Origin of the sequence: Kitasatospora sp. NPDC050543, from assembly GCF_044457565.1 — a bacterium.
Taxonomy (GTDB): domain Bacteria; phylum Actinomycetota; class Actinomycetes; order Streptomycetales; family Streptomycetaceae; genus Kitasatospora.
Genome location: NZ_JBITGZ010000017.1, coordinates 126,178 through 166,924, shown reverse-complemented (window position 1 = coordinate 166,924; position 40,747 = coordinate 126,178). Strand labels below are relative to the sequence as shown.

The window sequence follows — 40,747 nt, the reverse complement described above, 5'->3', positions numbered from 1 at the left end:
GCGCATGGACATCGGCACGGGCCACCTCCAGTGGGTCAACGCCGGCCACCCGGCACCCCTGCTGATCCGCGACCACCAAGTCATCCAGACCCTGGACAGCCCCGGAACCCTCCCGGTCGGCTTCGGTGGCGACACACCGCAGATCAGCATGCGGCAGCTCCATCGCGGCGACCGGGTGTTGTTCTACACCGACGGAGTGGTCGAGGAGCACCAGAGCGGTGGGGAGCAGTTCGGCGAGGAACGCCTGATCGCCACCATCGAGCGTGTCGGACCCGCCGGTGGAGGCGTGCAGGAGATGGTGCGGGGCCTCTCCCACAGCCTGATGCGAGAGCGGGGCGGAACCACAACCGATGACGCGAGCCTCTTCCTGGTCGAGTGGCGCGGTGGCACCGCCGACCACCTCGCCAGCCCCGAGCTGTAGCGGCGCGCAGCTGCTACCGATCCACCGACGTACGCCCCGCCGACAGGACAGGACCCGGACAGCCCGAGGGAACCGCCGGAGGGCGCAGCGGTCGCCTCGCCCTCCTGGGCGGGCGAGGTCGGCTGGTCCAGACCGGACACGGCCAGGTACGGTCGGTAACCGTCGGCCCGGGATACCGTCCGCGGGGAGGCCGGCAGGGGCGAGCAGCGATCAGCAGGACGACGAATCGAGGAGGACGCGATGGTGCACGCACGGGCCGGGGAGCAGGCGGGACCAGAGGATCTGGTGGACGTGGCACGGCTGGTGACGGCGTACTACGCCCTGCACCCGGATGCCGACGATCCGGCACAGCGCGTGGCTTTCGGGACGTCCGGGCACCGCGGCTCCTCGCCGGCCACCGCCTTCAACGAGGACCACATCGCGGCGACCACGCAGGCGATCTGCGAGTACCGCGCCGCGCAGGGCATCACCGGCCCGCTCTTCCTGGGGGTGGACACCCACGCCCTCTCCGAGCCGGCCCGCGTCACCGCACTGGAGGTGCTGGCGGCCAACGGGGTCACCGTGCTCCTCGACGGTGCGGACGGCTACACGCCGACGCCGGCCGTCTCGCACGCGATTCTGACCCACAACCGGGTCGGCGCCGGCGGTTCGGCCGACGGCATCGTGGTCACCCCCTCGCACAACCCGCCGGCCGACGGCGGCTTCAAGTACAACCCGCCGCACGGCGGCCCGGCCGGGTCGGATGCCACCGGCTGGATCCAGGACCGCGCCAACGACCTGATCAGGGGCGGGCTGGCCGGCGTGCGGCGCATCCCGTACGCCCGGGCGCTGGCGGCCGACACCACCGGCCGATACGACTTCCTCGGCCGCTACACCGACGACCTGCCCTCGGTGCTGGATCTGGACGCCGTCCGGGCGGCCGGCGTGCGGATCGGGGCCGACCCGCTGGGCGGCGCCTCGGTCGCGTACTGGGGGCGGATCGCCGAGACCCACCGGCTCGACCTGACGGTGGTCAACCCCGTCACCGACCCGACGTGGCGGTTCATGACCCTGGACTGGGACGGCAAGATCCGGATGGACTGCTCGTCCCCGCACGCCATGGCCTCGCTGATCCGCCGCCGCGACGAGTACACCATCGCGACGGGCAATGACGCCGACGCCGACCGGCACGGCATCGTCACCCCCGACGGCGGGCTGATGAACCCCAACCACTACCTCGCCGTGGCCATCGACTACCTGTACCGCCACCGTCCTGACTGGCCCGCCACCGCCGCGGTCGGCAAGACGCTGGTCTCCTCGTCGATGATCGACCGGGTGGCCGACGACCTGAAGCGCGATCTGGTCGAGGTGCCGGTCGGCTTCAAGTGGTTCGTCGACGGGCTGCTCGACGGCTCGGTCGGCTTCGGCGGCGAGGAGTCCGCCGGGGCGTCGTTCCTGCGGCGCGACGGCCGGGTGTGGACCACCGACAAGGACGGCATCCTGCTCGCGCTGCTCGCGTCGGAGATCACCGCCGTCACCGGCAGCACCCCCTCGCAGCACTACACCGAGCTGACCTCGCGCTTCGGCTCCCCCGCGTACGCCCGGGTGGACGCGCCGGCCGACCGCGCGCAGAAGGCGGCCCTGGCCGGGCTCTCCGCGGACCGGGTCACCGCCGACCGGCTGGCCGGCGAGCCGATCACCGCCGTCCTCACCGAGGCGCCGGGCAACGGCGCCGGCATCGGGGGCCTCAAGGTCTGCACCGAGAACGCCTGGTTCGCGGCCCGGCCGTCCGGCACCGAGGACGTCTACAAGATCTACGCCGAGAGCTTCCACGGCCCCGAGCACCTCGCCCAGGTGCAGGAGCAGGCCCGCGCCCTGGTGGGGGAGGTCCTGGGGAGCTGACCCGCTCGGCGGCCACGGCGGCCACGGCGGCCGGGTGCGGTGGAGGCGGTGACGGCCTTGCGGGCCGTCACCGCCTCCTTTGCGTTGCCCACCGGGCGTCCTGTGGGCTGGGTGCGGCGTGCGGTGGCGGTGGGTGGTGGCTGTTCGGCCGCATCCCGACCCGGCGTCGACCCTGTTCCCCACCGCCCGGGGATTGCGCGAGAACGAGCGTTCTCCTACAGTGACACCAGAGCCGAGAACGATCGTTCTCCCGTGGCCACCGGCATCGAAGGCAGGCAGATCATGACGACTGGGACACGCCCCCCACTCCCCCCGTTCACGCGCGAGAGCGCCCTCCGGAAGGTCCGCCTGGCGGAGGACGGCTGGAACTCCCGCGACCCCGAGAAGGTCGCCCTGGCCTACACGGTGGACTCCCGGTGGCGCAACCGCGCGGAGTTCGTCGACGGACGCGAGGAGATCGTGGCGTTCCTGACCCGCAAGTGGCAGCGGGAACTGGACTACCGGCTGATCAAGGAGCTCTGGGCCTTCGACGGCCACCACATCGCGGTGCGCTTCGCCTACGAGAGCCATGACGACTCCGGCAACTGGGTCCGCTCCTACGGCAACGAGAACTGGGAGTTCGACGAGCACGGGCTGATGCGCCGGCGCTACGCCTGCATCAACGATCTGCCGATCCGCGAGTCGGAGCGCCTCTACCACTGGCCGCTCGGCCGCCGCCCGGACGATCACCCGGGGCTGGCCGACCTCGGCCTCTGACCCGGCTCCGACCGGCGCCGCCACCCCCGGGGAGCGCCCTTCGACCGGTGCACTAGCCTGGGAGAACGATGATTCTCACACCGGACGAGGCCCCCATGGACGAATCGGCAACGCTGCGGACCCGCGTACTCGACGCGGCCGAGGCGCTCTTCTACGCCAGGGGGCTGCAGACGGTGGGGATGGACGAGATCCGTACCACCGCGGGGGTGTCCCTGAAGCGGCTGTACCAGCTCTTCCCGTCCAAGGAATGCCTGGTCCGGGCGTACCTGCACCGACGCGACGCGCACTGGCGCGCGAAGCTGGCCGAGTACGTCGACGCCCGGCCGTCGGCCGGGGAGCGGATCCCGGCGGTCTTCGACTGGCTCCACCTCTGGTTCAGCGAGCCCGGCTTCCGCGGCTGCGCCTTCATCAACGCCTTCGGGGAGCTGGGGGCCACCTCGGATGTGGTGGCGGAGGCGACCCGTACCCACAAGGAGGCGTTCCGGCGCTACGTGGCGGGGCTGGTGGCGGCCGTGGGCGCGCCCGCCGCGCTGGCCGACCAGATCGCCCTCCTCGCCGAGGGCGCGATGACGACCGCGGCCGTCTCCGGCAGTCCCGAACCAGCCCGGCAGGGCCGCGCAGCCGCACGCACGCTGCTCGAAGCGGCCCTGACGCGCAGCCCGGCCGGGGCGGCAGCCCGGCCGTCGTAGGGGCACCCCGGCCACCACGGTCGGCCCTGCCTGCGGCCCCCTGTGCATCCGGCCCCGTCCCGCACACGCTGCGTCTGCGTGCGGGGCGGGGCCGACGTGCGGGGCGGGGCCGTCCGGCTGAAGTGGCGCCCGATCGGGTCATACGACGGCCCGATTGGGGTAACGGTGACCGGACGACCTTCCGGAGGCCCGCATGAGCAGCACGCCCCAGCCGCGGTCGATGCCGCGAGATCTTGTCCGGACCAAGCCGGTCGAGCAGTCGATCGCCGACACGCACGAACCCCAGCACGAGCTGAAGCGCACGCTCGGCGCGCTCGACCTGACCGTCTTCGGTGTCGGTGTGATCATCGGCACCGGCATCTTCGTCCTCACCGGCACCGCCGCCAAGAACAACGCCGGCCCCGCCGTCGCGCTCTCCTTCGCCGCGGCGGGCGTGGTCTGCGCGCTGGCGGCGCTCTGCTACGCCGAGTTCGCCTCGACCGTCCCGGTCGCCGGATCGGCGTACATCTTCGCGTACTCGACCCTCGGCGAGCTGCCGGCCTGGATCATCGGCTGGGACCTGGTGCTGGAGCTGGCCCTGGGCTCCGCGGTGGTCGCGGTCGGCTGGTCCGGCTACGTGCAGTCGCTGCTGGAGAGCGGCGGGGTGACGCTCCCCCACGCGATCTCCGGTGCGGCCACCGGCGGCTGGAGCTTCAACCTGCTGGCCGCACTGCTCGTGGCGCTGCTGACCGGCGTGATCCTGATCGGGATGCACCTCTCCGCCGAGATCACCAGGGTGATCGTGGCCATCAAGGTGACGGTCGTGCTGGTGGTGATCGTGGCCGGCCTGTTCTTCATCAAAGCCGACAACTACTCGCCGTTCATCCCGCCGGCCAAGGAGGTGGCGGGCAAATCCGGTGGCCAGTCCCCGCTGATCCAGGTGCTGTTCGGGTACACCCCGACCGACTTCGGCGTGATGGGAATCTTCACCGCGGCGGCCGTGGTCTTCTTCGCCTTCATCGGCTTCGACGTGGTGGCCACCGCCGCCGAGGAGACCCGCAATCCGCAGCACGACCTGCCGCGGGGCATCCTCGGCTCGCTGCTCATCTGCACGGTGCTCTACATGGCCGTCGCACTCGTGGTCACCGGCATGCAGAATTACACCGAGCTCTCCAGCGACGCCCCGCTCTCGGACGCCTTCAAGGCCGTCGGCCAGCACGCCTTCGCCGACATCATCGACGTCGGCGCCGTGGCCGGCCTCACCTCGGTGACCATGATCCTGCTGCTCGGGCAGAGCCGGGTCTTCTTCGCCATGAGCCGCGACGGCCTGCTGCCCCGCACCTTCTCCACCGTGCACCCGCGCTTCCGGACGCCCACCCGGGCGATCGTGCTGCTGGGCCTGGTGGTCGCCGTGCTGGCCGGGCTGATCCCGCTGGAGGAGCTGTCGGAGCTGGTGAACATCGGCACGCTGTTCGCCTTCGTGGTGGTGTCCGTCGGTGTGGTGATCCTCCGCCACACCCGGCCCGACCTGCCCCGGGCCTTCCGCTGCCCGTGGGTGCCGGTGGTGCCGATCCTCTCGGTCATGGCCTGCCTGTGGCTGATGCTCAACCTGCCGGTCGCGACCTGGTGGCGCTTCCTGGTGTGGATGGTGGTCGGGTTCGTCGTGTACTTCCTGTACGGGCGCGGCCACAGCCGGATCGGCCTGGCCGACCGGGCCCGGGACGCCGGCGGCGCGCCGTCCGCCGACAGCGGCCGGTAGCCCTTCTGCCGCGGGGGCCCGGCCTCGGGCATCCGCGCCGCGGGCATCGGCCACTCGGGGCGGGCCGGGCGGCGGTGCGGAGACCACCGCCCGGCCCGGCGTCGCGGGCGGGCATCGCAGCCACGCATCCCGGGCGGGCATCGCGGCAACGGCCGAGGAGGACAGGCATGGACTTCGACCAGGTCGCCGACGAGCTGTACACACTCCTACCGGCCGAGTTCACCCACGCGCGCGACGACTACGCCGCGCAGGCCGGGCAGGCGGGAGACCGGCCGCTCGCCAAACGCATCCGCGCGCTCCGGCGCCCGACCGCCGGAGCGTGGGCGGCCAACCTCCTCGTCCGGCGCCACCCCGACCGGCTCGGCCGGCTCCGCGACCTCGGCCAAGCCCTGCGCAGCGCCCAGGCGGGCCTGGCCGGCGACCGGCTGCGCGAGCTCTCCGCGCAGCGACGGCAGCTGCTGGCCGAACTGACCGAGCTGGCGCGCCGGGACGCGAAGGCGGCCGGGCAGCACCTCGGCGAGGAGGCGTTGGACGAGGTCACCGAGACGTTGCAGGCGGCCCTGGCCGATGAGCAGGCCATCGAGCTTCTCGCGCGGGGGCGGCTGGTCAAAGCCCTCCATCCGGCGGCCTGGCCCGCCGCAGCCCTGCCCGTCACTCCCCTGGCCGGCACCGACGAACCCGCGCGGGCGCCCTCCGCACCTGCGCCACCCACACCGCCCACCTCACGGCGGACGTCGAAGCCGACGCCCGCCCACGACCAGGCTCCGGCACCGACCCGGAAGCGGGCAGCGAAGGCCGCCTCCGCTCAGCAGCGGCAGCGCCTCGTCGGCGCCCGGCACGCCGCCGACGAGGCCGAGCGGGCGGCGCAGCAGGCCGCTGCCCTGGCCGACGAAGCCGCGCGCGAGGCGGGCAGGGTGGCTGCCGCTCACGAGCAGGCCGGACGCGAGGCCGAACAGGCACAGGCCGACCTCCGGGCGGCCCGCGATCGCGACAAGCAGGCCCGCGCGGCACTGCGCCGGGCCGCCGGCGATGAGCAACGCGCGCTGGCCGCGGCCGAGGCCGCCGCCGCGCGGTCCGCCCGCGCGCAGGAGCAGGCCCGCAGCGCCGCGCGCCGACTCGCCGACGCCGCCACCGAGGGCGCCGGATCCGACGCCTGACCGGCGCGCCAACGCTGGTGAGCGGCTGTCGGACAGCTCCCCGCCCGGCCGACCCCGCCGACCCGGCCGGGTGGGATGATTGCTCCGTGTCCGAGATATCCACCGCGCTGACCGCTCTGTGGCCGCTTACGTCGTCCGCCGAGACCGACTGGCTGCTGGAGCTCACCGGCGACGGCGTCACCGGCTTCATGCCGCCGCCCTTGCCTGACGCGGCCTGGGTGCTGAACGCCATGTACGAGCATGTGAACGGCCCGACCGAGGTCACGTACGACCAGCGCCATCGGGCGCGGCCGGCGGACGGGAGCGTCCAGCCGATGATCGTCGCGGGCATCGACCTGGACGCCGTGGGGACCGCGACCGGAGGCGGCCTGGGCCGCGCCGACCACCCGGGGGCCGACTGGCGGCGACTTCGCTGGTCGGAGCTCGCGCGGCGGACCGGCGATCCGCCGGTGCCCGACGGGCTGCTGCCGTCCCGCCGCTGCTTCCCCTCCGCCCGCAGGGACGGCAGTTGGCCCATCGGCATCATCCCGCCGACGGAGGGCAGCCTGGACCGGGAGACCTGGAACCGGCTGATCGACCTGCTCATCGCGCACAGTCCGGCAGGCACGCGGACCCGCTGTCTCGCGTACTACAACCCGTTGATGCTGCGGCACACCGACTTCGAGAACCTGCACGTGCGGGCCGGTCGGCTCGGTGACGCCGCAGCTCTGTACGACAATCCCGAGGCCGAGTTCAGCCCGTCCAACCTCTGGGCCGAGGACCGCTCCTGGGTGGTCGGCACCGACTACGACCTGTGGGCCACCAAGGTCGCGGGTCCGGCCTCTCTCGTCGCAGCCGTGCTGGGTGACGCGGAGCTGGAGGCGGTCCGGCTGCCCTGGGCTCCCTGACCGCCAGCGGGCGGCGGGGTCGGGGGCGAGGGGTGGGCTCACCGTCGCCCTTCACCAACGCAGGTATCCCATTCGTGCGAGCGCCCCGCCGATACGGGCGCGGCGGGTCGGCCGGATCCACCGGGCCCCGGCATCGTCCGGGTACTGATCAAACGTCAGGACTCCCGCACTGTCCGGACCACGATCGACTGGCATGTCCGCGGCGGGAAAACCCCTGGTCACAGGCCTGGTCATGGCGCTCCGACGGGTCTAGCATTCCCGTCACGGCAGCCCCTTCACCCCCCCGATCGGGCTGCCGGCCCCACCGGACGCGCTCGCGTCCGGTACCTCCCCCACGGCCGGAGCCCCGGGGAAACCCCCCTACCCCCGGGGGCTCCGGCCGGCGGCACGGACGAGACTCGCCGTCGTAGGCAGCCCAGCCGCTCGCGGAAGATCAGCGTCCCGATGAGGGCGGCGATCACGATGCTCGTCTCGCGCAGCGCCGCGATGGTCGCCAGGTCGCCGCGCGCCTGCGCCCAGACCACCAGGCCGTACGCCAGCAGGGACAGCACCCCGCCCGTCAGGCCGCGCCGCCAGTGCGGGCCTAGCCGGCCCAACAGCGCACGGCCCCGCCTGGTGGTCGGCGCGGGTCTGTCCGGCGCCGTCGCCACCGACGCCGCCTACGCCTGGGCGCACTGGGCTCCGCCGTCGACGCGCCCGCCGACCCCGTCACCGCCCAGCTGGCCGCGGGCCGGCTGCCCCCCTCGGCCGTCTGCCTGGCCATCAGCCACACCGGCACCACCCGGAGTACGGTCGACGCCGCGCCCGGGACGCGGGGGCGGGTGTCATCGCCGTCACCAGCACCGCGCACTCACCGCTCAGCGAAGCCAGCACCTGCACCCTGGTGGCCGGCGGCCAGGACCTGATCCTCGGGCTGGAGACCGTCGCCAGCCGCCTGGCGCACCTGGCCGTGATCGACGCCCTCGCGCTGAGCCTGCTCGGCCTGCGCGGCGCCGACGCCGACGCCGAGCACGCGCTCTACCTGTCGGCCCGGATCACCGCCGAGCACACCTACTGATCGGCACCGCCCGCGGCGGGCTGCCGGGCCCGCCACTGGTCGCCGCTGCCCCGCCACCGCTCCGGCGGCCCGGGCGGCGGCGAGGCCGGGTGGGCGGACTCAGCGCTCGCCGGCCCCGAGGGCGGCGACATCGCCACGCAGGGCGGGCAGGCTCGCGTACATGGTGCCGCCGGGGCAGTCCGTGGCCAGCCAGTCCCGGTGACCGCTGATCATCTCCACCGCCTTGGTGACGCCGTTCACCGGGTTCACGAAGGTGACGTGCGCCTGCGGGTCGAGCCCGTGCCAGCGCGTCAGGCCGGCGAGCAGCGCCGTGAGCGATTTGCGGGCCTTCTCGGTCGGCTGCTGGTCGACGAGCGTCCCGAGCAGGGCGATGCCCAGGTTGCCGGAGTTGAAGCCGGCCGTGTGGAAGGCCGTCACCACCTTGCCCGTCGCGTCGTGGGCCGGGATGCCGTCCGTGTCTGACCAGCGGCCCTCGTAGACGCGCCCGGCCTCGTCGATCAGGAAGTGGTAGCCGATGTCGCCCCAGTCCATCGTGATGGCGTGGTACTCGTAGATCGCCCGGACGGTCGCCGCCGGATCGGGGTCGGCGTTCGGGGTGTCGGTGTGATGCACGGTGAGCGTCTGGATCGGGTAGTACTTCGGCGGCGCGTTCTCGACGCCGTTCTTGATGCGCTTGGACTCGTCCGCCCCCCACGCGGCCCGGGGCAGGTAATCGATGCAGCCGAGCATGACCGACGCCGTCGCCGGCAGCGAGACCTCTCGACTCGGCCCGTGCACCGTGTCGATCGCCGCGGAGCGCACGTCGGTGGCACCGTGGGGCAGGCGCAGGTCGTAGCCCGGCGCACCGGCGGCGGCGACGAGGGCGGTGGCGTTCCGGGCCGCGTCGACCGGGGCGTGGTCGGGCCCGCCGGCGCAGCCCGCCGGCAGCGCCTGCCAGTCGCCCGGTTCGCCGCCCTCCTGGTGGAGCCTGATCTCGGCGCCCCGCTTGGGACCACTCCAGCTGACCCCGACGTAGCGGATCGGGAAGTCGGTCCGCACCACCGTGGCATCCGCACCGGCGAGGGACTCGGCACGGGTCGCCGGCACACTGACCGCCCGCCGGCCGGCCGCCTGCTGCGCACCCGCCTCCCGGCCGGCCGCGTCCAACCCCCTGGCCGCGGCGGAGGAGACGGGGGCGACGGCGACGGCAGCGGCAGCGGCGCCGATCGCTCCCATCACGGTACGGCGGTTGACCGCGGGCTTGATCTCGGACATCGGCATCCTGTCTGGGGAATGAACATGAGTGCGACCATGAACAGAACGAGGGCGAGGATGTTCGCAGTTCAACGCCCCCGGCTGACAGATGATCAGCAACGCGCAATGTACACGCTCGATCCGGCCCGCAGAGGCGCCCGGTCACCACCCGGCGGCGCAGCGCCGGGATGTGGCGGGGCGGCTCGTGCTCCGGGTGTGGAAAGCGGGGATGTCCGAGATGCTGGGAGGGCAGGCCACACCTGAGGAGGACCCCACCATGTCCGTACTCGACAAGATCAAAGGCATGATCAAGGGCCACGAGGGCACCGCCCACCAAGGAGTCGAGAAGGCCGGCGACGCCTTCGATGCGAAGACGCAGAACAAGTACCAGCGCCAGGTCGACACCGCTCAGCAGAAGATCAACGAGCAGATCGACAAGCAGCCGCCCGGCGCCGGCCAGTAGCCGCCGACGGCGCGGGCCGGCCGGCCTCGCCCTCATCCGCACCGGCGCATCGTGGGACGGCCGCCGGCGGCCGTCCTCAGCCCCAGGATTGACCCGGACTCGGCCGTGCGACCCATCGGCACACGTCGTCACCGCCGCGGCGCGCGCACGCCCACCCCCGCCTCCCAGCTCTGCAGGGCCTCCTCCACCACTCCCACTCACTCCCACCCACTCCACCGACCGCCGCGCGCCCTCACCCGTCAGACCGATCGGGTGAGCACGTGGGCGCGGTGGGGAGCCGGTCGGCAGTGGGCGCGCCTAGCGTGGATCCGCGGTGCCCCGCGCACCCCTTCCCCGCCCCCGCACCCCACAGGAGCAAGGCCCATGAGCACCAACCCCCTCTCGTCGCTGACCGGGCACTACGTACTCGACCCCGCCCACACCCAGATCGGCTTCGTGGCCAGGCACGCCATGGTCACCAAGGTGCGCGGCGCGTTCACGGAGTTCGAGGGCAGCGGGCACCTGGACGGTGAGGACCCCACCAAGTCGAGCGTGACCCTCGCCATCAAGGCCGCGAGTATCGACACCCGCAACGAGCAGCGCGACGGACACCTGCGGACCAACGACTTCCTGGACGCGCCCAACTACCCCGAGATCAAGTTCAGCTCCACCGGCGTGGAGCAACTCGGCGACAACCTGTTCCGGGTCGCCGGCGGTCTGACCATCAAGGACGTCACCCGTCCGATCAGCATCGACTTCGAGTACCAGGGCAGCGCCACCGACCCGGCCGGCAACGTGCGGCTGGGCTTCGAGGGGTCCGTCCCGATCAGCCGCAAGGACTACGGCATCACCTGGAACGCGGCTCTGGAGGGCGGGGGCGTGCTGGTGGGCGACAAGGTCGTGCTGGAGTTCGAGGTGTCCGCGATCAAGCAGGACTGACGGCGGGGCGGGTTGCGGGCGGGCCGGGGCAGCCGGACGCCCGCCCCGCCGCCGACCGCCTACGGCCGTGCGGTCGGGACCGGCCGCAGCTGCGGCCAGCGGGCGAGCATCGCCCCGCGCATCTCCGCGCTGAGCCTGCCCAGCCCGGCCAGGGCGCCACTGCCGGACTCGTCGGCGACACCGTCGGCGGCCCCGTCAGCGGTCATTCCCGCGACGACGCCCAGCCGGTGGACGAGTCGGCGGCGCGCGCTCACCGTGCCCCACGTCCAGTCCTCGTCCGGGATCCGGGCCAGGTGATCCACACCGGTGCGCTGCGCCCGCTGGACCAGGGCGTCACCGCGCAGCAGCCAGCCGGCACACGCGTCGTCGAGACCGCCCGGGAGGTCGGCGCCCGTCGCGCCGCGCCACTCCCGGCGGTACGCCTCCTCCGCCCGCGTCAGCAGCGACTCGGGAGCCGCGGTGACACACCAGCAGGTCGGGAAGCCGATCCGCAGGTAGGCGAGCTCCATCAGCCCGCTGCCCAGCGACGCCTGCTCGAAGTCCACGAACCGGACGCCGTCGCCGGTGTGCAGGTCGTTGCCGGGGCACGGATCCCCGTGCAGCAGCGCTTGCCCCGGCGCCGCGGCGAGCCGTGCCACCAGGTCATCGAGCTCGTCTGGCACCGTCGACGCGACGTCGACCTCGAGCGCCTCGGCCAGCGCCAGGAAGGAGCCGGCGTCCGCCTTGGTCGGCCCCTGCCAGCGTGGGAGGGCGTCGGCGTCCCCGGGGCCGGCGGTGGCGTGCAGCCGGGCCAGTGTCGCCGCGTACTCGACGATCCAGTCGCCGGCCGGGCGCCGGTGGTCGAGATGCTCCAGGACCAGTACCCGCTCACCGGGGTCCACGCCGAGCAACGCGGGCGCCAGCGGGCGCTCCGCGCGGGCGGCGATCCGCAGTGCGGTCACCTCCCGCGCGAAGCGCTGCGCCGCGTCGGGCCCGTCGACGATCTGCTTCACCACCACCTGCGACGCGGGCAGTTCGACCCGCCACACCCGTGAGCGCGGGCTGCTGTCCAGGCGGCAGGCCCGCCCCGGCTCGCCCAGCCCGGCCCGCAGCTCGTCCCCGAACGGTATCCGCGACATGGGTCGATCCTTGCACGGACCGCTCAACTGTGCGGCCGGGAGATCAAATTGACCGACAGTCCGGAGGACCGGGGTGGCGGGTGGGGTGACGGCAGGATCAACAGTGCGGGAGGTTGCAGTTGAAGCCCTGCGCGTGATCGGCATCGATCCGCCGATCCCACGAATTCCGCCAGGCGTTCGGAGTGCCACGCATTCGGCGCGCCACCGCGAGGATGGTGGCATCCGGGGTGTTCAACCGCCAATACGTCAATTCCGGTACTCCGCAGTGATCCACGGTGGAATCGTTCGCCCGCCGGGGAGCGCGCGGGTAGCGGTCGGCGCGCGCCTGTGCGCCCGGCGCGCCCTGCATGCCCGGCGCGCTACTTCTTCGTACCGTCCACGATCACCGGCGTGCCGGACGCGCCGCACGGGCTGGCGTAGACCGGGTTCTTCTCCGCGGCGGCCTTGAACGCATCGATGCACTGGCTCATCAGGATCTTGTCGGTCAGCGAGTTGGCTATCACCGAGTTGGCGGCCGCGGTGCTCTCGGACTCGATCTTCCGCTTCTCGGCCTCGGCCTTCGCGGTCTTCACCGCCGCCTCGGCCTGGGCGGTGCTCTGGTCCTGCTGGATCTTCTGGTCGATCGCCTTCTGCAGGCCGTCGCTCGGCCTGACGTTGCGCAGGTTGACGCCGTTCACGAGGATGCCGCGCGGAGCCAGACGCTCCGTGATCAACTTGTCGATCTCGGCGCTGATCGCCTCGCGCTGGGAGCTGTAACCCTCGACGCTGGTGTGGCGGGCGAACACGTTACGCACGATCTCGCGGCTGTCGGGGTAGACCAGGCGCTGCTGGACGGCCTCGCCGCTGCCGGCCAGCCGGTACAGCGCGAGGGCGTGCTCGGGATCGATCGACCACTTGACGGTGAGGTCGGCGTTCAGCACGCCACCCTCGGAGGATCGGACCTCCACCGTGTCGTCCCCGGTGAGGTTGAGGTCGGTGGGGCGGATCGAGAAGGTGGTCACATCGGTCACGGGGGACTTCAGGTGCACACCGGACTTCCACGTCCCGTCGACCTTGCCGAGCGTGGTGGGCACCCCCACCTCGTACGGCTGGACGACGTACACGAAGGTGCTGAGACCGAGGAGGAGCCCGAGGGCCCCGACCGTGAGGCCGGTGAGCGTCGCGAGGCGGAAGCCGACGGCCCGGCGTCTGCGGAGTACGACCAGCGTGGTGCCCGCGAGGAGGAGCAGGACGGAGAAGTAGAGCATCGTCACTCTTTCGGATTCCGGCGGTGAGACGCCCGAAGCCTAGACAGGCCCGGGGCTGGCGAGAGACCTGTTGGGATGATGTTCATCAAAGATCACGTCGGATGACCAGGTCGGCCCGAGGCCGCGGGTGTCAGATCCGCCCGATCAGGGCGTACCGCTCGTCCTGGACCGGCCCGCCCCAGAGGTCCTCCTGCTCACCGAGTGGTTCGATCCGGACCTCGGCCACCAGCGGTCGCACCGCGTCCGCCAGCACCTCGGCGGTGACCCCGCCACTCCACGGCAACGCCTGCGCCCCGACCACATAGGGCACGCCGTGCTGTCCGGACTCGCGCCAGCGGCCCTCCACCAGCACCAGACGGCCCCCCGGCCGCAGGCGCCCGACCCACGCGCGCAGCGCGGCCTGCGGATCGGGCAGGGTCCACACCAGGTGCCGCGACAGCACGACGTCGAAGACCTCGTCACCGATCGGCGGCACGGCCGCGTCACCGGCCAGGAACCGGCCCGCCAGACCCGCGGCGGTCAGCTTCGCCCGAGCCTGCTCCACCATGCGCGGTGCCAGGTCGATCCCCGTCACCCGGTGTCCGGCCGCAGCCAGCAGCTGGGACAGCGAGCCGGTGCCGCACCCGACGTCCAGGACGTCGGCCGGCCCGGACGGCAGCCAGCCCGCCAGCAGCCGTGCCCAGGCGGCGGCGTGTGCGCGGCCCGCAGCCCGTGGTCGGGCTCGTCGTCGAAGGAGGACGCGGCGGCGTCCCAGTAGCGGGCGATCGCGGCGGGGGTGTCGGTCATACGCCGCATCCTGGCATCCGCCACCGACAACGGCGGCCTGTGCCGGAGGACCTCGGGCGATCGAGGTGCCGGGGCCCACGGTGCCGTATCAGTCGGGACGCCCGGCGGGCGTGGACGGGGCGTACCGACGGCACCGCGGGACCCTGACCGGCCGTCATGGTCGTGCCTGCTCGGGCCGATCGCCGCGCCCGGTCTCGCGCACCCGGCCGGCGGCCGTGGCCACGGCCACGCGGGGGACCCGGCCCGGCGGAGGGAGGTTGCAGCGCCCCTGTCAAGCCCGGAGGCCTTCGAGCAAGGTGCCCGTACCCGCCGGGAAGCTCTCGGCGCGCCGCTGACCAGCTCCGATGATCCGCCCCGGTCGACCGACGAGCGGGTGGCCGGGTGCGCCGATCGGCCCGGTTGGCGCTACCGTGCCGCCATGAGCTTCGATCCGCAGGCGGGCTTCAGCGCACCGCCGGCCTCCGCCAACGGCGACGACCGCCGCGTGGGGCCGGGTGCGCCCGGTGCGGTGCGCCGGCACGAGGACACCCGCCCGCACGCGGCTCTCGGCCACTCCCCCATCGCCTATGTCTCCGTGCAGCTCTGGGACGAGCTGGCCCGCCTCGCCATCGCCCCTGCCGCCACCGACGCCACGGTCCTCGCCCTGCTGCGGGTCATCGCCGCCGGCGCCGTGGACGCCGCGCTGGCCCCCGGCAACGAGGGCGCGCCACGGGACGACCTCTACGTCTGCCACCCCGCGTACATCGGGTCGGAGCGCCATACGGTGTGGTTCCAGCGCAACGGCCCGCGCGGGCCCATCACCGCCCTGCTCCCGCCGGAGCGGTGAGCCCGGAGCGGTCAGGCCGGAGCGGTCAGGCCGGAGCGGTCAGCGCCCGGGTGGTGAACCCGGCGCGTCGCCGCCGGCCGGTGAGCCGGTACGCGGCGCGGTCGGCCGGGGTCAGGAGCCGCCCATGGGCTGCCAGCCGCCGAACCGGCCGCCGGCGCTCTGGCGGTTGTCGTACAGACGGCCGTCGACGCCGATGGTCACCAGGTCCACCAGCCCGTCCCGGTCCACCCCGGCGGCGGGCACCCCGACGACGAACGCCCCCAGGTCGGTCCACCCGCCGAAGGCCCCGCCGCGCCCCTGGCTGCTCACACTGACGCCGCCGCTGCGGTTGCGCACGGCCAGCACCATCCGCTGCCCGGCCACCGGCCCCGCGGTGGCCACCGCAGCCTCCCCGGTACCGCCCTGGTCGGCGCCCGCGCCGATCGGGCTGCTCCCCGCCACCCAGCCACCGCCCGGCGACCCCTGCCGGAGGTTCATCGTGTACGAGTCGGTGGTCTGCCGCAGCGGGTCCGGCGTGTCCAGCTGCCGGTAGAACAGCTCCAGCCGGCCGTCCGCCGCCGTACCCACCGTGATGCCGCTGCTCGGGGAGATCAGCGGGAAGCCGGGGTCGAAGGCGAGTGGAGCGTTGGGGGCGGGCTGCGCCCAGTGCCGGACGGCGGTCGTCCGGTCGGGCGCCACGGCCACCGCGAACAGCTCGATCCGGCCGTCCCGGCCGGTGACGGCGGTGGGCGCGCCCTGGATGCCGCTCTCGCCCAGGTCGGCCCAGCCGCCCCAGCCGCCGTCCGCCGACTGCTGCGCGGTGCTGACGCCGCCTCCGCGGTTGCGGACGAACAGCTGGAGGCGACCGTCGGCGTTGGCGGCCACGACCGGGGTGCTGACCTGGAGTGCGTCGTTGGTCAGCGAGGACCCGGCGGAGATGGTGTTGGGGCTGCCGAGGGAGGACCAGTCCCAGCCTCCGTCGGGGCGCTGGGAGCAGAGGAAGATCTCCCCGGTGTCCGCCCGCTGGGTGAAGACGCGGAGCAGGCCGTCCCGGTCCTGCCCCACCGACAGGCCCGCGGTCAGCGGGCCGTCGGGGCTGCCGAGCGTGTTCGGGCCGCGCCAGACCTTCCGCCCGTCCTCGGCCCATTCGTAGAGCAGGCCGCCCTCCACCACGAAGGCGTGTAGGGCCCCGGCCCGGTCACGGGCGACCGCCTGGGTCGACCGCGGGACCCGCGGGTACTGCCGGGACTGCCAGCACTTGTACTGCCCGCTGACGGCGCACTCGGCGGTGCCGGGAACCGCGGCGAGCTGGGAGTCCTTGGGCACGTAGGCGCCCTCGAAGGTGATGTGCTTGCCGACCGCCTGGTCCGAGGAGAGGTTGGCGGGCGAGTTGGCGATGTTGTAGTCGCGGTGGTGCTCGGAGACGACGCGCCGGTGGTTCCGGGCGCCGTACTGCGCCACCGCCGCGTCGGCGAACCAGGCCGCCGAGATGTGGTCGGGGTGGTCGTGCTGGGGCAGCTGGGGGTAGAGCAGCGGATCGGGCGCCGGGTCCTGCATGCGGACCAGGGTGGCGAGGTCGTCACCCAGCAGCCCGCTCAGGAACGAGATCAGGGCGTCCCTGTCGTAGCGCTGGGGCCACACCTCGCCGGGGCCGTCCATGTCGAGGGTCTCGGTGGACAGGGCGGGGTCGTTCCACAGCTTGCGCAGCGCGTCGCCGCCGAGGTGGCCACTGTCGGCCTCCTCCGGCAGGTTGAGGAACACCACCTGCACCGCGTCGCCTCCGTTGAGCCGGAAGCGTTCGGCGACCGGACCGCCGGCGACCGGGCGGTACTCGTCCTTCGTCCAGCAGCCGTTGCCGTCCTCGCCGCAACCCTGAGCGCCCGCCATGTGTGCGTAGGCCAGCCGGATTCCGGCCTGTCGGTCGCGCGCGTAGGCCTCACCGCGGTTGGCGTCACCGGCGGTCAGGTAGACGGTCTCGACCGGGATGCCGGCCCGGATGCCGTTCAGCAGGTCCGGATTCATGAAGAGCAGATCGTCGTCCTCGTGCGCGACGATCTGCACGATCCGGCCCGTGCCCTGCCCGGCGTGGGCCTGCGGGACCGACCAGGTCGGCAGTAGCCCCATCGCCAGCGCCGGTACGGACGCCAGTGCCGCTGCCACCGCGACGGCCCATATTCGCTTCACGAGGATCCCCTGGACGATTCTTGGTCCAGGGAGACTACCAACGGCTCAGAACACCCCAGAACGGACAGAACGGCTCAGCACGGCTCAGCACCCCGGGCATCCCTTAGCACTGACTGAGGCACAGGCCAACCGGCCCGCGCCCGTTAGCGACGCACGTCACACCCCGACCGGGGGGCGCTGACCCCCCGTCGGAGGTGCGCCGGGACCGCCGGGCACCGGGCGGTGGACGGCGGTGAGCCGACGGTGCGCCGGCGGCGGACGGGCGGCCGGCGCGGGCGGAGCCGGAGAAGGCCTGGTCGGGGGCAGAGCGCGGCCAGTCTGCGGAGTCGCCCCAGGCGGGGAACGGGTCGTCGCACGCCGTCCGGATAGCGAACCGCCGCGCACTCCGCGCCGCCCGGCAGGCAGTGCGCGAGTGCGGCGTGAAGTTCCTCACGGCGCAGCGCCGTGCCGATGACGGCGAGCTCCTGCATCGCCGCAGTGTGGCCAAGATCACAGGCGGGTTCCCGGTCCCGGGTCTTCCCACGACCGGGCGCCGGACCGCGACCGGGCTCCGGCGCAGGCTGGTGATGCCGTACTCCGACGCCTCCGGCACGTGGTCGCCGTTGAGCTCGGCGACCCAGCCGGGGCCTCGTTCGCCCGGGTCGGATCGGACAGCCCGGCACCCAGGACGCTGAAGGCCGACCCGGCTCCGGCCCGGCAACGCCGACCGAGCGAGCGGGAACGCCGAACGCCAGGTGCGACGGCACCTGGCGTTCGAGTTGCGGCTCGTTGCCGTTCGTTGCGGCTCTATACCGTCGGCCTCGCCCCTGGCCGCCGGAGCGCTCCCCCGGCCCGACTGATGACGATCTGTCAACAGCCTCCGATGGCGACTCCCGCACCGACCGCGGTCGGGTGTCGATCCGGTGGGCGCAGTGGCACCGCCCGACGGCGGAGTGCCGTCAGCGGTCGGCGATCAGCTTGCCGGCCGCACCCCAACTGTCGATCGGCACCTCGTGGATCCACACCTGAACGGTCTCGGCCGGGATCTGGTAGGCGTCCACGAAGGCGTCGGTGATCCGGGCCACCAGGTCGCGCTTGAGCTCGACGTCACGGGGGCCCTGCTGAACGGTGACGATGGGCATGTCCTGCTCCTCGATGGGGCGGGCCGGCACCGGCCGTTCCGGTGTGCTCCGCCTTCGGGAACAGTTCACCCCGAAGCCCCCCGCCCCACCCAGACCCGAATCACTCTCGCAGCGATCACCGATCCTGATCGTTGCAGGTCAGCGGTGCTCGACAGGCCCTGAGCAGCAGCTCGACCGAGGGCGGAACAGCAGCGGAGCGCACCATCAGCGAGGTGGGCAGCGCAAGCCCGGGGGCGGCGAACGGCACGAAGGTGACCCGGGGGACACGCATCATCCGTGCGTTCTGCGCGTACACCACCGTCCACATCGGGGTGCCGGTCCCGATCGTGGCGAGCGTGTCCTGCAGATGGCAGGCGGAAGGACCGGCGATCGGCTCGAACCCGGCCTGCCGACAGGCGTTCAGAACCAGCTCGACCAGGGTGGGGTGGTTGCGCCGTTCGGTCAGCCGCAAGGGCAGCTCGGCCAGCTCCGGCAGGGTGATGCGGGCGCGGCCGGCCAGCGGGTGCCTGGCCGGCAGGGCGGCCACCAACTCGTCCTGCCAGAGCGGGATCTCGCTGAGTCCCGGGCTCGGCTGCGAAAGGCCCCCGCGGACGAGGGCCGCGTCGAGGCGGCCGTCCGTGAGCCGGGCCAGCCGCTCCCTCACCGGGAGTGCGATCAGCTCCAGCTGGAGCCCCGGGGCGTGCTGATCGTAGGCGTCCAGGATCCGGTCGAGCCGCTCGCCCAGCGCCGTGATGGTGCCGAGCCGCAGCGCACCGGACGGTCCGCCCGCCAGCCCGGCGGCGACCGCACGGGCGGCGTCCTCGGCGCTGAGTACGGCCCTGGCGGCGGGCAGGAACGCCTCCCCGGCGGGCGTCAGGCGTACCAGCCGGGGCCCCCGGTCGAACAGCTGGACCTTCAACTCCCGTTCGAGTCGGCGGATCTGCTGGCTGACGGCGGGCTGGCCGATCAGCAGCCGCTCGGCGGCCCGCCCGAAGTGCAGCTCCTCCGCGACGGTGGCGAAGTACCTCAGCTGCCGCAGCTCCATCGGCCCTCCCCTCCTCGGTGCCCGGTCCCGGCCACGCTCTCGTCGTGGGTGCGATCACGGCCTCGGCCATCCTGCCGCATCGGGCCGGCGGGACCGGTACGGGGCCTGAGCGCGGACTGTCTGGGTCGATCGGCGGCTGCCGTGCTGCACTCCTGGTCGGACGGCCCGGGGGGCGACCTGCCGGCCGCGCGTCCGGCTCCGATGCTCGGGGCGACGGGTCGGCCAGCCGCCCGTTCCACAGCCCGCAGCTGCCGGAGCCGGCGAGCTCCGGCGGTGTTCGGGACTACCGCCGGCGGCCCGACCGGGCACCCGCGTGGCCGCCAACCGTGCGGTTGTCGGCGCGGGAGCCGCCGGGGTCGGGGTCCGGCGGGTATTCAGGGGTGATGTTCCTGTTGCACGCTGCTGAGCATCGCCGTGGCCACGCTTACCCGAGCCGGCGGCAGCCGGGGCGAACGAGGCCGGACCGCGCGTGTCTGGCGCACCGGGCGGGCGCCCGGCCATCGGCCTCGGCCGCCTCGGTGCCTGGGTCCGCCCGGTCGTCCCGGCCGTCGTCCACGCGGTCTTGCGGGCCCGAGTACCCGCACGCTCGAACGGCCCGGGCGTGGACCCTCGCCCGGGCCGCGGCCCGGCGCCGGGCACGGGCCGTGGTGGTCACGCGATGACCCGTCCGGACCGGAGGGCGCCCAAACCGCGCGGAGCGGCCGGACCCGCGCGCCGGGTGCCGGCACCGAAGCCACCGCGCGATCGTGGCCCGGGCGTCCCACCCGGCCTGCGGCGGACGTCCGAGTACGCCTGGCGCCTGCTGGTGATCGCGGGCGCCGCGTACCTGGTGCTGATCGTGCTCGGGCGGTTCCACCTGATCACGCTCGCCTTCTTCCTGGCGCTCGTGGTGACCTCCGTGCTCCGCCCCGTGGTGGACCTGCTGGCCCGCAAGCTCCCCAGAGCGCTCGCCGTGCTGTTCAGCCTGGTGGGGGCGTTGCTACTGGTGGCCGGCCTGCTGGCCCTGGTCGGGAACACCGTGGCCGGCGAGGCGCCCAGCCTCGGCCGCGAGTTCCAGGGCGGTGTGGACCAGCTCGAACGCCTGGCCAAGAACGGGCCCTTCCACGTCAACGCCCAGGCCTTCGACGACCTGCGGGGGAAGATCACCACCTTCATCTCGGAGCACCGCTCGACGCTCATCAGCACGGCGGTCAGCGGCGCCGGACGAGTGATCGAGCTGGCGACCGGCGCCGCGCTCTCGCTGTTCGTCTCGGTATTCCTCCTCCACTCCGGCGACCGGATCTGGCGCTGGCTGGAGGGCCAGCTCCCCCTGCGTGCCAGGAGCCGGTGGGACCTGGCCGGCCGCGCCGCCTGGCGGACCTTCGCCGGCTACACGCGCGGCATCGTGATCGTCGCCGCGTCCAACGCCGTGCTGGTCGGCATCGCGCTGTTCCTGCTCGGTGTCCCGCTCGCCCTGCCGCTGACCCTGCTGGAGTTCTTCGCCTCCTTCGTCCCGCTGGTCGGCTCGCCGATCGCGATGGCCGTCGCGTCGGTGGTCGCCCTCGCCGCCAAGGGGCCGGTGATCGCGATCATCGTCCTGCTGCTGATCGTCGTCATCGGCCAGATCGAGGGCCACGTGCTGCACCCGCTGGTGATGAGCTGGGCGGTCAGCCTGCACCCCATCGTGGTGGCCGTCTCGGTGCTCGTGGGCAGCATCGCCGCCGGAGTGATCGGCGCGGTGGTCGCCGTCCCCGCCGTCTCGGTGATCTGGTCCGTCATCAGCGCCCTGCGAGGCGCCGGAACCGTCCCGCTCCAGCCGGAGCGGGACGAACCGGACTCACCCTGAGCACGCCGCCCGGGGACGCTCACCCTCGGGCGCCGAGGTCCGGGCGGCGAACTCACCGGCCGGACCTGAGCTGCCTGATCTTCACGGTGTGCGGCCCGGCCGAGGCTCAACCGAGGAGTTCGGCGACCAGGAGGGCGAAGTCCTCCGGGGACAGCACCCTGACGCCGAGCTCCTCGGCCTTGGCACGCTTGGAGCCCGCCTTCTCCCCCGCGACCAGGAGGGTCGTGCGCTTGGAGACGCTGGAGGAGGCCTTGCCGCCGGCGCGCTCGATCAGCTCGTTCATCTCGGTGCGCGAGAGCGCCGCGAGCGGGCCGGTCATGGTGCCCGTGACCACCACGGCCTGGCCGGCCAGCACCCCGGCGGCCGGGTCGGCCCCCGCCTCCCCCGCCGCCCCGGCTGCCTGCGGTCGCTGCGGCGTGGTCTCGGCGGTGCCCACGCCGAGCGCCGCGAGCCGCTCGAGGACGGCCGCCAGCTCGGCCAGCTCGCCGACGACCACCGCCGCCTTCTCCGGGCCGATGCCCTCGACCTCCGCCAGCGCCTGGGCGTCGGCCGCACGGATCGCGGCCATGGAGCCGAAGTGGGCGGCGATCCGGCGGGACATCGAACGGCCGGTGCCGCGTACGCCGAGCGCGCAGAACACCCGGTGCAGCGGCTGGGCCTTCGCCGTCTCGATCGCCGCCAACAGGTTGTCGGCGCTGGTCTCCCCCATCCGGTCCAGCCCCAGCAGCTGCTCCTTGGTCAGGGTGAACAGGTCCGCCAGGTCCGCGACCAGTCCGGCGTCCACCAGGTGCACTGCCCGGGTACCGCCGAGGCCCTCGATGTCCAGCTGGTCGCGCCCCGCGGCGTACCGGATGGAGGCGACGGCCTGGCAGCCGCGGCCCCGTACGCATCGCCAGCGCTGCTGCGAGGTGTCGATGTCGTCGCCGCAGCGGGGACACGCGCTCGGGAACTCGATCGGCTGCTCGGCACCGGTGCGCTGCTCGACCAGCGGGGCCTCGACCCGGGGGATCACGTCCCCGGCGCGGTGGACGAAGACCTGGTCACCGATCAGCAGCCCGCGCCGGGTGATGTCGGCGGGATTGTGGAGGGTGGCGTACGTGATCGTGACGCCGTCGACCTCGACCGGCTCCAGCACCGCGCGGGGCGCGATGACGCCGGTGCGGCCGACGTTCCACTCCACGCCGAGCAGCCGGGTGACCTTGTGCACGGCCGGGAGCTTGTAGGCGATCGCCCAGCGCGGCGCGCGCGAGCCGGAGCCGGCCTGCTCCTGATCGGCGGCCGCGTCGGCCTTCACCACGATTCCGTCGATACCGAACGGCAGCTCGGCACGCAGCGCCGCGATCTCCTCGACCAGGTCCTGCACCTGCGCCACGCTCTCGCAGCGACGCGGCCGGGCCGCCGTGCTGGCGGCGGTGTTGGCACCGAGGCCGGCGAGGCGGGCGAGGAGCTCGCTGTGGGCGAGGTCGGGCAGGCCGAGAGCCGAGTAGGCGAAGAACGTCAGCTCGATCCGGTACGGCCGGTCCTTGGCCCGCAGGGTGCCCGCCGCGCCGTTGCGCGGGTTGGCGAAGGGGGTCGCCGCGTGCGCGATGCGGACGGCGTTGGCGTGCTCGAACTGCTCCTGGGTGAGCAGGACCTCGCCGCGCAGCTCGACGTCCAACGGCTCGCCCAGGGTCTCGGGCAGGCCGAGGATCGCGTCGGCGGCGTGCGAGATGTCCTCGCCCGCGAGGCCGTCGCCCCGGGTGATCAACCGGACCAGCCGACCCGCGCGGTAGCGGGCGGCGACCGCCAGGCCGTCCAGCTTGGGCTCGACGCACCACCCGGCCACCGGACGGGAGAGCCGCCGCTCCAGGCCGGCGGCCCAGAGGATCAGCTCCTCGGGCGTGAACACGTTGTCCAGGCTCAGCATCGGCACGCTGTGCGGGACATCCCCGCCGGCCGCGCCACCGGCCACCTTGCCGGTGGGCGACTGCGGCAGCAGCTGCTCGGGGTGCTCGCTCTCGTACGCGGCGATCGAGCGGAGCAGGGCGTCGTACTCGTCGTCGCCCAGCGGGGTGGAGCCGTCGGCGTAGTAGGCGGCGGCCGCCTCGACGGCGGCGGCCACGGCATCGGCGTAGGCGGTGGGGGAGGCCGGAACGGCTGCGTCCTTCATGTCGAACATCATCTCGAACAGCACTGACAATCGGCGGGACGACCGGGACGCGGTGGGAGAGGTCCGGGCGATGAGGAGCCGCAGGGGCGGAGGCGGAGCTGGGCGGCGGGGAGGGGGCCGGGCTGGGCGGGGACGGGGCCGGCCGGGCCGGGCGCGCACCCTAGAGTGTCCGGGCCCGGCGGCGGGCCTCTGATCGGGCGCAATGGCCCCTGGCGTCCGACCGCCTGTCATATGCCGGTACGTCTCCGGGCGGAGAGCCCGGCCCATCGGGCGCCCCGCGACCTACGCTCCTGTCATGCGCACACCACACATGAAGCGTTTCGGACTGTCCGTGATCATGGCTCTCGTCCTCGGCCTGTTCGCCCTGGGTACGCCGGCACACGCCGACACCCCGGTGCTGACGGTCAGTACCGACAAGCCGACCGCGACCCCGGGCTCCTCGGTCACCCTGACCCTGACCTTCACCAATGTGCACGACAGCGAGGTGCGGTTCGTCTACCAGTCCATCCAGCCGACGTACCCCACCACTCAGGTCACCGGCCTGAAGTACGCCTTCAGCTCCTGCGGCGGCAGCGTCACCGCCTGCGACACCGGCCTCACCAGTGGACTCGTCCACCAGAGCGTGCCGGTCGCGGCCGGCGCCAGCACCACCGTGACGCTCACCTACGACATCGCGGCGGACTCCGCCTGCGGCGCGCGGATCGACTTCTACTCCTACCTCTACTACGAGTTCCAGTCCGGCGCGGCCTCCGACTCCGGGATCTACGGCGTGCCCGGCAACGAGGTCGTCTGCTCCTGAGCGCAAGCGGCCTGCGCGACAGCGGCCGGGCCGGGGTGACCACTCCCCCGAGCCCGGCCGCTCGGCCGCATCGCCGGTCGAGGCTCGACTGCTCCCCGGCAGCCGCCGCGCTGCCGGATGCCGGATGCCGGGGACGGAGCCCCGGCGCGGGCTTACCCGGCCGATCAAGAATCCGTGGGGAGGACGGGGTGGGCTCTCAGGAGTTGGACCAGCCGCGGGAGCTGAGCACCAGACGGTAGCCGTCCGGGTCCTGCACGGTGACCCCGAACTCGTCCCAGTACGGGTTGTGGGCCGGCACGCGGACGCCGCCGTGCTGCTCCAGCCGCTCGACCAGCTCGGCCGGGACCGGCTCGCCGAGGTAGATCACCAGAAGGTCCTCGACCCCCGGGCGGGATTCGGCGGCCTGGGCGGGGTCGTCGACCAGCTCCAGGTGCCATGCGGCGTCGGGCCAGCCCGCCATCAGCAGGGAGTGGTCGCCGGTGCTGCCGCTCCCCTCGTGGCGGTAGAGCACGTCCAGACCGAGGCCACCGGTCCAGAAGCGATCGGCGGCCGCCAGATCGCGGGTCGGGCGGGCGATGCGGACATGGGACGTGGCGTTGGCCGGCACGGGATGATCCTTTCCTCTGGAGGCTCCAAGGTATCGAGGTGCGGGCGCCCTGGGATCGGCCCATGGTCCTACGTCGGGCGTCCTGGTCCCGCGCTGCGGAGCAGCCCTGGCCAAGGGGGTGCGGTCAGAACCGGACCGGCGTTGCCCCCAGGTAGCGCAGGACCGCGAGGACCCTTCGGTGCTCGCTGTCCGTTCGGGGCAGGTCCAGCTTGGCGAAGATGCCCGCGACGTGCTTCTCGACGGCTCGCTGAGTGATCGTCATCGACCGGGCGACCGCCGAGTTGGTCAGGCCCTGGGCCATCAGCACCAGCACCTGGCGCTCCCGGGGGCTCAGCGCGTCCAGGCCGTTGCTCTGCTGACGGGTGCTCATCAGCTGGCGGACCACCTCGGGGTCGAGGGCCGTGCCGCCCGCCGCCACCCGGTGGACCGCCTCGACGAACTCGTCCACGTCGGCGACCCGCTCCTTGAGCAGGTAGCCGATCCCGGCGGCGCCGGTGGCGAGGAGCCGGGAGGTGTAGCGGGTCTCGATGTACTGGGAGAAGAGGAGTACGCCGAGGCGCGGGTGCTCCAGCCGCAGCGCGATGGCCGCGCGCAGCCCCTCGTCGGTGTGACCGGGCGGCATCCGGATATCGGCGATGACCAGGTCGGGCTTGTGTTCTGCCACGGCGGTGTTCAGGGCCCCGGCATCGGCGACCGCGGCGGCCACCTCCAGGTCGCGGTCGGTCAGCAGTTGGACCATGCCGTGCCGCAGTACGGCCGCGTCCTCGGCGATGACAATGCGCATCTGGTGTTCCCGGTGCTCTCGTGGTCCTACTGGTCTCGTGGTTCTGGCGGCTTCGTCGTCCTGGTGCTCCCGGGAGCGTTCCGCCGGGGACTGTCCGCCGGTGTTCGGCCCACGCTCCGCCTCCCCGCTGCCCCGGGTGGACAGGGGGCGTGACGCCTGGTCACGTGGGCAGCTCCACGGTAACGGTCGTAGGGCCCCCTTCGGGACTTCGGATCAGCAGCCTGCCGTCCACCGTCCGCACCCGTTCGGCCAGGCCCGCCAGACCGCTGCCGCCTGCGCCGGCGGCGCCGGGCACCATGACCGCTCCGCCGCGGCCGTCGTCCTGGACCCGCAGGATCAGGGCGTCGCCCCGGTGGGTGGCCTCCAGCTCGACCAGGGCGGCCCCAGAGTGCCGGGCGGCGTTGCTGAGCAGCTCCGAGGCGCAGAAGTAGGCGATGGTCTCGACGGACTCGGGCAGGCGGGCGGGGACGTCGACCCGCAGGCGGACCGGGACGCCGGTGCGGCAGGCGAGCGACTCCAGGGCCGCGTCCAGGCCGGTGTCCAGGACGGGTGGGTGGATGCCGCGCACCAGGTCGCGCAGCTCGGTGATGGCGATGTGGGCGTTGCCGAGCGCCTGCTCGACCAGCTCGCGCCCGCGTTCGAGATCCGGTGGTGCCACCGCGTTGTCCGGGCCGCTCGGTGCCAGCTTGCTGCGGGCGGAGGACAGGGCCATGACGAGGGCGATCAGTTGCGCCTGGGCGCCGTCGTGCAGGTCCCGCTCGATCCGGCGCAGTGTCATCGCCGAGTCCTGGACGGCCAGTGCCCTGGTCTCCTCCAAGTCCCTGACCCGCTCCTGGAGGAACGCGGAGCGGCGACGGGCACCGAGCAGGCCGCGCGCGGTGAAGCGGACCAGGCTCCGCATCAGGCTGGCGGACCACGCCGACAGGGCGGTGACCAGCAGGCCGGCGAGGGTGACCAGCAGGATCCGCGGCCAGGTGTCCAGCGCCAGCGTGCCGATGCTCAGCCCGCGATGTCCGTCGGCACGGGCCACGCGCCACCACAGTGGGTAGAGGACGGCGGCCAGTCCGTAGAGCCTGAGCCCGACCGTCAGCAGCAGGGCCAGGACGCTCAGCGGCGCGGCGAGCAGGGCGAAGGTGGCCGCGCGCCACCCGATGCCGCCCATGGCGGCCGCGCGGAGCGCGCTCGGTCCGCTCGGCAGCGACTTGACGGGGGCCTCGATGGACTCGCGCAGCAGGACGCGCAGCAGCCATCGGTGCACGTCGCCGATCCGGCGGGCGAGCGTGAGCGCTCCGGCGAGCAGCGGGATACCCAGATGGGTGATGGCCAGCAGCAGGCCCAGGACGAGCATGGGGTACATGAGGAGCGCGCCGAGCACGCCGGGCAGTGGCATGACGACGGCATACGCGAGCTCCCGCCAGTCGGCGCCCGTCACCGGGACGCCGAGCAGGCGCAGGCCGCGGCCCACCGGTCGGAGCCTCGTCGACTCCGCTTCGGAACCGCTCGGCCCGCCCGGCTGCCCGGGGGCCGCCTGGCCACCATGGCCGCTGAGGCCTGCCAGCTGGTCCTGTTTCACACCGTCGCCTCTTCCGCCTCGGGTCACTGTCCCCGCCGCTGTCCCCGCCGGCACCTCAGCTTCTGCCTCAGCTTCGGCCTGACGCGGGATCACGCCGCCACCGCGGGAGCCGGACGCACCGTCAGCAGACGCACCAGTGGCACCGTCGAGGAGAGCATGACCAGCAGTACCACCGCACCCGCGATGCCGGCCCAGACGTCAGCGGGCAGATCCGCCGGGCCCAGGCCGCCGAGTCGGGCCATCGGGGCGACCGACGCACCGGCGACGAGCGCGCCGAGCCCCAGCGCGGCAGCGGACACGATCACTCCTTCGAGCAGCAACATCCGGATCAGCTGGCCAGAGCAGGCTCCCACCAACCGCAGCAGCGCGACCTCGCGGCGCCTCTCCAGCATCAGCATCACCAGGGTGTTGGCGGCGACCAGGGCGGCGAACCCCGCGTACAGCGCGGTACCGAACAGGTCGATCCAGGACGGTTCGGCCCGGCCCGCCAGCGCGCTGAGCTTGGCCAACGCGAAGGCGACGACCAGCGTAACCGGAGTGATCGCCGCCGAGAGCCGCCGGGACCTGGCTCGGCTGTTGGCCACCGCGAGCTCGCCCAACGCCCCGAAGAGCCTGAACGGGACGCCGGCCAGCGCGGAGGCGAGCCGGCCCAGCAGCGGCCCGGCCAGCCCGATCGCCACCAGGTGGGCGAGCAGGAGCAGCGGGATCCGCTCGGCCACCCGGTCGGCCGGCCCGGAGGTGATGGCCCGGCGCAGTACCACCGCCCCCGCGAGGACGCCCAGCGCCAGCAGTACCCGCAGGACGGTGACGCCGCTGCCGGGCACCGCGGCCTCCCCCAGTGCGGCCGCGGGGCGGGAGCGGGCGGAGCGCCAGGCGGCCAGCAACCCGCCGAGCAGCGAGGTCACCAGCAGGACGGCGGCTGCGGCCAGGGCCGGGGGCCAACCGACCGTCAGCCGGACTCCGGGCGGCACCAGCCCCTGCTCCGTCATCGAGCCGAACCACCACCGGGCCAGCAGCACACCCAGGCCGTACCCCACCGGCAGTGCGGCCACGGCCGTGAGCAGCGCCTCGACCGCGACCATCCGCCGCACCTGCCACGGACCGGCGCCGATCGCGCGCAGCAGCGCCGTCTCACGCCGGCGTTGGGAGACCGCGAGTGACGTCACCTGGGCGATCACGAAGATCGAGAGGTAGATCGTCACCAGCGTGAACGCGACGCCCATCAGGCTCAGCTCCTCGCGCTGCTCGGAGGCGGGCGCGCCGGAGGCTGAGACCAGGACGGCCACCGAGGCGGTGATCACCGTTGCGGAGAGGACCAGCGCTGAGAACACGCCGGCGGCGGCCGCCGGGCGGGCGCGCAGGGAGGTACGGGCGAGGCCGGTGGTCATGCCGCCACCCCCTGCGGTTCGGTGGCCGTACGGCCGGCTGCGCCGAGCGCGCGCATCCGCGCGGCGATCCGCCGGGCGGCCGCCTCCCGCCGCCGCTCCCCGCACCCGGCGTCGGAGTCAGTGGCAGGGTCAAGGCCGGTGTCCGGGTCGCAGCCGAACTCGGGGGCGGAGTGAAGAGCGAGGTGAGGACCGGTCCCGAGGTCCGGGCCGGGGTGGATGACGTCTGGTGCCGAGTCCCCGGGCCGCAGGTCGTCGGCGATCCTGCCGTGGTCGAGCAGCAGCACCCGGTCCGCCCACGCGGCGGCCGCCGGGTCGTGCGTCACCATCACCACCGTCGCGCCGAGTGCGTCGACCGATCGCCGCAGCAGGCCGAGGATCTCGGTGGCCGTCACGGTGTCCAGCGCCCCGGTGGGCTCGTCCGCGAAGATCACCTCGGGCTCGGTGATCAGGGCGCGGGCGATCGCAACGCGCTGCTGCTGACCGCCGGAGAGCTGGCCCGGCCGGTGCCGCGCGCGGTCGGCGAGCCCAACCTCGGCCAGTGCCCGGGCCGCCCGCCGACGGTCGGCCCGTCGGCCGTCCAGGCGCAGCGGCAGCAGGACGTTCTGCTCGACCGTCAGCGTGGGCAGCAGGTTGAACGACTGGAAGACGAAGCCGATCCTGGCCCTGCGCAGCCTGGTCAGGGCTCGCTCCCGCATCCTGGCGAGCTCCTGCCCGCCGAGCTGGACCGACCCCGAGGTGGGCCGGTCCAGCCCGGCGGCGCACTGCAGGAAGGTGCTCTTGCCCGACCCCGAGGGGCCCATCAGGGCGGTGAAGCTGCCGCGCGGCAAGGTCACGTCGATCCCACGCAGTGCGTGGACGGCACCGGCCCCGCGGCCGTAGCTGCGGGTGAGCGAGCTCAGCCGCAGCGCATCGGGCACGGTGCTCCGGTGAACTCCGGTGGTGGGCATCGGGGGCCTCTTTCGGCTGGGCCGGCATCTGTCACCGGCGGTACCCCAGACGCTACGGAACCACAGGTCAGCGGCGCACTGGGGCAGCCACCCGACTTCGGGGTTCGGAAATCCCGAACAGTTCGCGCCGGCGGAACGATTCGTCTCCCGCTCGCGCCCGCCCCGGGTATGCCCCGGGTGTCCCGGGTATGCCCCGTTCGTCCCACATGCCCGGGGCTAACGGTTCGGCGGCTCGGTCGTTGGACAGGACATGGTGTCCGAACCCCCGCCCGGGAGCACCCCCGGCCGTTGTACCCGCAGCAGGACCCGGCCTACCCGGCGCCGGACCCGACCGCAACACCCTGCGGTCCTGCGGCCCCCGGGCGCACTCCCGGGGCGGCCCTTCCCCGACGCACCGCGCGCGTCCGACACCCGCGGAGCCGGACCGTGCTGACGCCGGGACCGCCGGCGGCACCGGGACCGCCCACGGCACCGCGGCCCTCCCCGGCCATCGCCCCGCCGCCGCGCGTCGTCCTGCACGACCGCTGGGAGCAGTTGCCGCAACAAGAGCGCACCGCCTTCCTCGCGCGCCGGACCGGCGCGGGTCGCTGGCCGTACGGAGCGTCGGACGGCTGGCAGCGCGGCCGGCCCTGGCAGCCGATGCGCCCGCTCGTCCTGGACCGCGCCGAGTACGACGCGTTCGGGCTCGTCGCACAGCAGCTGCTACGGCTGACGGTGGACGCGTGCCGACGGCGCGCCACGACCGTCGGCGAGTTGCAGGCCGCGCTGCGCGACCCTCGCCCGCACCGGCTGCTGGAGCCCGCCCGGCCGCTGGCCGAGACCCCGCTGCTGCGCATCGCCCGCCCCGACGTGCTGCTGAGCGGCGGCGTGCCGCAGTTCATGGAGCTCAACATCGCCATCACGCTCTACGGCATGCCGGCGCTGGACCGCATGGCCCAGGCGTACGCGCGGCTGTGCCCGGACGGGCTGCTGGCCGCGCCCCCGCACACGCACCGGGCGCGGTCGGCGCTGCTCGCCGAGGCGGCCGGGGCCGGGGCCGGCCGGCGGCCGTGTGTGCTGGTGCCGACCTGGCGCAGCCGCAGCGGGCCGGCCGCGCGGCTCAGCAGCCGGCGCGCACTGCGCGCCTACCTCCAGCCGACCGTGGACGCGGCCGCGGAGTCGGGGCTCGACGCGGTGGTGGCGGACCTCAGCCGGCTGCGTACCGATGCGGCCGGGAACCTGTACGCCGGGGAGTCGCGGATCGATCTCGTCCTCAACTGGTTCATCAGCTCCCGGGTCGTCCACGACGGCGGCGGGCTGGCAGCAATCGCCACCGCGCTCGCCGCCGGCACCGTACAGCTGTTCTTCCCCGAGGCGATGCGGCTGCTGAGCAGCAAGCAGGCACTGGCCTGGCTGCACGAGGACCTGGACCTGCTGGCCCCCGCGGACCGGGCGACCGTCGAGGCCCATGTGCCGTGGACCGGCTGGACGGCCGCGCATCAGGGCGCCGCGCAGCGCGAGCGGTTCATGGAGCGCGCGCTGGACGAACGCCGGGACCTGGTGCTCAAACCCGCGATCGGGGCGAACGGCAGCGGGGTGGTGTTCGGCTCGGACGTGGACGGGCGGCGCTGGCGCAGGCTGCTCACCGAGCGCGCCGCGCGCCGGAGCCTGGTGGTGCAGCGCCGGGTGGAGGGCGACACGGTGGCGATGCCGTTCCTGGCCCCGGAGTCCGGCCGGCGCTGCGAGGTACGGCTGCCGTTCGTGCTGGCGCCGTTCCTCGTCGACGGGCGGATCTGCGGCTCGCTGGTGCGCCACTTCGGGCCGGAGCATCCGTCCGGCGCCAAGGTGATCAACAGCCGGAAGGGAGCGGTCGCCAACACCGTCCTGCTCCGCTGAGCACCCTGCCCGCGCGGGCGCGCGCACGGAGGGGGATCGGCGGCCTGGGCACCGGCACGGTCACAGGGCGGGCGGACGACGCCGCTCCGGCCCGCGCCGACCCCGATCGAACCCGCTTCCGAACCAGGCCGCCGGATCGCGCATGGGTCGCGCCCGGCCGGGCAGGCGCCGGGGCGAGGAGGTAACCATGGAGCTCACGCGCACCACGGTGACGACGACGGGCGAGCCCACCGGGCCGACGCGCCACTGTGCCGTGCACCGGACCCCGAACCCGAGCCCATGAATCCCTGAGCCGAGCCCAGAACCCCCGACCCGAGTGCCGCCCCTGCCCCGACCCGCCAACCGATACGCCGCCGCCCGCCGGTGGCCCGGTCGGCGGCTCGTCGGCGCGCCCGGGAGCGTACGACGCCTGAGGACGAGACGACACCACACCATCATCAGATGATCACCAGGGAGTCCAGATGACCAAGATCTCACGCCTGCCCGGTGCCTTCGACCACTACTGGGAGTGGCAGCTGCACGCGGCCTGCCGAGGGCTGGACAGCGGCCTGTTCTTCCATCCCGCGGGCGAGCGCGGCCGGGCGCACGACGAACGTGAGATGGCGGCGAAAGAGGTCTGCCGAGGCTGCCCGGTCCGCGAGGAGTGCCTGCGTCACGCGCTGCGGACCCGCGAGCCGTACGGCGTGTGGGGCGGCCTGAGCGAGGACGAACGCCGCGCCCTGCTCGGCCCGGTGCACAACGAGCGACACCCCCATCACGCGGCTGCCTGACGGCCGCCCGGCGCGCACTCGCCTCTATTCGTCTACTCGCGTGTACTCGCGACGGCACGCACGCCCGCGCACGCCGACACAGGCCGGACGCCGCTGCGCGTGAGGCGCAGCCCGCAAGCCGAGCCCGAACGCGAAGCTAGGCCCGAGTCGGCCGGACCGACCGGAGCTGCGCGATCAGGGTCCGGTTGAAGGCCGGCAGGTCGGCCGGCTTGCGGCTGGAGACGAGCACGTTCGGCCCGTCCGTGCAGACGTGCACCTCCTCGTCCACCCAGCGCGCACCGGCGTTGGTCAGGTCCGTGCGCAGGCTCGGCCATGAGGTGAGTGTCCGGCCCTCGACCGCACCCGCCTCGATGAGCGTCCACGGGGCGTGACAGATCGCGGCAACCGGTTTGGCCGAGCGGAAGAAGCCCGCCACGAAGTCCACGGCGAGAGGATCCGTCCGCAGGAAGTCGGGACCGGCCACACCGCCCGGCAGGACGAGAGCGTCGAAGTCGTCGGCGGAGACCTCGGCGACGACCGCGTCCACCGGGAAGGTGTCCGCGCGATCGAGGTGCTTGAAGGCCTGGACCCGGCCCGGCCTGGTCGACACCAGCCGGGCGGTGGCCCCGGCCTCGGTCACGGCCTCCCAGGTAGAGGTCAGTTCCCGCTGCTCCGCACCGGCCGGTGCGACCAGGAAGGCCACGGTCCGTTCGTTCAGGTCGGTCATCCCGACCACCTCCGTCTGAGCTTCTGCCCGCCCGCTGCCGCCGCTACCGGCCCCGCCCGAGCCGCCAGGGTCGGCTGCGGTCGGGCAGAGCCGTCGTCCGGTCTCGGCCAACAGGGCCGGGGACAACGGGTCGGGGAGGTGCGACGCGGTCGGGATCAGGCAGGGATGTCGGTGCCCCTGTTCTGGTACGCCGGGGCCCGCGACGGCCGCGCCGGTTCGGCGGATGAACGTACCGGGCGCGTGCCCACCCTCCCGCGAGCGATCGCGCGAGCCGCCGATCCGCTGCCCGCGGACTCCCCGAGGTCAGTGGCCCATGCGGTGGACGAAGCGGTGCCGGCCCGTGGAGCGGGGCCGGGCGGCCCGGGCCGGCTCCCCGGCCGAGGACGGCGGAGCCGTCGGCGACCCGGAGCCACCCGTCGGAGCCGGCGCCACAGGGTCGGTGTCCACGGGGGCGGTCACCGCGCTCGTGCGGGGCTGGACGGCCGGCGCCCGGTCGACCTGCGGGCGGGCGGCCATCAGCTCCATCGCCCGGCGGCGGGCCGAGCGACGGCCGGCGAAGACCAGCAGGCAGCCCAGGGCGAAGACGAGGGTCAGCGCGATGCCCGCGAGGAAGATCGCGAGGCTGTTCATGGTGGCGACGTCGTTGCCGAACATCGTGACGGTGTAACTGGGGCCGCCGTCCAGGTTCTCGGCGATCAGCAGGCCGGTGAACGTGCCGGCGGCCGCGAGCAGCAGCAGTCCGAGGAGCAACATCCTCTTCTCTCCTTCCGGGAGGTCCTCGCGGCGCGTATGCCCGGTATCTACGGTTTGACCCACCGGCCCCACCCGGTCCACTCGACCCACCCCGCTCACCCGGCTCACCCGGCTCACCGCCGAGCCGCCAAGCCGCCGCAGCAACCGATCCCGCGCACGCCTGGATGCATCGAGGCGCCAAGGGGGCGCGCGCACGCGCGGTTGCGCCTGGTCGCCCGGCACGGACCCTGTACGCGGATGACGGACTGTGTTGCCATGTACCCGTCAAATCGCGCCGCTCCAAGCCGCCTCAGGTCGGCACGAGCGGCCCGAGGTCCATGGACGACGGAAGGAACAGCCCATGATGCTCCGTGCGTTGGCTCTCACCGGTGCCGCCGGTGTCGCGGCGTCACTGCTCGGCTCGCCGGTCTCCAGCTCCGGCTGGAGCACACCTCCGCCGGACAAGATCGTCATCAATGTGGCGACGGTCAACGGCTCGGGCTGCCCGGCCGGGACGGCCGCAGTCGCCGTCTCCCCGGACAACACGGCCTTCACGGTGACGTACAGCAACTACCTCGCCCAGGTCGGCCTGGGCTCCAAGCCGACCGACTTCCGCAAGAACTGCCAGCTCAACCTGAACGTGCACGTGCCGCAGGGCTTCACCTACGCGATCGCCTCCGCCGACTACCGCGGGTTCGCGCACCTGGAGAAGGGGGCCACCGGCACCCAGCGGGCGAACTACTACTTCCAGGGCTCGCCGCAGACCGCGTCGCAGAGTCACCAGTTCCGCGGCCCGGTCGACGACAGCTGGCAGGCGACCGATGCGGTCGAGATCGCCGCCCTGGTGTACGCACCGTGCGGCGAGCTGCGGAACTTCAACATCAACACCGAACTGCGGGTGAACTCCGGCACCTCCGACCCGACCAAGACGAACAGCTTCATGACGATGGACTCGACGGACGGCGACATCAACACCACCTACCACCTCGCGTGGAAGCACTGCCCCTGATCGGCGCGGCCGGCCGAACGTCGCAGCCACACCCTCGCGGCGTTCGGCCGGCGCGAAGGGGCCCAACCGTACGTGGCGTTCAGCCCGCCTCAGGAGCCGTACGCGGCCACGGGCGCCGGCGTTCCAGCTCCGCAGCCAGCGCGAGCAGACGCAGCTCGCCCCCGGGTGGCGCGACCAACTGCACGGACAACGGCAGGCGCCCGGCGGCGCCCGGAGCGCTGGCCACCGAACCACCGGCCGCCGGCGCGACCGGTATCAGCGCGACGGGTACCGGCAGCGCGAGGGCCGGCCAGCGGGCCAGGTTCCAGGGGTGACTGAAGGGGGCGTAGCGGATGTTGGAGAGGACATTCGCCGCCCAGCCCCTGGTGTGCCAGCGCTCCGCGGGCGGCGCGGGCCGGGCGAGCGTCGGCGTGACCAGCACGTCGTGCTCGGTGAAGAAGTGTTCCAACCGCTCCTGCCACCGGGTGCGTTGACCGGGCCGGACGAGGCCGGCCCGGGTGACGGCCCGGCCGAGCGCGGCGTGCCGGCGGGTGCGCGCAGCGAGCAGCGCGGGGTCCAGCCGGGCCGCCTCGGCGGCTGTGCCGGCGAGCCAGCGGGCCACCGCTGCCGCGCCCAGCCAGAGCGGGTACGGCGCCTCGGCCCGGCCGACCCGGTGACCGGCGGCCGCGAGGTGGCGGCCGGTGTCGCGGACGGCGGCGGTGTGCGCGGGGTCGACCGGGATGCCCGGGCCGGGGCACCGGGCGGACAGCGCGATCCGCAGTGGCACGGCGTCGGCCGCACCGTCGGCGGGGAGGGAGGTCAGCCCAGCGCCGGCATCGAGGCCGCCGCCGTCGCCGGCGAGCACCCGGAGCATCAGGCCGGCGTCGGCGGCGCAGGTGGCGATCGGACCGTTCTCCGCCATCTGCGACCAGCCGTCGACCCCGAGGTCTGCGGGGACCACGCCCGCCCCGGGCTTGAGTCCGAGGACGCCGCAGCTGGCGGACGGAATCCGGATCGAGCCCATCCCGTCGTTGCCCAGGGCGATCGGCACCATGCCCGCCGCCACGGCTGCGGCACTCCCACCGGAGGAACCGCCGGAGCTGCGGGAGAGGTCCCAGGGGCTGCGGGTGGTGCCGAACACGCTGTCCGTGGTGCCGAAGATACAAAGTTCGGGAACGGCTGTCAGGCCGATCACCACCGCGCCGGCCGCCCGCAGCCGGCGAACGGTCTCGTGGTCGGCGGTGGCCGGGGTGTCCGGGGTGGCAGCCGAACCGTGCCGGGTGGCCTCGCCCTCGACCGGGAGGTTGTCCTTGATGGCAACGGGGACACCGGCCAGGGGAAGCGCGGCGAGGTCGGCGCGCCCGGCGAGGGCGTCCGCGTCGTGGAGCGCGCGCTCGGCCAGCACCTTGCGGAAGGCGCCGACGTGCGGATCCAGCCGCTCGATCAGGGCCAGGTGCTCGGCCACCACCTCACGGGGCGCCACCTGCCTGACGCCGACGGCTGCGGCGATCTCCGTGGCCGTACGTCCGGTCCAGCCCGTCATCGTCCGCTCCCCCGCCTGCGCCGCCGCCGGCGCACCGCGGCTGCGGGCCCTGGTCGGATCAGGCCGTCAAGATAGCCAGCGGCGCGCGGACCGACAAGAGTGCCCCCGCGAGGCGGTCGGGCACGCAGGTCCCGCAACGCGGGATCCGGCAGGCGGGGTCAGCCACGCACCGTCAGACGCACGGTGTCAGGCGGGACTCGGGCCCGGCTCCGGCCCAGCCCCGGGACCCGGCCCCGGACCCGGCTCCGGCTTCTCCTCCCGGTGGTGTTCGGGGACGATCCGGTGCAGGCCCTTGCGGTCGTAATACGTCGTCATCGCGAACCCGAAGGCCAGGGCGGCCACCACACCGATCGCGATCATGATCCAGGCGCGGGTGAGGCCGGCCTCGCCCTGCGCGTCGAAGTAGAGGATCGCGCGGACGCCGTCCGTGAGCTGGCGCATCGGCTCGAACTCGGACAGCCAGCGGTAGAAGCCCGGCAGCGCCTGGAGCGGGATGGTCGCACCCGAGGACGGCAGCGACAGCGCGATGAAGACGAACATGCTGATCAGCTGCCCGATCCCGCCGAAGGCCGCCAGCAGGGCCTGGACGCCGAGCCCGACCGCGGCGCTGGCGCAGACCGAGAAGACCCACAGCAGCGGGAGGTGGGAGGCGTCCATGCCGAGGATCGTGACGCAGGCGAGCATGACCAGACTGGACGTCAGCAGCGAGAGCACGACCGACATGGTGCAGGTGATCATGAGCGTCCGGGTCCGGGTGATCGGTACGGTCGGCAGCTGGGTGCGCCACGGGCCGAGCTCGCTCGCCGCGTAGCCCAGCGAGACGTCCACGCCGTTGGCGATGATGTTGGCGCCCAGGAAGCCCGACAGGACCAGCAGCAGCGTGTAGTAGAAGGCGGTCAGCCCCAGTCCGCTGTGCGAGCCGATCGGGTGGCCGACCGCGGAGTCGATCGTCGCCGGGTCGGCCAGCTGGATCCGCTCGGCGTTGGTGGCCTGGGCACCCTGCTGCGGCAGCTGTGCGAGCAGCGTGCGGCCGAGTTCGAGCGAGGCCTGGTGGGCCGCCTGCTGGGCGATCGAGGTGGCCAGTGAGGAGGCCAGGCTGCCCGCGCCCGGGTTGGTGAACACCGTCATCCGTGGCTGCGGCGCCTCGGGCAGGCCGGTGGTGGCGCCGAGCTGGGCGACCGCCGCCGTGAAGTCGGGCCGGACCTCCAGCACGGCGCACAGCTTGCCCGAGGCCAGCCCCTGCATGGCACCGGCCTGGTCCAGCTGCCGCCAGGAGATCTGCTCCTCGGGGTCGGGTGCGGCCGCGATGCCGGCGGTGACGCGGGCGCCCAGGTTGGTCTGTTGCCCGGCCACCACCGCGCCCTGGTCGGCGTTGACCAGCCCGATCGGCATCCGGTGCAGGTGACCCCTGGGGTCGAGGACGCCGCCCATGTAGATCAGCGACAGCAGCAGTGCGAGCAGGCCGACCAGGACGGTCGGGAACACCCAGATCCGCGGGTTGCGCAGCACCTGTCCTGCGGTCACCTGGGCCTGGGGTGCGGGGTGCTTCGAGGACATGGCTCTCCCGGGGCTGGCGCTTGCCGCGTGGACAGCAAAGTATCCGAATCCGGACATCCCGCATCAGCGCCTCGCCCGCCGGCCCGCCATCCGATTCCGCCCCCGGCGGGGCGCCGACCGGCGCGGTTGCCGACCGGGCGGCTAACGGCCCAGCACCGCGCCGCCGTTGAGGCCGATCACCTGCCCGGTGAGGTATCCGGCGGCCGGGGAGGCGCGGGCCTGCTCCAGCACCTCCGCGCGCCGGCCGAGGACGACCACGCGGTGGCCGTCGGCGGCGAAGGCGTGTGCGATCGCCCGGCCGATCCCCGTCCCGCCGCCGGACACCACCGCGAGCCGCTCCGACACGATGCCCCCGTTCCTGGCCGTTCCCGGCGCCCGGCCACCGCCGCCCCGAGAATTTCACCGTAGCGCAGGGGCCGCTCAGGCCCGCAGGAAGGCCTCCAGGGCGGTCGCGAAGGCCACCGGGACCTCGTACATCGGGTAGTGCCCGGAGTTGGGCAGCACCTCCAGCTCGGCCTCCGGGTAGTGGGTGAGCCAGGTGCCGCGCATCGCCTCGGCTGAGAGGGCGAGGTCGTGCTCGCCGACGAAGACCTTGACCGGGAGCCGGCTGCCGCTGATCTTGGCCGCGAAGTCGAGCGTGGTCCAGTCGTCCAGGTAGGCGGCGACGGCCTCCGGACGGGAGTCGGCGACCGACCGGGCGGTCATCTGGTCGAGCCAGCGGGGGTTGGCCCGGCGACCGGTGACCAGGTCGAGGATGGCCCGGCGGTTGGCCGGGCGCCGCGCGGCGCCGTGGAACAGCTCGTACGCGTCACCGTCCAGGGGATACCCGCAGGCGGGCACCGGTGCGACGCCGACGAGCTTGCGCACCCGCTCCGGTGCCTCGGCCAGCACGCGCTGCGCCGCCTTGCCGCCCATCGAGTGGCCGACCAGCGAGAAGGTCCGCCAGCCCAGCCGGTCGGCCAGGTCGAGGGTGTCCCTGGCGATCTCGGACAGCGTGAACTCCCCCGGCACTTCTGCTCGTTGACCGTAGCCGCGATAGTCCAGCAGGGCGTAGCCGAACGCCTCGCCGTCCAGGTAGTCGAGGAACGGGCCCCAGCCGGCGGTGGTGCCGAACCAGTCGTGCAGCACGATGACCTTGTGCGCGCCGGTGCCGATGGTGCGGTGACTGACTGTCATGGTTCACTCCCTGGACGTGATGTGGGGTGAGCCTTCCCACCGGGCGTGGGCGGACAATCCTCCGCGGGCGGCGCAGTCCTCCTACTCCGCGCCTGCCCCGGCGTCCCTCCCCCCGGTGGCTGGCGGGGCGGCCTGATCGTGCACGACCGTGCCGCCTACGAGGGTGAGTTCGGGGAGCATCGCGGCGAGGGTCCGCTCGGCGCAGTCGAACGGGTCCTCGGGCCACAGCGTCAGATCGGCGAGCAATCCGGGCGCGAGGGTGCCGCGCCGGTCGCCCTCCCCGAGCAGCCGGACGGCCTCGGTGGTGTGCAGCCCGACCGCCTCCGCGCGGTCGATGGCGTGCTCGGGCCCCTGGACCCCGGCCCTCGTGCGACGGGTCGTCATTCCCCAGACGGAGGTCATCGCGCCGTACGGCCCGACCGGGTGGTCCGAGCCGGCCGCCAGCAGGGCGCCCTCGTCCAGCCACTCCCGCAGCGGGAAGATGGCGCTGACCCGCTGCTCGCCCCAGGCCTGGATCTGCGGTACGGCGGCGTCGTGCAGCAGTGGGTGCTGGACCGTCACGGGGATGCCCAGACGTACCGCGCGGGCGCGCTGGGCGGGCGTGGCCAGACCGCCGTGCTCGATCACCAGGGTGCCCTGCGGGAGTCCTGGGTGCCTGGCGAGCACGCTCTCGTACACGTCCAGCAGGATGCGCAGGGCGCGGTCGCCCCAGGCGTGCACGCCGGCCCGCCAGCCGCGCCGGACCACCCGGTCGACGGCCTCCACCAGCACCTCGGGCTCCCACAGCAGGGTGCCGTGGTAGCAGGGCCGGCCGACGTACGGCTCCTCCAGGGCGCCGGCCTCGATGCCGCCGTCGACGGCGAACTTCACACCCCAGACCCTGAGCCAGTCGTCCTCGACGCCCTGCCAGGGTTCCATCAGGTCCAGCAGGTCGTCGACGTCGGCGGCCGAGCGGGCGGCGAAGCCGGAGACGAGCGCGCGGATCCGCACGCCCAGCGCGCCGCGCTCGCGGGCCGCGCCGAGCACCGCCAGATCCTCGACGGGGACCAGGCAGTCGCGGACGGTGCCGATGCCCGTGGCGGCGTAGTCGTGCGAGGCGGCCCGCAGGCCCTCGATCCGGGAGGCGAGGTCCGGGCGCGGCAGCAGCCGCTCGGCCAGGGCCGTCGCGGAGCCGATCAGCCGTCCGGTCGGCCGGCCCCGCTCGTCGTGCTGGATCTCGCCGCCGGGCGGCTGCGGGGTCCGGGCGGTGAAGCCGGCCAGCCGGATCGCGTAGGAGTTGAGCATGCCGTTGTAGGCGCCGCGCTTGACCAGCACGGGGTGCTCGGAGGTGGCCTCGTCCAGTTCGGCGGCGGTGGGCATCCGGCCCTCGGCGAGGTTGAGCTCCTGCCAGTTGATGGTGGTGCGGATCCACTGGCCGGGCGGGGTGGTCGCGGCGCGCTCGCGGATCAGGTCCTGGAACTGCGCGATGGTGCGGGCCCGGTGGACGGGTACGTCGAAGACGCTGTGCGCCGCGAGGATCAGGTGGGTGTGGGTGTCGTCGAAGGCCGGCAGCACGGTCGATCCGGGGGCGTCGACGACCCGGGTGGCGGCGGTGACCAGGTGGTCCAGGCCCTTCGGGTCGGGCGAGAGCGCCGTGATGCGCTCCCCCGTGACGGCGACGGCCCGCTGGGTCTCCTCGCCCGGGACGAGCGTGTGCACGGCCGCGGCCCGGATGACCAGGTCGGCGGCGGGGGGCTGGGTCATACGTTCTCCTCGTGCTGGGACCGGTGGGGGACGCCGGCCGCCGATCGACGCGGGGCCCGCCGCGGGGCCGGGTCCGTCAGGGTGGGGTGGGCAGCGGCGC

The 40,747-nt window shown here is 73.7% G+C and carries 35 protein-coding genes and 2 pseudogenes (1 of these 37 cut by a window edge); 16 read left to right on the top strand and 21 right to left on the bottom strand.

Going from position 1 to position 40,747, the window contains the following annotated elements:
- From ACIBH3_RS21900 to ACIBH3_RS21865, 8 genes are all read left to right on the top strand, one after another.
- On the top strand, positions 1 to 421 hold a 421-nt coding region (locus ACIBH3_RS21900; RefSeq protein ID WP_396313700.1), incomplete at its 5' end, for a PP2C family protein-serine/threonine phosphatase.
- Positions 422 to 661: 240 nt separating this feature from the next.
- A complete protein-coding gene (gene pgm / locus ACIBH3_RS21895) occupies positions 662 to 2,302 on the top strand; it encodes a phosphoglucomutase (alpha-D-glucose-1,6-bisphosphate-dependent) (protein ID WP_396313699.1) in 1,641 nt (546 codons plus the stop codon).
- Positions 2,303 to 2,584: 282 nt separating this feature from the next.
- Positions 2,585 to 3,058, top strand: a complete 474-nt coding sequence (locus tag ACIBH3_RS21890) for a DUF1348 family protein (protein WP_396313698.1) — start codon at positions 2,585 to 2,587, stop codon at positions 3,056 to 3,058.
- 95 nt (positions 3,059 to 3,153) lie between these two features.
- The gene (locus tag ACIBH3_RS21885; RefSeq protein WP_396313697.1) at positions 3,154 to 3,747 is read left to right on the top strand and encodes a TetR/AcrR family transcriptional regulator; all 594 of its coding nucleotides are present in this window, start codon (positions 3,154 to 3,156) and stop codon (positions 3,745 to 3,747) included.
- A gap of 220 nt (positions 3,748 to 3,967) precedes the next feature.
- Positions 3,968 to 5,485 carry an amino acid permease gene (locus tag ACIBH3_RS21880; protein ID WP_396313708.1) on the top strand — a complete coding sequence of 506 codons (1,518 nt, stop codon included), beginning with the start codon at positions 3,968 to 3,970 and terminating at the stop codon, positions 5,483 to 5,485.
- Between the two features lie 167 nt (positions 5,486 to 5,652).
- Positions 5,653 to 6,642 (top strand): hypothetical protein, encoded by a 990-nt coding sequence (locus ACIBH3_RS21875; RefSeq protein ID WP_396313696.1) that lies wholly within the window; start codon positions 5,653 to 5,655, stop codon positions 6,640 to 6,642.
- Between the two features lie 86 nt (positions 6,643 to 6,728).
- Positions 6,729 to 7,529: a hypothetical protein gene (locus ACIBH3_RS21870; RefSeq protein WP_396313695.1), complete on the top strand. Its 801-nt coding sequence runs from the start codon at positions 6,729 to 6,731 to the stop codon at positions 7,527 to 7,529.
- A gap of 883 nt (positions 7,530 to 8,412) precedes the next feature.
- Positions 8,413 to 8,586 (top strand): hypothetical protein, encoded by a 174-nt coding sequence (locus ACIBH3_RS21865; RefSeq protein WP_396313694.1) that lies wholly within the window; start codon positions 8,413 to 8,415, stop codon positions 8,584 to 8,586.
- Between the two features lie 99 nt (positions 8,587 to 8,685).
- Here the strand turns inward: ACIBH3_RS21865 and ACIBH3_RS21860 are convergent, their stop codons facing one another.
- The gene (locus ACIBH3_RS21860) at positions 8,686 to 9,840 is read right to left on the bottom strand and encodes a peptidoglycan recognition family protein (protein WP_396313693.1); all 1,155 of its coding nucleotides are present in this window, start codon (positions 9,838 to 9,840) and stop codon (positions 8,686 to 8,688) included.
- Between the two features lie 256 nt (positions 9,841 to 10,096).
- Here ACIBH3_RS21860 and ACIBH3_RS21855 point away from each other — a divergent pair, with 256 nt between their 5' ends.
- Together ACIBH3_RS21855 and ACIBH3_RS21850 are read left to right on the top strand one after the other, a co-directional pair.
- Positions 10,097 to 10,282, top strand: coding sequence for an antitoxin (locus ACIBH3_RS21855; protein WP_396313692.1), 186 nt, complete (start codon positions 10,097 to 10,099; stop codon positions 10,280 to 10,282).
- Positions 10,283 to 10,645: 363 nt separating this feature from the next.
- A complete protein-coding gene (locus ACIBH3_RS21850) occupies positions 10,646 to 11,200 on the top strand; it encodes a YceI family protein (RefSeq protein WP_396313691.1) in 555 nt (184 codons plus the stop codon).
- Positions 11,201 to 11,259: 59 nt separating this feature from the next.
- On the opposite strand, the gene ACIBH3_RS21845 is transcribed toward ACIBH3_RS21850, so the two are convergent.
- The 3 genes and pseudogenes from ACIBH3_RS21845 to ACIBH3_RS21835 form a co-directional block, all read right to left on the bottom strand.
- Positions 11,260 to 12,318 carry a phosphotransferase family protein gene (locus ACIBH3_RS21845; protein WP_396313690.1) on the bottom strand — a complete coding sequence of 353 codons (1,059 nt, stop codon included), beginning with the start codon at positions 12,316 to 12,318 and terminating at the stop codon, positions 11,260 to 11,262.
- Between the two features lie 359 nt (positions 12,319 to 12,677).
- A complete protein-coding gene (locus ACIBH3_RS21840; protein WP_396313689.1) occupies positions 12,678 to 13,565 on the bottom strand; it encodes a prohibitin family protein in 888 nt (295 codons plus the stop codon).
- Positions 13,566 to 13,695: 130 nt separating this feature from the next.
- Positions 13,696 to 14,351 (bottom strand): annotated as a pseudogene (locus tag ACIBH3_RS21835) (class I SAM-dependent methyltransferase).
- Positions 14,352 to 14,769: 418 nt separating this feature from the next.
- On the opposite strand from ACIBH3_RS21835, the gene ACIBH3_RS21830 reads away from it, so the two are divergent.
- On the top strand, positions 14,770 to 15,177 hold the full coding sequence (locus ACIBH3_RS21830; protein WP_396313688.1) for a hypothetical protein: 408 nt from the start codon (positions 14,770 to 14,772) through the stop codon (positions 15,175 to 15,177).
- A gap of 111 nt (positions 15,178 to 15,288) precedes the next feature.
- On the opposite strand, the gene ACIBH3_RS21825 is transcribed toward ACIBH3_RS21830, so the two are convergent.
- From ACIBH3_RS21825 to ACIBH3_RS21815, 3 genes are all read right to left on the bottom strand, one after another.
- Positions 15,289 to 17,340 (bottom strand): hypothetical protein, encoded by a 2,052-nt coding sequence (locus ACIBH3_RS21825; RefSeq protein WP_396313687.1) that lies wholly within the window; start codon positions 17,338 to 17,340, stop codon positions 15,289 to 15,291.
- A 938-nt stretch (positions 17,341 to 18,278) separates the two neighbouring features.
- Positions 18,279 to 18,461: a 4-oxalocrotonate tautomerase DmpI gene (gene dmpI, locus ACIBH3_RS21820; RefSeq protein WP_396313686.1), complete on the bottom strand. Its 183-nt coding sequence runs from the start codon at positions 18,459 to 18,461 to the stop codon at positions 18,279 to 18,281.
- Between the two features lie 115 nt (positions 18,462 to 18,576).
- Positions 18,577 to 19,485, bottom strand: a complete 909-nt coding sequence (locus ACIBH3_RS21815; protein ID WP_396313685.1) for a LysR substrate-binding domain-containing protein — start codon at positions 19,483 to 19,485, stop codon at positions 18,577 to 18,579.
- Between the two features lie 658 nt (positions 19,486 to 20,143).
- Between ACIBH3_RS21815 and ACIBH3_RS21810 the strand changes: the two genes are divergently transcribed.
- A complete protein-coding gene (locus ACIBH3_RS21810; protein ID WP_396313684.1) occupies positions 20,144 to 21,310 on the top strand; it encodes an AI-2E family transporter in 1,167 nt (388 codons plus the stop codon).
- A gap of 106 nt (positions 21,311 to 21,416) precedes the next feature.
- Here the strand turns inward: ACIBH3_RS21810 and ligA are convergent, their stop codons facing one another.
- The gene (gene ligA, locus ACIBH3_RS21805) at positions 21,417 to 23,468 is read right to left on the bottom strand and encodes an NAD-dependent DNA ligase LigA (protein WP_396313707.1); all 2,052 of its coding nucleotides are present in this window, start codon (positions 23,466 to 23,468) and stop codon (positions 21,417 to 21,419) included.
- Between the two features lie 286 nt (positions 23,469 to 23,754).
- Between ligA and ACIBH3_RS21800 the strand changes: the two genes are divergently transcribed.
- On the top strand, positions 23,755 to 24,258 hold the full coding sequence (locus ACIBH3_RS21800; protein WP_396313683.1) for a hypothetical protein: 504 nt from the start codon (positions 23,755 to 23,757) through the stop codon (positions 24,256 to 24,258).
- 196 nt (positions 24,259 to 24,454) lie between these two features.
- Here ACIBH3_RS21800 and ACIBH3_RS21795 read toward each other — a convergent pair whose 3' ends face one another.
- The 5 genes and pseudogenes from ACIBH3_RS21795 to ACIBH3_RS21775 form a co-directional block, all read right to left on the bottom strand.
- Positions 24,455 to 24,865, bottom strand: a complete 411-nt coding sequence (locus ACIBH3_RS21795) for a VOC family protein (RefSeq protein ID WP_396313682.1) — start codon at positions 24,863 to 24,865, stop codon at positions 24,455 to 24,457.
- Between the two features lie 124 nt (positions 24,866 to 24,989).
- Positions 24,990 to 25,649 (bottom strand): response regulator, encoded by a 660-nt coding sequence (locus tag ACIBH3_RS21790; protein WP_396313681.1) that lies wholly within the window; start codon positions 25,647 to 25,649, stop codon positions 24,990 to 24,992.
- Between the two features lie 160 nt (positions 25,650 to 25,809).
- On the bottom strand, positions 25,810 to 27,114 hold the full coding sequence (locus ACIBH3_RS21785) for a sensor histidine kinase (protein WP_396313680.1): 1,305 nt from the start codon (positions 27,112 to 27,114) through the stop codon (positions 25,810 to 25,812).
- Between the two features lie 197 nt (positions 27,115 to 27,311).
- Positions 27,312 to 28,610, bottom strand: coding sequence for an FtsX-like permease family protein (locus tag ACIBH3_RS21780; RefSeq protein WP_396313679.1), 1,299 nt, complete (start codon positions 28,608 to 28,610; stop codon positions 27,312 to 27,314).
- 230 nt (positions 28,611 to 28,840) lie between these two features.
- Positions 28,841 to 29,557: pseudogene (locus tag ACIBH3_RS21775) on the bottom strand (ABC transporter ATP-binding protein); the annotation flags it as partial.
- A 426-nt stretch (positions 29,558 to 29,983) separates the two neighbouring features.
- Here ACIBH3_RS21775 and ACIBH3_RS21770 point away from each other — a divergent pair.
- Both ACIBH3_RS21770 and ACIBH3_RS21765 read left to right on the top strand, forming a co-directional pair.
- Positions 29,984 to 31,432, top strand: coding sequence for a hypothetical protein (locus ACIBH3_RS21770; protein ID WP_396313678.1), 1,449 nt, complete (start codon positions 29,984 to 29,986; stop codon positions 31,430 to 31,432).
- A gap of 461 nt (positions 31,433 to 31,893) precedes the next feature.
- A complete protein-coding gene (locus ACIBH3_RS21765) occupies positions 31,894 to 32,202 on the top strand; it encodes a WhiB family transcriptional regulator (RefSeq protein WP_396313677.1) in 309 nt (102 codons plus the stop codon).
- A 136-nt stretch (positions 32,203 to 32,338) separates the two neighbouring features.
- On the opposite strand, the gene ACIBH3_RS21760 is transcribed toward ACIBH3_RS21765, so the two are convergent.
- Both ACIBH3_RS21760 and ACIBH3_RS21755 read right to left on the bottom strand, forming a co-directional pair.
- The gene (locus ACIBH3_RS21760) at positions 32,339 to 32,908 is read right to left on the bottom strand and encodes a type 1 glutamine amidotransferase domain-containing protein (RefSeq protein ID WP_396313676.1); all 570 of its coding nucleotides are present in this window, start codon (positions 32,906 to 32,908) and stop codon (positions 32,339 to 32,341) included.
- Positions 32,909 to 33,211: 303 nt separating this feature from the next.
- Positions 33,212 to 33,661, bottom strand: coding sequence for a hypothetical protein (locus ACIBH3_RS21755; RefSeq protein WP_396313675.1), 450 nt, complete (start codon positions 33,659 to 33,661; stop codon positions 33,212 to 33,214).
- Positions 33,662 to 34,004: 343 nt separating this feature from the next.
- Here ACIBH3_RS21755 and ACIBH3_RS21750 point away from each other — a divergent pair, with 343 nt between their 5' ends.
- Entirely contained in the window at positions 34,005 to 34,649 is a 645-nt protein-coding gene (locus tag ACIBH3_RS21750) for a DUF4360 domain-containing protein (RefSeq protein ID WP_396313706.1), read from the top strand.
- 79 nt (positions 34,650 to 34,728) lie between these two features.
- On the opposite strand, the gene ACIBH3_RS21745 is transcribed toward ACIBH3_RS21750, so the two are convergent.
- The 6 genes from ACIBH3_RS21745 to ACIBH3_RS21720 form a co-directional block, all read right to left on the bottom strand.
- Positions 34,729 to 36,171: an amidase gene (locus ACIBH3_RS21745; protein ID WP_396313674.1), complete on the bottom strand. Its 1,443-nt coding sequence runs from the start codon at positions 36,169 to 36,171 to the stop codon at positions 34,729 to 34,731.
- A gap of 186 nt (positions 36,172 to 36,357) precedes the next feature.
- Positions 36,358 to 37,728: a YhgE/Pip domain-containing protein gene (locus ACIBH3_RS21740; RefSeq protein WP_396313673.1), complete on the bottom strand. Its 1,371-nt coding sequence runs from the start codon at positions 37,726 to 37,728 to the stop codon at positions 36,358 to 36,360.
- Between the two features lie 141 nt (positions 37,729 to 37,869).
- Positions 37,870 to 38,073 (bottom strand): SDR family NAD(P)-dependent oxidoreductase, encoded by a 204-nt coding sequence (locus ACIBH3_RS21735; protein WP_396313672.1) that lies wholly within the window; start codon positions 38,071 to 38,073, stop codon positions 37,870 to 37,872.
- 75 nt (positions 38,074 to 38,148) lie between these two features.
- Positions 38,149 to 38,904 (bottom strand): alpha/beta fold hydrolase, encoded by a 756-nt coding sequence (locus ACIBH3_RS21730; protein ID WP_396313671.1) that lies wholly within the window; start codon positions 38,902 to 38,904, stop codon positions 38,149 to 38,151.
- 81 nt (positions 38,905 to 38,985) lie between these two features.
- Complete coding sequence (locus tag ACIBH3_RS21725; protein WP_396313670.1) at positions 38,986 to 40,647, bottom strand: amidohydrolase; 1,662 nt, start codon at positions 40,645 to 40,647, stop codon at positions 38,986 to 38,988.
- A gap of 76 nt (positions 40,648 to 40,723) precedes the next feature.
- A protein-coding gene (locus tag ACIBH3_RS21720; protein WP_396313669.1) for a PaaX family transcriptional regulator C-terminal domain-containing protein crosses the window boundary here: on the bottom strand, positions 40,724 to 40,747 show its 3' end. The gene runs 816 nt beyond the window's last position; 24 of the gene's 840 nt are visible here — the last part of the coding sequence; its start codon lies beyond the right edge, outside the window; its stop codon occupies positions 40,724 to 40,726.

Coding starts and splice junctions, on each gene's coding strand:
- pgm (WP_396313699.1), top strand. CDS start 662: ATGGTGCACGCACGGGCCGGGGAGCAGGCGGGACCAGAGGATCTGGTG.
- ACIBH3_RS21890 (WP_396313698.1), top strand. CDS start 2,585: ATGACGACTGGGACACGCCCCCCACTCCCCCCGTTCACGCGCGAGAGC.
- ACIBH3_RS21885 (WP_396313697.1), top strand. CDS start 3,154: ATGGACGAATCGGCAACGCTGCGGACCCGCGTACTCGACGCGGCCGAG.
- ACIBH3_RS21880 (WP_396313708.1), top strand. CDS start 3,968: ATGCCGCGAGATCTTGTCCGGACCAAGCCGGTCGAGCAGTCGATCGCC.
- ACIBH3_RS21875 (WP_396313696.1), top strand. CDS start 5,653: ATGGACTTCGACCAGGTCGCCGACGAGCTGTACACACTCCTACCGGCC.
- ACIBH3_RS21860 (WP_396313693.1), bottom strand. CDS start 9,840: ATGTCCGAGATCAAGCCCGCGGTCAACCGCCGTACCGTGATGGGAGCG.
- ACIBH3_RS21855 (WP_396313692.1), top strand. CDS start 10,097: ATGTCCGTACTCGACAAGATCAAAGGCATGATCAAGGGCCACGAGGGC.
- ACIBH3_RS21850 (WP_396313691.1), top strand. CDS start 10,646: ATGAGCACCAACCCCCTCTCGTCGCTGACCGGGCACTACGTACTCGAC.
- ACIBH3_RS21845 (WP_396313690.1), bottom strand. CDS start 12,318: ATGTCGCGGATACCGTTCGGGGACGAGCTGCGGGCCGGGCTGGGCGAG.
- ACIBH3_RS21840 (WP_396313689.1), bottom strand. CDS start 13,565: ATGCTCTACTTCTCCGTCCTGCTCCTCCTCGCGGGCACCACGCTGGTC.
- ACIBH3_RS21830 (WP_396313688.1), top strand. CDS start 14,770: ATGAGCTTCGATCCGCAGGCGGGCTTCAGCGCACCGCCGGCCTCCGCC.
- dmpI (WP_396313686.1), bottom strand. CDS start 18,461: ATGCCCATCGTCACCGTTCAGCAGGGCCCCCGTGACGTCGAGCTCAAG.
- ACIBH3_RS21815 (WP_396313685.1), bottom strand. CDS start 19,485: ATGGAGCTGCGGCAGCTGAGGTACTTCGCCACCGTCGCGGAGGAGCTG.
- ACIBH3_RS21810 (WP_396313684.1), top strand. CDS start 20,144: ATGACCCGTCCGGACCGGAGGGCGCCCAAACCGCGCGGAGCGGCCGGA.
- ligA (WP_396313707.1), bottom strand. CDS start 23,468: ATGTTCGACATGAAGGACGCAGCCGTTCCGGCCTCCCCCACCGCCTAC.
- ACIBH3_RS21800 (WP_396313683.1), top strand. CDS start 23,755: ATGCGCACACCACACATGAAGCGTTTCGGACTGTCCGTGATCATGGCT.
- ACIBH3_RS21790 (WP_396313681.1), bottom strand. CDS start 25,649: ATGCGCATTGTCATCGCCGAGGACGCGGCCGTACTGCGGCACGGCATG.
- ACIBH3_RS21780 (WP_396313679.1), bottom strand. CDS start 28,610: ATGACCACCGGCCTCGCCCGTACCTCCCTGCGCGCCCGCCCGGCGGCC.
- ACIBH3_RS21765 (WP_396313677.1), top strand. CDS start 31,894: ATGACCAAGATCTCACGCCTGCCCGGTGCCTTCGACCACTACTGGGAG.
- ACIBH3_RS21760 (WP_396313676.1), bottom strand. CDS start 32,908: ATGACCGACCTGAACGAACGGACCGTGGCCTTCCTGGTCGCACCGGCC.
- ACIBH3_RS21755 (WP_396313675.1), bottom strand. CDS start 33,661: ATGTTGCTCCTCGGACTGCTGCTGCTCGCGGCCGCCGGCACGTTCACC.
- ACIBH3_RS21750 (WP_396313706.1), top strand. CDS start 34,005: ATGCTCCGTGCGTTGGCTCTCACCGGTGCCGCCGGTGTCGCGGCGTCA.
- ACIBH3_RS21745 (WP_396313674.1), bottom strand. CDS start 36,171: ATGACGGGCTGGACCGGACGTACGGCCACGGAGATCGCCGCAGCCGTC.
- ACIBH3_RS21740 (WP_396313673.1), bottom strand. CDS start 37,728: ATGTCCTCGAAGCACCCCGCACCCCAGGCCCAGGTGACCGCAGGACAG.
- ACIBH3_RS21730 (WP_396313671.1), bottom strand. CDS start 38,904: ATGACAGTCAGTCACCGCACCATCGGCACCGGCGCGCACAAGGTCATC.
- ACIBH3_RS21725 (WP_396313670.1), bottom strand. CDS start 40,647: ATGACCCAGCCCCCCGCCGCCGACCTGGTCATCCGGGCCGCGGCCGTG.